This is a genomic window from Streptomyces sp. NPDC007088 (genome assembly GCF_042869355.1).
Lineage (GTDB): Bacteria > Actinomycetota > Actinomycetes > Streptomycetales > Streptomycetaceae > Streptomyces.
This window is the reverse complement of the sequence record NZ_JBIAFO010000014.1, coordinates 49,050-96,836: the sequence shown is the minus strand read 5'-3', so window position 1 is coordinate 96,836 and position 47,787 is coordinate 49,050. Positions and strand designations below refer to the sequence as shown.

Sequence of the window (47,787 nt, the reverse complement as noted above, 5' to 3'; positions counted from 1 at the left end):
TTGGGGGTGAGGTGGGGGTTCGGGGGGTGTTTTAGTGTGTGGTCGTGGTGGGGGGGGGGGGGTGTGGCCCCGGCGGGGGGGCCGGGCCCCCCGGGGGGGGCCCCCCCCCCCCCGGGGGGAGGGGTACGGGGTCGGGGCGCGCCGCCGGCCCCCGCCGGGGCATCGACGGTGACCGGCGGGGGCCGGCGACGCGGTCCTGGGGCGGTGCGGGGCCTCAGCTGATCTCGGCCGGCACCAGCAGGGAGTTGACGATCCCGATCAGCGCACGCGGCGTCCGGGCCTCGGTCAACGTGTCGTCGTCCAGGGTGACGCCGAACTCGCGCTCGATCCGGCTGCCGGTCTCCAGCATCGCCAGGGACTCGTAGCCCAGCGACTCGAAGTCGGCGTCGACGATGTTCCCGTCGAGGTCGACGGCCTCGTCGGCGCCGGCCCCCTCGTACAGGATGCGCTTGAGGTCGTCGAGGGTGAACTGCTGCTCAGGCATGAGGAACTGTCCTTTCGTCGCTGTCCGTTGTCCGTTGTCACCGGGCCGGTCGCCGTGGCTCACACGGCGCGCACCACGGCCGCGGAGTTGAAACCGCCGTAGCCCCGCGCCAGCAGCAGGGCCGAGCGCAGCGGGGCGGCCCGTTCCTGGCCGACGACGAGGTCGAGACCGTGTCCGGCGGCGGGGGACACGCCGACGGTCGGCGGGATCACCCCGTCGCGCAGGGCGAGGAAGGCGGCGGCCAGATCGAGCGGCGCCGCACCCGAGTAGAGCCGTCCGGTCATCGTCTTGGGCGCCGTCACCGGTACCTTCCGGGCCCCGAACACCCCGGTGATCGCCTCGGCCTCGATCCGGTCCAGCTCGGGAACGGCGGCGGCGTCCGCGAACACCACGTCGATGTCACCGGGCGCCGCCTCGGCGTCGGCGAGCGCCAGCTCGATCGCCTTGCGCAGTCCGGGCGGACGACCGCTGCCCGGACGCGGGTCGAGAGTCGCCCCGTACCCGGCGAACTCCCCGTAGATCTGCCGCGCCCCCCTGGACCGGGCCTGCTCCAGCTCCTCCAGGACGAGCAGCGCACCGCCCTCGCCGGGCACGTGACCGCTCGCCGCCTCGTCGAAGGGCAGGTAGGCGCGCTCCGGGTCGCGGGCGGTACTCAGCCGGTTGCTCGCCATCTGGGCGACCCAGCCCCACGGGCAGATCGAGGCGTCGACGGCGCCCGACAGCACCAGCCGGGTGCCCTTGCGGATCTGCCGACGGGCCTGGGCGACGGCGTCGAGACCACCGGCCTGATCGCTGACGACCACCCCGCTGGGCCCCCGCATGCCGTTGCGGATCGAGATCTGGCCGCTGTTGACGGCGTAGAACCAGGCGAAGGACTGGTAGGCGCTGACGTGGCGGCTGCCCCGGCTCCACAGGGCCTGCAACTCCCGCTGCCCGAACTCGAAACCGCCCGAGGAACTGGCGGTGATCACCCCCATGTCGAAGTCGGGCAGCTCCCCGGGCCGCACCTCGGCGTCCTGCAGGGCCCAGTCGGCGGCCACCAGGGCCAGTCGCGTCATGCGGTCCGTCTGCGGCAGCAGCCGGCCCGGCAGATGGTCCTCCGCAGTGAAGCCGTCGATCTCACCCGCGAGTTGGGCCGGATACTGATCGGGCACGAAACGCGTGATCCGGCCGATGCCGCTGGCCCCCTTGCGCGTCGAGGACCAGAAGGTCTCGGTGCCCAGGCCGTTGGGTGAGACCACACCGAGCCCGGTGACGGCCACCCGCACCCCGCTCCCGCTCATACGGCCTCCCGATCCGGACGGGCCAGCACCATGGCGCTCTGGAACCCGCCGAAGCCGCTGCCCACGGAGAGCACCGTGTCGGTGCGCCAGTCCCGCGCGGTGAGCGGCACGTAGTCGAGATCGCACTCGGGATCGGGCGTGTGCAGGTTCGCGGTGGGCGGCACCACCCCGTGCTCCATCGCCAGCGCGCTCGCCGCGATCTCGATCGAGCCGATGGCGCCCAGCGAGTGCCCCACCATCGACTTGATGGAGCTGACCGGGACGGCGTACGCGTGCTCGCCGAGGCTGCGCTTGAACGCGGCGGTCTCGTGCCGGTCGTTCTGCTTCGTACCGGAGCCGTGCGCGTTGACGTAGTCGACGGCCCCGGGAGCGAGCCGGGCCTCGTCCAGGGCCACCCGGATCGCCTCGGCCATCTCCCGGCCGTCGGGACGCAGGCCCGTCATGTGGAAGGCGTTGCTGCGCGTGGCGTACCCGGCGATCTCCGCGTACACGTGGGCGCCGCGGCCGCGGGCGCTCGCCAGCTCCTCCAGCACGAACACGGCCGAGCCCTCGCCCAGGACGAAGCCGTTGCGGGTCCCGTCGAAGGGCCGGGAGGCGTGCTCAGGGTCGTCGTTGCGCGAGGTGGTGGCCTTGATGGCGTCGAAGCAGGCCACGGTGATCGGGGAGATCGGCGCGTCGGCGGCGCCCGCCACCATGACGTCGGCCGAGCCCTCCCGGATGAGTTCGGCGGCGTACCCCACCGCGTCCAGCCCGGAGGTGCAGCCCGTGGAGACCACGGTGGCCGGCCCCTCCGCGCCCACCGCCCAGGCCACCTCGCTCGCGAAGGAACTGGGGACCAGATAGTTGTACAGATGCGGTACGGCGTACTCGTGGTCGACGAGGTCGAGGCGCCCGCTGTCACTGACGGTGCGGTACTCCTGGTCGAGCCCCATGGTCGCGCCGACCGCGCTGCCGATGGTCACCCCGGTGCGGTGCGGGTCGAGGGCGGCGAACTCCAGTCCGCTGTCGGCGACCGCTCCGCGCGCGGTGACCACCGCGAACTGCGCCGCGCGGTCCATCCGCCGGATCTCCTGGGGGCTCAGGCCCGCGAGCTCGGCGTCGAAGTCGACCTCGGCGGCGACCTGCGAACGAAACGGCGCGGGATCGAAGAAGCTGATGCGACGGGTCGCGGTGCGCCCGGCGGTCAGCAGGTCCCAGAAGCTCTTGACGCCGACCCCGCCGGGAGCGGTGACCCCGATCCCGGTGATCACGACGCGCCGGGCGCCGGGGCCGCTCACAGCGCGCTCCAGTGGTAGAAGCGCCGCGCCATGGCGTCGGCGGGGGAGCGCCAGGTGGCCGGGTCGTAGGCGGCGATGTACGGCTTGAGGTCCTCGCTGACCCCGATGAACCGGGGGTCGCTCTTCGCGCCCTCGATCCGTTCGCCGCCGTCCTCGAGGTCGAAGTCCTGGAGGTGGAAGTACAGGCCGCGGTAGGAGAAGAGCTGCCTGCGGCGGGTGCCCATCAGGTGGGGCATCTCCGTCTTGTCGAAGTCGCCGAAGAGACCGGCCACCTCGTCGGCCGAACGGGGTTCCATCCGGGCCACGATCAACGTGCTGTGCATGAGTCACTCCTTTTCAGGGCTGCTGGATCCGGGACGGGCCGAACCAGCGCTCCAGTGCCATGGGCAGGTCGTGGTGGCTGCCGGGCGCCGCCCAGGCCACGTGCCCGTCGGGCCGCACCAGCAGGGCCGCCGTGCCCGAGAGCGGGCTGCCGGCCGGTACGCCGTGGGGCTCCGAGCTGACGATGTCCACCCGGTCCGACCACCCGGCCGCACGGCCGCGGAGGACGGCGTTGTCCTCCAGGTCGAGCAGGACGCCCCGACCGGCCCGCAGCAGTGCGGTGCTGCTCGTCTTGCGCCGCTCGCCCACCAGTTCCAGGTGCGGCATCCGCAGCCCCAGCAGGGGATGCCGGCCCGGTCCGACGTCGTAGCGGATCTCCAGGCCGCTCACCATCCCGGCGAGATGGCGGCTGACCTCCTCGTAGCGGATGAGTTCGCGGAAGACGTCACGCAGCGGCTGGACCTCGTCCCCGCTGAGGAACAGCAGGCCCTGGGCCCGGGTGTTCATCATGAGCCGCTCGCCCACGGCGTGCCGCTCCTCGTGGTAGGTGTCGAGCAGCCCCTCGGGCGCGGTGCCGCGGACCACGGCCGCCAGCTTCCAGCCGAGGTTCACGGCGTCCTGGACACCGGTGTTCATGCCCTGGCCACCGGCCGGCAGGTGGATGTGCGCGGCGTCCCCGGCCAGCAGTACCCGGCCGCGCCGGTACTCGGTGACCAGCCGGGTCGCGTCGCCGAACGCGCTGACCCACTCGTGCTCGGCGTGCGAGATGTCGATCCCGGTGATGCGCTCCCAGGCCGCCGCCACCTCGGCGAACGCGGGCGGTTCGGTACGCCGGCGGGGCGGGGTGCCGCGTTCGCACACGATGATGCGGGTCACCCCGCGGTCGCCCAGCGGTCCGGACATGACCATGCCGCCCGGGAAGGTCTCCCCGATCAGCCGCGGCTTCAGGTCGATGCCCTTGATGTCCGCGAGGTACATCTCCAGGGTCGCGGGGGTGCCCGGGAAGTCGAAACCGACCGCTTTGCGCACGGTGCTCCTGCCCCCGTCGCAGCCGACCAGATACGAGGCCGCGAGCCGGCTCTCCACACCCCCGGGGCCGCGCACCGTGACCTCGACGCCGTCCCCGAGATCGTCCAGGGAGAGCAGTTCGTGGCCGCGCCGGATATCGGCGCCCAGCTCCCGGGCCCAGCCCTCCAGCATCGTCTCGGTGTCCGACTGGGGCACCGTCTTGGCCGCCTGGTGCACGCTGTCGAGGACACCGAAGTCGACGGGGATGCCGCCGAAGTGGCCCCCGTTGCCGGTCCCCATGTCGCCGAGGCGGTGCAGCAGGCCGCGCTGGTCGAAGATCTCCATCGTCCGGGTCGTGAAGCCCAGCCCGCGGGACTCGCCGGTGCGCTCCGCGAGCCGGTCCAGCACGACGACGTCGACCCCGGCGAGACGTAGCTCCCCGGCGAGGGTGAGCCCGGTGGGACCCGCGCCGACGACGATGACGGAAGCGTCCATGGATGTGTCCTCCGGAGCGTCGGAAAGGTGGATACGACGAGGCGGCGCACCGGAAAGGACATCGGTGCGCCGCCTGAAGAAGATCGTGTTCTTCGGCAGTCGGATGTGCGCGAGAACCAGCGGTGGTGGACCGGTCGACACAGTGCTGCGGAAGCTAATAAAGAGCTTCTTCGGAATCCCCGCAGAAGTCAATACAGGTCTTCCGGGACAATGACAGGGTTGCGTCAGAATCACGTCAACTCGATATTCGCGGGCGCATGGAAAAGCCCTGTCAGGATTTTTCCCTGACAGGGCTCAATTCCTTTTTGTTTCCGGCCGGTTTCCCGTATCAGTCCGGTGGGGCGCCCGCGCCGAGCGAGGACTGGACGTCCTGCTGGTGGTAATAGGTGCGCCCCTTCACGGCGCGTCTGCGCCAGCCGTCCTCGCCGGCCCGTCGGTACACGCTGCCCGGGGCGAGGCCCCACAGCGCGGCGATGTCCCGGGCGCCCAGCCAGCGCACCCGGTGCTCCGGCCGCCCGGCCGCGCGGTCCTCGCGCCGCAGCCACTGTCGGCCGGACCACCGGTGCGCGGGGTCGGCGTCGCAGTGGATCTCGACGTCGGTGCCCGCGCCACCGGTCCGCGCCACCGCCGCCAGTGAGCCGTGGCAACCCGGCTCCACGCAGTCGCCTACCTGGAGCCGGTGGCGCGGGGCGGGGTCGATCACCTGGCCGGCACGGCGCACGCACCCGCGGACCTCGGTGGTCAGATCACCGACGGCCCGGTGGGCGAGGAGCCAGCCGAAGTGCTGGAGCAGGACGGCGACGAGCGCTGCCGGGGTGTCGCGCGGTGTGGCGGCCCCCCGTTCGGCCACCACCAGGGAGGTCCAGGAGCGCAGGGTCCCGAGGAGCTGGGAGCGGGCCTCGGCGGCCGCCGTGTTGAAGGCCATACCGGGCAGGGGCCCGCCCGAGGTGCGGTCGCGGGGCCGGTCGGCGCCGGTGAGCAGGTGTCCGCACTCCTCGTACAGCCGTGGCAGGCGGCGCAGATCGCTCATGAGCCGCATGCGGCAGGTCGGGCACAGCCGGGTGCCGGCCGCCGCGAGATCCCGGGCCCGGTCCGTGCCGCCGGCGCCACAGGCGGCGCCCTCGCACTCTCGTGGAACAGTCGTGGGTCGCGCGTGCCTCGTGGTGTTCGTGATTCTGTCCGCCATATCCCCTACCGCCTCGGAGTGCGGCGAATCTATTTCGGGGATTGCGGCGGGACAAGCGAAGACCCGGTGCGTGTAATTCCTCTGTAGCGGACCTTCTGTTTTCCTGAGCGAGCTGTTCGGGAAATGTCCTCAGACCGCGAGCCGGGCCGCGATGCCGTCGAGCACGCAGTCCAGTCCGGTCTCGAACTGCCACAGCGGGTCGTCCTTGCGGTCGGCCTCGTCGATGTAGCGCGCGTACATCGGGAAGCGGCCGGTGCCCACGAGCCAGGCCATCTGCGAGGACAGCCCGCTCCTCGCCTCCTCGCGGTTGGACCAGCCGCGCACGCGCAGCAGTTGCGTGAGCCCGACCTCCGCGTCGACCGCCCCGTGCACGTACGCGGTGACGGTGCCGTAGACCGCCATCGCGGAGTCCACGTCGAGTCCGAGGCCGTCGAGCGCGGTCAGGGCCGCCTCCGGTACGGCCAGCTGGTTCGGGGTGGGCCCGCACCACGTCGCCCGGGTCACCCAGGAGTGCCGCAGCAGTACGTCCCGCGTGCGCACGGCGAGACTCCGCATGGTGGTGCGCCAGTCGTCGCGACCGTCCGGCAGCTCCAGTTCGCCGTAGACGAAGTCGACCATCAGCTCCAGCAGTTCGTCCTTACCGGTGACGTAGCGGTAGGCGGCCATCGGGGCGACGCCCAGTTCCGTGGCCAGGCGCCGCATGGTGACCGCGTCCAGCCCCTCCGCGTCCGCGACGCCCACCGCGGTCCTGGCGATCCTCCGCGGGGTAAGGGTGGTGCGGGGCGCCGGAGCGGGGCGTTCGAGGCGCTCCCAGACGGAGACGCGCTCGCTCTCCCGCGCCTGTCTCTCCTGCGCGTCTGCCTGTGTCTCCCGCGCGGCCATCGCGTGGCTCCTTCCGCCGACCAGTGCGGTGTACAGCGTATCAGCAGTGGACAACGTACACATCGATGTGTACGTTGTACGAGTAAGATACGCCGTACACATCCGGAGGTAGTTCCCATGGCTGACGCGACCAGCGGTCCGGTGCGGACCGCGGTGATCATCGGCAGCACGCGGGACGGGCGTTTCGGCCCGGTCGTGGCGGACTGGATCACCGGACACATCTCTCAGCGCGCGGACATGACGGCCGACGTGATCGACCTCGTCGAGACCCCGGTGCCGACCGTGTTCCCCGCCTTCGGCCAGGCCCCCTCCGACGAGGTCGTCGCCCAGCTCGGCGCCGTGACCCCGAGGCTGGCCGAGGCGGACGCCTTCGTCGTCGTCACCCCCGAGTACAACCACAGCTTCCCCGCGGCGCTCAAGAACGCCATCGACTGGCACAACGAGCAGTGGCACGCCAAGCCGGTCGGGTTCGTCTCCTACGGCGGCCTCGCCGGGGGCCTGCGGGCCGTCGAACAGCTCCGGGTGGTCCTGGCCGAGCTGCACGCGGTGACCATCCGCAACACCGTCAGCTTCCACAACTACGGCGAGATCTTCGGCGCCGACGGCAAGCCCACCGACCCCGGCAGCGAGGTGGCGGCCAAGGCCATGCTCGATCAGCTCATCTGGTGGGCCGAGGCCCTGCGGGACGCCAGGAACGCCCGTCCGTACGCCGTCTGACGCACCACCACTCGTGCCTGGGGGCAGCGATGAACGACCGCCGGAACACCCCTTCCGCTCAGGACCGGCCCGGCCTGCCCTGGCTGGGCGTCTTCGGACTGATGCTCGGCATCTTCCTGGCGACCCTCGACGGGCAGATCGTCAGCACCGCACTGCCCACGATCGTCGGTGACCTCGGCGGGCTCGACCTCTTCTCGTGGTCGGTGACCGCCTACCTGCTCACCATGGCCGCGACCACTCCCCTGTGGGGAAAGCTCGGAGACCTCTACGGCCGCAAGGGCGCCTACGTCTACTCGGTGCTGCTCTTCCTGGTCGGAACGGTACTGTGCGGCCTCGCCCAGGACATGGCCCAGCTCATCGCCTTCCGCGCGGTCCAGGGGCTCGGCGCGGGCGGGCTGATGGTCGGGGCCCTCTCGGTGATCGGCGTGCTGGTGCCGCCGCAGGACCGCGGCCGGGTCCAGTCCATGGTGGGGATCATGCTGCCGGTCTCGTTCGTCGGCGGCCCCCTGCTCGGCGGGTTCATCACCGACTACCTGGACTGGCGCTGGGCCTTCTACATCAACGTGCCCATCGGCCTCCTGGCGCTGGTGGCGGTCGCCAAGGGCGTCCGGCTGCCCGTCCAGCGCGTCACCGGGCACATCGACTACCTGGGCGCGGCCCTGCTCACCACCGGCATCCTCGCCCTCACGCTGTTCGCCGGCTGGGCCGGCACCACCTACGCGTGGGTGTCCTGGCAGATCGGCGCGCTCGCCGTCGTCGCCCTCGCGAGCCTGGCCTGGTTCGTCCGCGTGGAGCGGCGCGCCGCCGAACCGATCACCCCGCCGCGCCTGTTCTCCAGCCGGGAGTTCACCCTCGCCCAGGTGCTGAGCTTCCTGGTCGGCGCCGTCCTCATCTCCCTCGTCAACTACCTCCCGCAGTACATGCAGTTCGTGCAGGGGTCCTCTCCCACGGTCAGCGGCATGCTGATCCTCCCGCTGATGCTCGGCATGCTCACGGCCCAGCTCACCACCGGCCGGCTCATGGACCGCGGCGGACTGGACCGGGTCGTCCCGCTGGTGGGCGGTACCGCGACCGTCGCGGGCGCGCTGCTGCTGCTCCTGCTGGGCGCGGACACGCCGCTCGCCCTGGCCTCGGCACTGACCCTCGTCGTCGGGCTCGGAGTCGGCACCCTGATGCAGAGCACCCTGCTCACCACCATGAACAACGCCGCCCCGCGGGACATGGGCGCCGCCACCGGCACCGTGACCCTGGTGCGCACCATCGGCGGCTCCCTGGGGGTGGCCGTCCTCGGCGCCGTGCACAGCAGCCGGATGGGCGAGGTCCTGGCCGAACGGCTCGGCCCCGCCGCGGAGAAGAGGCTCACCGCCGGCGGACAGCTGACCCCCGGCCTGCTCAAGGGGCTGCCCGCCGAGGTCAGGCACACCGTCGCGGACGCCGTCAGCAGCGGACTGCACGGGGTCGTCGTCGGCGCGGTCGTCCTCGCGATGGCGGCTCTGGGCACCGCGTGGTTCATCCGCGCGACCCCGGCCGCCGGCCCCGCGCCGGCGATCCCGCCCTCCCCGGCGGCCGTCGACCGGGACCCGCTCGGCGCTCCCCCCGCTGACTGAGCGGGCCCGCCGGCACCCCACCAGGCCCTTTCCGTAACGCCCGAGCCGCCGGCCGCACGGTATCCGTCCCCCGGCACCGTGCGGCCGGCTTCCTGACTAAGGTGAACTCATATGTCCGTCAATGCTGTTGAGCGTGTCAAGAACGTCCTGTCCCGTCCCTTCTCCCTGGGCGCCCTCCGCCTGCCCAACCGCGTCGTCATGGCGCCGATGACCCGCGAGTTCTCCCCCGGGGGCGTACCGGGCGAGGACGTGGCGCGGTACTACGCGCGGCGGGCCGCCGGTGGCGTCGGCCTGATCATCACCGAGGGCACCTACGTCGGTCACGACTCGGCCGGCAGCAGTGCGAGAGTCCCGCACTTCTACGGCGAGGAGGCGCTGGCGGGCTGGGCGGCGGTCGCCGAGGCGGTCCACCAGGAGGGCGGCCGGATCATGCCGCAGCTGTGGCACGTCGGCATGGACCGCGTCGTCGGCAACCCGCCGGTGCCGGACGCCCCGCGGATCGGCCCCTCCGGCATCGCCCTGGACGGCACCCTCTCGGGGCGCGAGATGACGCAGGCCGACATCGACAACGTCGTCGCCGCGTACGCCTCGGGCGCGGCCTCGGCCGAGGCGCTGGGCTTCGACGGCGTCGAGATCCACGGCGGCCACGGCTACCTCATCGACGAGTTCCTCTGGGAGTACACCAACCGGCGGAGTGACGGCTACGGCGGTGACGTCGCCCGGCGGACCCGTTTCGCCGCCGAGATCGTCACGGCCTGCCGGGAATCCGTCTCGGGCGACTTCCCGATCTCCTTCCGGCTCTCCCAGTGGAAGATGGGCAACCACTACCAGGCCCGGATCGCCGAGACCCCGCAGGAGCTGGAGACCGTCCTCGGGCTGCTGGTGGAGGCCGGAGCGGACGCCTTCCACTGCTCCACGCGGCGTTTCCACCTCCCCGAGTTCGAGGGCTCGGACCTCAACCTCGCCGGCTGGGCCAAGAAGATCACCGGCAAGCCGGCGATCAGCGTGGGCTCGGTGGGCCTGAGCAACGAGTTCCTGCAGGTCTTCCAGGGCGAGCAGGCGAACGTCACCGACATCGTGGACCTGCTCGACCGCATGGAGCGTGACGAGTTCGACCTCATCGCGGTCGGCCGCGCCCTGCTCGGCGACCCCGAATGGCTGACGAAGGTCCTGAGCGGGCGCACGGAGGAGCTGAACGCCTTCCACGTCGGCCTGGTCGGCAGCCTGCACTGATCCCGGGTCACCCCACCGTCGGGCCAGTCGTGTACACGGCCTGACGGTGGGGCAGGGGTCTCCGGGCCGAAGCCATGACGAACGACGTGGACTCGCGACTCGCGACATCTTCGCCGTCGCGTGGACCTGACAGCCCAGGCACAAAAGGCCGGCGACGAGCCGTTCGGCTCCGTCCTGGTGGGCGGGGACGGCGCCGTACCGGGCGAGGACCACAACCGAGTCGCCTCCGGGGACCACACGCGCCATCCCGGGTGCGCGCTCGCGCGGTGGTCCGCGGAGCACCTGACCCCGGCGCGGCTTCGGCCGTATCGTCTGCGTGGAGTGCCGCCGCGCAGCAGCAGGGGAGTCGCCCTGCACCTCACCGCCCCCTCCCGGGGCGGCGCCCCGGCGGCGCGTGCGGGAGCATGGACCCATGGAGCTGATCAAGAAGACCCATGCCTGTGTCCGGCTGGAACACGAGGGCCGCTCTCTCGTCATCGACCCGGGCGCTTTCACCGAGCCCGGCGCCGCCGTCGGCGCCGACGCCGTACTGGTCACCCACGAACACCCCGACCACTTCGACGAGGGGCAGCTGCGCGCCGCACTGGAGGCCAACCCGGCGGCCGAGATCTGGACGCTGCGCTCGGTCGCGGAGCGCGTGTCGGCCGCCTTCCCCGGGCGCGTGCACGTCGTCGGCCACGGCGACGCCTTCACCGCCGCCGGCTTCGACGTCCAGGTGCACGGAGAACTGCACGCCGTGATCCACCCGGACATCCCGCGCATCACCAACATCGGCTTCTTCGTGGACGGCACCGTCTTCCACCCCGGCGACGCGCTCACCGTGCCCGACCGGGCCGTCGAGACGCTGCTGCTGCCCGTCATGGCCCCCTGGAGCAAGATCTCCGAGGTCATCGACTACGTCCGTGAGGTGAAGCCGCGGCGCGCCTACGACGTGCACGACGCCCTCCTCACCGACCTCGCCACCCCGGTCTACGAGAACCAGATCGGCTCACTGGGCGGAGCCGAGCACAAGCGGCTGCGGCCGGGGACGTCCGTCCGCGTCTGAGCCGGGCTGTCCGAGCCGCCCGGTAGGTTGGTCGGCATGCGTATCGCCACCTGGAACGTGAACTCGATCACCGCTCGCCTCCCGCGGCTGCTGGCCTGGCTGGAGGCGAGCGGCACGGACGTGCTGTGCGTGCAGGAGACCAAGACGACGGCCGAGGGCTTCCCCACCGAGGCCCTGCGCGAGCTGGGCTACGAGGCCGCCGTCAACGCCACGGGCCGCTGGAACGGTGTCGCGGTGATCTCCCGCGCGGGCCTCGACGACGTCGTCACCGGGCTGCCCGGCGGCCCTCTGTACGAGGGGGTCGAGGAGCCCCGGGCGGTCGCCGCGACCTGCGGTCCGGTGCGGGTGTGGTCGGTGTACGTGCCCAACGGCCGGGAGATCGGCCACGAGCACTACGCGTACAAGCTCCAGTGGTTCGAGGCGCTCAAGGCCGCCGTCCTGGGCGACGCCCAGGGCTCCCGGCCCTTCGCCGTGCTCGGGGACTACAACGTCGCGCCCACCGACGAGGACGTGTGGGACCCGGCCGTCTTCGAGGGGGCCACCCACGTCACCCCGCCCGAGCGCGCCGCCCTCGCGGACCTGCGCGCCGCCGGGCTCCACGACGTCGTGCCGCGCCCCCTGAAGTACGACCGTCCCTATACGTACTGGGACTACCGCCAGCTCGCCTTCCCGAAGAACCGGGGCATGCGCATCGACCTCGTGTACGGCAACGCGGCCTTCCAGAAGGCGGTCGGCGACTCCTACGTGGACCGCGAGGAGCGCAAGGGCAAGGGCGCCTCCGACCACGCGCCCGTCGTCGTCGACCTCGACGTCTAGGCGCGGGGCCCCACCGGTCCCGGTCATCTCCCGGCGAGCCGGCGCAGCTCTCCCAGGTCGAAGCGGGCGGCCATGGCGCTGAGGCCCGCCGCGTTCGGATGCAGCCCGTCGCCGCTGTCGAACCCGGGGCGCAGCCGCCCGGGACGCGCGGGGTCGGTCACCGCCCGGTCGAAGTCCACGACCCCGGCGAAGTCCCCGCCCCCCGAGCGCAGCCAGGAGTTGACCTCGCGGCGCCCGGCCTCGACGGCGGGCGTGCACCGCCGCTCGCCCCCGCACGGAGTGAGGGTCGCGGCGAGCACGGGAAGGCCGCGGTCCCGGGAGCGCCTCGCGATCTCCTTCAGTTCCGCGATCACCTCGGACGCCTTCGAGCCCCAGCGCAGGTCGTTCAGGCCGAGGTACACCACGGCGACGCGCGGCGCGGTCTGCGCGAACAGGTCGCGGTCGAGCCGGCTGGCCACGCGCACCCCGCTCGTGTCCGGGCTCAGCCCGTCGCCCGGGTAGCGGTCGGCCAGCAGCCGGTTGGCGGTGAGCCCCTGGTTGAGCACCCCGTAGCGCGGCACCGCCTCCTGCGCCTCCAGACGCCGCGACAGGGCGTCCGTCCACCGCTGGTTCCCGCCCTCGTCCGTATGCGCGCCGACCGTCGTGGAGTCGCCCAGCGCCACGACCGAACCGGGCCCGGCCGCGACGTCGACCCCGGTGAGCAGCGGCCAGTCGTCCAGCGAGCCCTCGAAGGCCGTGCCGTCCCGGTCCCGCGTGTGGTCCTCGTCGCCGTCGGCGCTGACGTACGAGGTCTGCACCGCCGCCGTGCGCACCGGCAGCGAGCGCACGGTGCCCGGCAGGCGCAGACTGACCAGCAGATCGCTGTCCGGCGGAACCTCGAAGCCGAGCGGATCGCTGCGCACCTGCGTCCCCGCCGCGAGCGTGGTGCCCGCCTCCCCGCCGAACCGGAGCGGACGGGGCCGGGACTTCGCGGAGGCGCCCGAGGACCGGACGGCGATCGACGCGCCGGAGATCCGCACCGGGCCGTCCGCGAAGGTGTTGTCCAGACGCACGCGCACCCGCGAACCCCCCGCCGAGGAGTGCACCACCAGCCGCAGGGTGCGGTCCTTCCACGGGCCGACCCGGACGCGGGCCGCGGTGGCCGCCGACCAGCTCCCCGTCCAGCCCGTCGCGGGCTTCGTCACCGAGAGCGCGAAGACGTGCAGTACCGGGCCCCCGGCCGCCGGCCGCGGCAGCGTCACCGCGCGCACCGTCCTGCCGCGCTCCACCGGCACGGTCACGGTGTACAGACGCGGGCGCGCCCCGCTACGGCCCCGCGGCGTGTGCAGGGAGTCCAGAGCCACCGACTTGGTAGCGAGCGGTCCCGAGCGCCAGTCCGGGGCCGCGAGCCGGTAGCGGGAGTGAGACCCGTCCGTGTAGTGCACGAGGCCCCGCCCCGAGGCCGGGCCGCCGGTCGCCGCGACCAGGAAGGCGAGCGCCGCGCCCCGGCCGGAGACCGCCACCCGCTGTCCGTCCGCACGCACGTTGTCCGGCTGTCCGGGGCTCCTCGCGGGCAGCCGCAGCCGGGCCCCCGCGACGGTCACCTCGTGCCCCGGCCGCCAGCCCGCCCTGGCGAGCGCTCCGGCCGACAGCGAGCGCCCCGACCCGTCGAAGTCGGCGGCCGAAGGGTGCCGTGCCGAGCTGATGGCCCGGTTGTCGAACAGCCGGTGCAGGGGCTGGGCGGTCTGGGCCTGCGGGGGCGCCGCCGTCGTCGGAGAGGTCAGCAGCAGGGCCGAGCCGAGCAGCGCCGACACGGAGGCGGCCCTGCGGACGGGTCTGCGCACGAGTGTCCCCTTCCCTGGTTTTCCCTGGTTCCCGGCGGCCGCCGGCCCCGCCGACGCCCGCCCGCCTGTCGTCGGAGTCCTGGTGTCGTCGGACTCCTGCCCAGAAAATCACCCGTAAGAGTCTTGGCCGGTGTGAGATTGACCGGTAGCGCCGCCGGTGCGTTCCGTGTCCGGCCGTGCGCGCCCTGTGGTGCCGGGCGCGGCCCGGATGCGAGGGTGGGCCCATGAGGATTCCGTTGCCGGGCAAGTGGCACAAGCGGCAGGGCGCGGCGACCGGACGTCCGGCCGGGGCCCCCCAGGCGCAGGCCCCCACCGCCGGGCCCCGCCCGGTCGCCGCCCTGCTGGAGGACGATCCGCAGGTCGCGGTCGAACTGTTCGGCGAATGCGAGCTGTTGCGCTCGGAGGCGGCCGAGGCAGGCGTCGAACTCGACGACTCCGCAGAGTCGTTGAGCGCCCTCGACCAGTTGCTGCCGCGCTGGCGCGCGGACCCCGAGGTGCTCACCTGGCTCGGCAACGACGCGGGGCTCTACCTCGGGACCGTCCTCGTGCGCACCGTGCCCGGGGCGGTCTGGCGCATCGGTACGGACGGCTTCCCGGTCGTATCGCTCTCCAGCGGGAGGCAGTTGCGGGTCGTCGAGGACGGGCGCGACTGGGCCGAGACCGGCGCTCCCGAACTCTCCCAGGTCTACGGCGAGGTCTCCGAACCCTGAGCCGCCCCCCGCCCCCGGCCCAACGGGTGGAAATACGGTTATTGCCCCCTTGTGCGTGTCGCCCGCCAAGCCCCGCAGACGGATGGGTAGTTTGCGCGGACCGACACAGCTACGAGTGGGCAGGTCTTTGCCGATGGCCGTCGATCCGTTGATCGAGCTGCGCGACGTCAACAAGTACTACGGGGAGCTGCACGTACTTCAGGACATCGATCTCACCGTGCACCGCGGGGAGGTGGTCGTGGTCATCGGCCCCTCGGGTTCGGGCAAGTCGACGCTGTGCCGCACGATCAACCGGCTGGAGACCATCGAGTCCGGCACCATCACCCTGGACGGCCGGCCGCTGCCCGAGGAGGGCAGGGCACTCGCCGGGCTGCGGACCGAGGTCGGCATGGTCTTCCAGTCCTTCAACCTGTTCGCGCACAAGACGGTCCTCCAGAACGTGTCGCTGGCCCCCGTCAAGGTCCGCCGCCGCAAAGTCCAGGAGGCCGACCGCCGCTCCAGGGAACTCCTCGACCGCGTCGGCCTCGCCGGCCAGGCCGACAAGTACCCCGCCCAGCTCTCCGGGGGCCAGCAGCAGCGGGTGGCCATCGCCCGCGCCCTCGCCATGGACCCCAAGGCGCTCCTGTTCGACGAGCCGACCTCCGCCCTCGACCCGGAGATGATCAACGAGGTCCTGGAAGTGATGAGGCGGCTGGCCGAGGACGGCATGACGATGGTCGTGGTGACCCACGAGATGGGCTTCGCGCGCTCGGCCGCCAACCGTGTCGTGTTCATGGACGGCGGCCGGATCGTCGAGGACCGCACCCCCGAGGACTTCTTCAACCGCCCGGAGAGCGAACGGGCCAAGGACTTCCTCTCCAAGATCCTCAAGCACTGAGGGGGGACGCCACCATGAACCGCATCCGTCCGCTTCTCGCCGCCCTGCTGCTCGCCACGGCCCTGCTCGCCGCCGGCTGCGGCAAGGAGGGCAGCCCCCCGGCCAAGGGGCCGAGGGCCGACCGGCTTCCCGACTACCGGGTGGCCACCGGCTTCCGGCTCGCCGGCTCGCCGACCTGGCGCAAGGCCAAAGCACGCGGCCGGCTGCTCGTGGGCGTCAAGGAGGACCAGCCGTACCTGGGGGAGAAGGACCCGTCCAGCGGGGTCTACTCCGGCTTCGACATCGAGATCGCCAAGATGATCGCCGCGGGTCTCGGCTTCGCGCCGCGCCAGATCTCCTTCCGTACGATCGCCTCCGCCAACCGCGAGACCTCCCTGCAGAACGGTCAGATCGACTACTACGTCGGCACCTACACCATCAACGACAACCGCAAGAAGCTCGTGGGCTTCGCGGGGCCGTACTACCTGGCCGGCCAGGGGCTGCTGGTGCGCAGCGACGAGCACGACATCAAGGGGCCCGCCGACCTCGACGGCAAACGCGTGTGCTCGGCGGCCGGCTCGACCCCCTACCAGCGCATCCAGGCGGACTACCCGAAGGCCGACCTCGTCTCCTACGACACCTACTCGATCTGTGTGGACAACCTGCTGACGTATCAGGTGGACGCGGTCACCACCGACGACTCGATCCTGCTGGGCTACGCGGCGAAGGTGCCCGACGAGCTCAAGGTCGTCGGCAGGCCCTTCTCGAAGGAGCCGTACGGCGTGGGCCTGCCCCGCGGGGACACGGCGCTGCGCTTCGCGGTGGACGACGTCCTCGCCGCCGGGGAGCGGGACGGCACCTGGAAGAAGGCGTACGAGGCGACGCTCGGACTGTCCGGGGTGCCCGCGCCGAAACCGCCCGCCATCGACCGCTACCCCGCCGGCTGACCGGCTCCCCGCCGACCGGCCCCGGCGCACATCGCCCGCCCAGAAAGCACCACGCAGCCCATGGACGTACTGACAGAGAACTTCTCCACCTACGGAAAGGGGTTCCTCGGCACGGTCGAACTCACCGTCTACGCCTCGCTCCTGGCGCTCGCCCTCGGATTCCTCATGGCCTCCTTCCGGGCCGCCCCGGTCGGTTCGCTGCGGGCCATCGGCACGGCCTGGGTCACGATCCTGCGCAACACCCCGCTGACCCTGCTGTTCTTCGCGGTCGTGCTGGGACTGCCGCGCTTCGGACTGGTCCTGCCCTTCCAGCTGTTCGCGGTGCTGGCCCTGGGCTGTTACACCTCGGCGTTCATCTGCGAGGCGCTGCGTTCGGGCATCAACACCGTGCCCAGGGGGCAGGGCGAGGCGGCCCGCTCCCTGGGCATGACCTTCGGCCAGACGCTCACCACCGTCGTCCTGCCGCAGGCATTCCGTTCGGTCATCTCACCCGTGGGGTCCAATCTGATCGCGCTCGCCAAGAACTCCGCCATCGCCGGGGCCTTCAGCGTCACCGAACTGCTCGGTACCTACAAAACGCTCAACGAACTCGGCTTCAACATCATCTGGACCTTCGTCTGGATCGCGGTGGGCTATCTCCTCGTCACGCTGGCCATCAGCGCCCTGTTCGCCCTCATGGAGAAGCGCTGGGGGGTGGCCCGGTGAGGGGCACCACCGCCCGGCGCGGCACGGGAGGTCCCGGCGCGCTCTACGACGTCCCCGGGCCGCGTACCCGGCGCAGGCACGCGCTGTACGCGGTGCTCTCGACCGCCGTGATCCTCGCGGTCATCGGCTGGGTCCTCTACCTGCTCTTCGACACCGACCAGTTCACCGCCACCAAATGGACCCCCTTCGAGTACGTCGGCATCCAGGAACTGCTCCTGCGCGGCCTCGGCAACACGCTCAAGGCGTTCGCCCTCTCGGCCGTGCTGGCCCTCGCCCTCGGCACCGTGCTGGCCGTCGGCCGGCTGTCCGAGCACCGCCCGGTGCGCTGGGTGGCGACCGTACTGGTCGAGTTCTTCCGGGCGATGCCGGTGCTGGTGATGATCTTCTTCGTCTTCGTGGCGCTGAAGGTGCAGCCGCTGCCCGCCCTGGTGACCGGGCTGACCCTCTACAACGGCTCGGTCCTCGCGGAGGTGTTCCGGGCCGGGATCAACTCGGTCGAGCGCGGACAGCGCGAGGCCGCCTACGCCCTGGGGATGCGCAAGACCCAGGTCATGACGCACGTCCTGATCCCGCAGGCGGTCCGCGCGATGCTGCCCTCGATCATCAGTCAGCTGGTGGTGGCCCTCAAGGACACCTCGCTGGGGTTTTTGATCACCTATGAGGAGTTCCTCCATGCCGGGAAACTGATCGCCTCGAACCTCGACTACGATTTGCCCTTCATCCCCGTGGTGATGGTCATTTCGCCCGTCTACATCGGGATGTGCATGCTGCTCTCCTGGTTCGCCCACTGGGTGGCCCGAAGGGAGCGGCACAACCCCAGGACGGAGGCCGCGGCCGTGCCACCGGCCGCTCCAGGGACGCTGCTGCCGGGAGGCCCCCCGGGCTCCCCCCGGGCCCGCTGAGGGGGACGGGACAGCAGTCTGGGGCAGTGGCCCGCCCGGCAGCAGCCGGTGATCACTGTTCGCGCAGCGGTACCGACAGGTAGGAAGGGTCGGCCGCGGGCGAGGAGAAGGTCAGCTGCGCGCCGGTCGGGTTGTGCTCGATGTAGAGCGGGTCCACCGTGTCGACGACCAGGGCGAGGCGGTGTCCGGACGGCACGTCGTAGGCCGTGGAGAACAACTCGAGGTCCACGCCGAAGGGCTGTCCGGGCGTCCGCCCGTGGAAGGTGTACGGCGCGTTGCTGACCAGCTTGCCGAGGCCGAGCGGCCCCACGTCGTAGAGGTACGCGACGAGGGTGCCGCTCTCCTTGGTCGGGGTGAGCGTCGTGTGCAGCTTCACGGTCCCGCGCACCCGCTGCTCGCTGTCGTACTTCTCCGACTGCCACACGGCGGCCCACAGGCGCGGCAGCAGTGGGACCGAGACCGTGGGCGGAAGCTTGATCAACTGGTCCAGGGCGTTCGACAGCAGGGTGATCCCGCCGTTCGCCCCCGAGTCGACGTTGGCCCGCACGGTCTGGCTGCCCGCCAGGTCCAGCTTGCGGCGGTCGGCGCCGACCGACTTCCAGTCCGGGTAGTTCTCGTAGCCCCCGCCCGAGCGCGAGGACAGGCGCACCGGCGCCTCCCCGGCGACGCCGTTGTCCTCGCCCTTGAGGTAGTGGTCGAACCAGCGACGGGTGTCGGTCCAGGTGTCGTTGGGCAGGCCGAGCAGCCCGGTCGCCTCGGCGGTCGCGTGGTCGCCCGGACGCAGCTCCAGTCGCTTGGGGCCGCTCAGCTTCTCGAAGAAGTCGGCGTACTGGTTGGGCGGGAAGATGGTGTCCCCCCACGCGTTGCCCAGGAACACGGCCGGCTTGTTGCGCCGCAGCCCGTCGAGGTAGGTCGCGGGGGAGCGCAGCTTGCCCCACGCGATCATCTCGTCCTCCTTGCCGAGGTTCGAGCCGAGGAAGTCCGCGAGAACCTGCTGGAGTTCGGCGCTCGGCCGGCCGGTCAGGTAGCCGGAGCCCCCGAGCAGCGTGGTGGCCATCGCGTGCTGGGTGCGCCCGCTGTAGATGGAGTCGATGAGGTCGCCCCAGCCACTCAGCGCCGCGACCGCCTTGATCCGCGGGTCGTGCGCGGCGGCCAGCAGGCTGATCCCGGCGCCGTAGGAGACCCCGGCCATCCCGACGTGCTCCGGGTCGGCGGCGGTGTTGGCGAGGGCCCAGTCGATGACGGCGGAGGCGTCCGCGACGTCCTCGGGGCCGCCCACCTCGATCTCGCCGCCGGACTGCCAGAAGCCCCGCGAGTTGTAACTCACCACGATGTAGCCGGTGTCGGCGAGTTTCTGGGCCTGGGCGAGGTACTCGACCTGCGGGATCGCCCAGCTTGTCGGCAGGACGACGACGGGGTGTGCGGCGCCCGTCCCGGAGTCGGCCGGGCTGACCACGTTGGCCTTCAGGACGGTCCCGCCCTCCCCGGCGATGTCCACGAAACGGATGGTCGTGGGGGCGGCGGAGGCGGGGGGAGCGGCGAGCGCCCCCGAGGCCAGGAGAGCCGCCGAGAACGTGCCGATCGCCGCCGTGCGCAGCCGTGCGTTCTGTCGCATGGATCACTCCTCCACTGAGGTGAGCGCAGCCTTACGCGACGGTAACTTTGTGGGCTTACCGCAGGTAACCGGTCGGTAGGTTACGCGCGGGTAACGATTTGGTGTGTCCACGACCGCCTCCCGGCGGCTCGCGCCTGCCGCGAGCGGCCCGCGCCCGCCCCGTCACGGTCCACGGCGACTGCCTCACCCGTGCCCGCCCCGTCACGGTCCACGGCGACCGTGTCACCCGCGCCCCTCTCGCTCGCCCTCGCCGCTCACCACCGGGGCGGGCGCGGTGGTCGCGAGGGCCGTCACGTCGGCGATCGGCTCCACGACGTCCGGGCCGTAGGCCGCCGAGTTCACCACCCTGAGCAGCAGCACGAAGGAGTCGCCGCCGTAGCGCCGGTGCAGCCGGTCGTGGTGGCGGGCGAGGTAGCGGGTGCCCGCCTGGTTGGCCACCGAGCGCTGACCGCAGATCAGGAACACCGGCCGTTGTCCGCCCGAGCCCGCCAGACGCGCCAGGAGCACGTGCTCGCTCTGCCCGCGCACCATCGGGTAGTGCTCCCCGCCGATCCGGAACGCGGCCTGCCCGGGACCGGGTCCGGCCTCGGCGGAGACGCTTATCCCGGGCAGCATGGCCGCTATGTGGGCGGCCGTCCTGCGATTCGAGACGGGTCCGCCCAGGCAGAACTCGGCGCGCTCCCCGAAACCCTGTCGCGCCCCGTCGTGCGTGAGTACCTCCGCGTGCGCCCCGCACTCCTGGATCAGCGCCGACAGTTCCAGCAGGGCGAACACGTCCTCGCGGGACACCGAGGACTCCGGGCCCGCGACCTTCCGGTTGACCACGAGCACGCACTCCGCGTTCGGCGGCAGCCCGAAGAAGTTCCGCTTGCGCCGCAGCCTCCGGCGCCACACCGCCGTACGGGCGAGCCAGCCGAGGGCGGCGCTGAGGGCCGAGGCGATCAGCCCGAGGGCGATATTGCGCACGTCGTCGTTCATGGCCGCGCATGGTAGCGCTACGACGCGCTGGTGTCCGAGGGTGTCCTGGCCGCGTAGGTGCACTCAAGTTACGCTGCGCGGACGGCTGTTGACTGGAGGTACGGATGTCCCACCCCGCCGCGCGGCGCACCCGGCGCCCGCGTTCCCGCACGTTGCTCTCCCTGACCGCGGTGGTCGCGGGGCTGCTCTCGGTCGGGGCGGGGCCCCCCCGCCCCCCCCCCCCCGGCCCCCCCCCCCCCCCCCCCCCCCCCCCCCCCCCCGGGGCCCGGGGCCGGCGGGGCCGCCCCCCCCCCCGGCCCCCGGGCGCCCCCGGGGGGGCGCCCCCGGGGGGGGGGGGGGGGGGGGGGGGGGGGGGGGGCGGCCCCCCCCCCCCCCCCCCCGCCGCAGGGCCACCCCGGCCCCGCCCCGGCGAAGGAGCCCGTCGCGGCCGGGTACGGCGGCGCCGTCTCCAGCGTCGACGCGGACGCCTCCGCCGCCGGTATCGAGGTCCTGCGCAAGGGCGGCAACGCCGTCGACGCCGCCGTCGCGACCGCCGCCGCGCTCGGGGTCACCGAGCCGTACTCCTCGGGGCTCGGGGGCGGCGGGTACTTCGTGTACTACGACGCCCGCAGCCACCGGGTCCGCACTCTGGACGGACGTGAGACGGCCCCGCTGAGCGCCGGCAAGGACCTCTTCCTGGAGGACGGGAAACCGCTGCCGTTCGCCGACGCGGTCACCAGCGGTCTGAGCGTGGGCACGCCGGGCACCCCAGCCACCTGGGAGGGCGCGCTGCGCAACTGGGGCTCGAAGCCGCTGCGAACGGTCCTGGCCCCCGCCACGCGTCTCGCCCGCGAGGGGTTCACGGTCGACGCGACCTTCCGTCAGCAGACCGCCGACAACGAGGCCCGCTTCAAGGACTTCCCGGCCACCGCCGACCTGTTCCTGCCGGGCGGCGCCCCGCCGCGGGTCGGCAGCACCCTCAAGAACCCCGATCTCGCGCGCACCTACGAGGAGCTGTCCCGCAAGGGGCTGGGCAGCCTCTACGGCGGGAAGCTCGCCCAGGACATCGTGCGCACCGTCAACAAGCCTCCTGTGGCGCCGGGTTCGTCCCGTACAGCGCGCCCGGGGAAGCTGTCCCTCAAGGACCTGCGGGCCTACCGCGCCAAGTACCAGGAGCCCAGCCACACCGACTACCGGGGACTGGACGTCTACTCCATCGCCCCCTCCTCCTCCGGCGGCACCACGGTCGGTGAGGCCCTCAACATCCTGGAGAACGAGAACCTCTCGAAGCTGTCCCAGGAGCAGTACCTGCACCACTACATCGAGGCGAGCCGCATCGCCTTCGCGGACCGGGGGCGGTGGGTCGGCGACCCCGCCTTCGAGAAGGTCCCGGCCAAGGAACTGCTGTCCCAGGGCTTCGCCGACTCGCGGGCCTGCCTCGTGCGCGAGGACTCCGTCCTCAAGAGCCCGCTGGCCCCGGGCGACCCGCGCCGGCCGCAGTCCTGCGCCACGGCGGGCAAGGCGGCGCCGACCACGTACGAGGGGGAGAACACCACCCACCTCACCACCGCCGACAAGTGGGGCAACGTCGTCGCCTACACCCTCACCATCGAGCAGACCGGCGGCAGCGGCATCACCGTGCCCGGACGCGGCTTCCTGCTCAACAACGAGCTGACCGACTTCTCCTTCGCCCCGGCCAGTGCGGAGGTGCCCGACCCGAACCTGCCGGGACCGGGGAAGCGTCCGCGCTCCTCGATCGCGCCCACCATCGTCCTGAAGCACGGGAAGCCCGTGGTCGCGCTCGGTTCACCGGGCGGGGCCACCATCATCACGACGGTGCTCCAGACGCTCACCGGTTTCGTGGACCGGGGACTGCCCCTGGTCGACGCGATCGCCGCCCCCCGCGCCAGTCAGCGCAACGCCGCCACCACCGAACTCGAACCGGGCCTCTACAACAGCCCGTTGAGGGGCAAGCTGGAGGCGATCGGGCACTCCTTCACACAGAACCCGGAGATCGGCGCCGCCACCGGTGTCCAGCGCCTGAAGGACGGCCGCTGGCTCGCCGCGGCCGAACCGGTACGCCGGGGCGGCGGCTCGGCGATGGTCGTGCGCCCCGCCGGCTGAGCCCCTCCCGCTGAGGGGCCGGGCGTGTCACACCGGCCTCTCGGCGGGAAGCGTCCCCGGACACCGGACCGGGGCCGGGGGACCGGAGCGCGGGGCTCAGGGCGCCGTGAGAATCCTCGGCCCCGCGTCCGTGATCGCCACGGTGTGCTCGACGTGGGCGGCACGCGAACCGTCCTCGGTGCGCAGCGTCCATCCGTCCGGGTCGGTGCGGAACCCGTCCCCGCCGCCGGCGATGAGCATGGGCTCGATGGCGAGCACCAGACCGTGCCGCAGGGGCAGTCCGCGCCCGGCCGGCCCCTCGTTGGGCACCGAGGGGTCCTCGTGCATCTGGCGGCCCACGCCGTGGCCCCCGAAACCGTCCATGATGCCGTAGCCGGCCCCCCGGCACACCGTGCCCACCGCGTGGGCGATGTCCCCGATGCGGTTGCCCACGGTCGCGGCCGCGATCCCCGCCGCGAGCGCCCGCTCGGCCGTCTCGATCAGCCGGAGGTCCTCCGGGCGCGCGGTGCCCACGGTGAAACTGACGGCCGCGTCCCCGGCCCAGCCCTTCAGCGTGGCGCCGAAGTCCGCGCTGACCAGATCCCCGTCCCGCAGCCGGTAGTCCGTCGGGATGCCGTGCACGATCGCGTCGTTCACCGAGACGCACAGCGTCGCCGGGTACGCGGTCGCGGCGAAGTGCGGCCGGTAGCCGAGGAAGGGCGAACCTGCGCCCGCCTCGCGCAGCACCTCGTGCGCCACCTCGTCCAGTTCCCGCAGGCTGATCCCGACCGCCGCCGACTTCCGTACCGCCGCGAGGGCGCGTGCCACGACCCGCCCCGCCTCCCGCATCGCGTCCAGGGAGGCATTCGTCTTGAGTTCGATCATGCCAATTAATATACCGGCCTTGAATGGGTGCTCACGCCCGGGACACAAGCGCGCCTCCCCGGCTTAAGATGGCCGCATGGTCCGTACTCCCCTCACCCCCGCCGAACGGGCCCGTGGCGAGCGACTGGGCCGGTTGCTGCGGGAGGCGCGCGGTGCGCGCAGCATGACGGCGGTCGCCGCCGAGGCCGGTGTCTCGGCCGAGACGCTGCGCAAGATCGAGACCGGCCGCGCCCCCGCACCCGCCTTCTTCACCGTCGCCGCCCTCGCCGCCGCCCTGGGCCTCTCGCTCGACGCCGTCAACGAGGCGTGCGCGCCCTTGCCCTTGGGCGCGACGGCCTGAGGGCGAAGATCCTGACGGGTTCGCGCGCGGCCGTGCCGTCACTGATGCCCTGACGCCTCGCGCGCCCGGAGGGTTAAGTGGTGGTTTTCGCGGTGCCTGCCGCTCAGCCCAGGAAGGCGGTCAGGGATGCGCCCAGCGCCTCGGTGAACGCCTCCCGCGCGGGCTCCTCAAGCAAGTGCAGCGACAGATACGGGTTGAGGTCCTCAAGCTCCACGAGCAGCAGTTCCCCGGCCGCCGTACGGCAGGCGTCGACCCGCTGGACGCCGTGCTCCAGCGTGTTCCAGCGGATGAAGCGGTGGGCGAACTCCAGGTCGGCCGCGCTGGGTTCGTAGGGGGCGAGTTCCCAGCGCCGCAGCGGGTCCGGCGCGTACAGGGCGTACTGGAAGGCGTCGTCCACGAAGCAGAAGGACACCTCGTAACGGAACGGGACGTACGGCTGGACCAGCGTCCCCGGCCCGGCCTCGGTCGCGAGGGCGGAGCGGGGCAGCCGGCGCAGCCCCACCGAGTCCGCCCCGTCGACCGGCTTCACGACGTACTCCCGGGCCGCGGGCAGGGCGTCCAGGTCCCCGCCGCCGCGCACCGTCGGGATCACCGGCAGCCCGGCCGACGCCATCTCCACGAGGTAGTTCTTGCCCGCCATGTCGCCCCGCCCGGTGAGCGGGTTGTACACCCGGGTGCCGCGCCGCAGCGCCTCGGCCCGGAATTGCGCGTACTCCTCGCGGTAGTACAGGACCGGGCCGCTGTTGCGCACCAGGACGCCGTCGAAGCCGTCCATGAGCGCCACCGCGTCCCTCGGGTCGCACAGGGCGACGCGGAAGAGCTGTCGCAGCCGCGCGGACAGGCCGAGGTCCTCGTCGGCGTAGCGGCGTCCGGCGGCCCGGTAGGCGAGGTCGGTGACGTACAGCAGGTGCGGCCGGGCGTCCGCCGGCCCGGTCCGTGACGCCGCGCCCCGACGCGTGCTCACGCCTCCGGGGCCCCGGGGCGCGCGGCGGTGTCGGCCGGGGCGGCGTGCGTCCTGCTCATCTCGATGCGCAGCGGCACCACCACACAGGCCACGGCGGTGGCCAGCAGCGCCACGAACAGGAACACCCAGTCCGGGCACGGCACCGTCGCCGCCAGCGCTGAGTGGATCATGGGTGGCTCTTCCCTTCATCGGCTTCGCGGACGACCGGCGCGCAGCCCTCCTTCGGGCGGATGCCCGCCGGGACGGGCCGTCATGCGCGCGCGCCCGCATACAGAATGGCCGTGACCTGCCGGTAACGGAAAGCCGGAGAGGAATCTTGTCGGGAAACGACCCGAAGATCACCTTCAGGTCACGACCGGGGCGGGCCCGGGAAGCGCGGATACCCGCGCGGGTCCGTCCCGGCGACCGCTGGGAAGGGGCAGGACACGCTCGACGCCGGAGCGCGGGGGCGCGCCCTCCGTCGAGGTGGCGGTGTCGGAGCGGGCGAGCGGCCAGGGCGCCGTCGTCCGCGAACCGCCGGCGGGGGAGTCGGGGGCCGTCTGGGACGCGGCAGGCGTGCGCGGAGCGGAGCGCTCAGAGTGCGGCTGTCGCCAACGTCGTCCCCAAGAGGCGGCCACAGCGCGGGGAACACGGGGATCAAGTCACGTACTCGCGGCTGCCGCGCTCCGCGGGGCCGTGCCGACGTTCCCGGTGCGGCCTACTCTTTCCCCATGGACCTCGACGCACTGGGCCGCGCCCGCTATGTGAGCCTCACGACCTACCGCAAGGACGGCACCGGGGTGGCGACCCCCGTGTGGGCCGCCGTGGAGGGCGGGGAGCTGCTCGTGTGGACCCGGGAGGACTCGTGGAAGGTCAGGCGGCTGCGCCGCGACCCCCGTGTCCTGGTCGCGCCGTGCGATGTGCGCGGTCAGGTGGCCGAGGACGCGCCGCGAGCCACCGGCACCGCGCGACTGCTGACCGGGGACGGCCTGACGCGGGTGCGTAGGACGCTCGCCCGCAAGTACACCTGGCAGTTCTGGCTCACCGACAAGCCCGCCGCCCTCGTGCGGCGCGGGAAGCGGCCCCATGTGGGCATCGCCGTCACCTTCGGCGAGGGCACCACGACGGCCGGCTGAGCGCGCGCCGACCGCGTCGAACCCGCCGGAAAACGGGCCGTAGCCCGGACGTAACACGGTGGGTGTTTCCTTCCCCCCTGAACGGCGACGGTCTGTGGGGGCGGTAATGGCTGCGGAACAACTCCCGGTATCCGCATGGGAATCCGTACACACCTTGGTCGGTACGGCCATCGAGGACTTCACCCGGGACTGGCGCGCCTTGCTGGCCCGGGTCGACCAGGGCTCCGGCTGGTGCGGGGTCTTCTGGGAGCGGGACCCCGACGGTATGCGGGCCTGTCTGGAGGGCGCGGAGACCCCGCCCTGGGACGTGGTGGACGCCGTCCTGCTCGACCTCGCCGCGCAGGAGGCCCCCGGCGCGGCGCGCCTCTACGCCCCCCGCTTGCGCGCCGGCTACGCGGCCGCCCTCGCCGCCCGCGACGCGCTGCCCGGGGCCGCCGCCCAACTGGCGCAGCGGCTCCCGGTGATGGAGGAGGAGCACCGCTACGCGGCGCGCCGTGCCCGGGAACTCGAACGGACCCTGGACGCCGCGCCCGCACAGGAGCGGGCCGAGCCCCTGCGCCGCGAACTGGCCTGGGCCCGCGACGATCTGGCGCGGGCCGCGGCCCGCTGCGCCGAACTGCGCGCCCGGCTGGAGCGGCTGCCGGCCGCCGCTCCGGCCGGCGCCGAGGAGGAGTCCCGGCACCCCGTGCCCCCAGCGGCGGGTACGCGACGGGCACCCGCCGACGGGCAGGCCGCCACCGCCCCGCAGGCGCACAAGAAGCGTCCGCGGGGCGCCCGCTTCGCCGGGATCGACGACGCCCTGCTCGAACCGGCGGCCCCCGTCCCTCCGGCAGCCGCTCCCGCCCCCGCGGCGGCGGGTACGCGCGCGCCGCGCGGCGCGCGCTTCGCCAACGGCGCCCCCGACGAGCCCCGGTCCACCGGGCGCCCCGCCACCCCGGCCGAGGACCCGGCGACCACCCGGGCCGCCCACGACCTGATCGCCCGGCTCTCCGCCCTGCGGACGAGCGACCGGGGCGGCGAGGCGCACGCCCTGCTCGTGGCGGCGGCCCACTGGAAGCCGCAACAACTCCCCTATCTGGCACAGTGCTTGACGGGTTCAGGGCTCGGCGCGGACTGGGGGACGGTGCTGTGGGAGGCCGCCGCCCTGCCGGTACGGCAGCTCGTGGAACTCGCGGGCGCCCTGGACGCGGCGGGCCGTGCCGGGGACGCGGGCCAGCTCCTGCGCCAGGGCGTCGTACGCCCCGCCCGCGAGACGACCGAGGCCCTGCTCGCACTCGACGCCGACGGGCGGCGGGCCGAGGCCCGCGGGCTCGCGAGCGCCTTCGTCCGCTCCAGGACCCCGGAGGACAGCGCGCGGCTCGCCGGGGCCGCGCCCGGACGGCTCGTCCCGCTCCTGCTCGAAGCCGCCCGCTCGGTCTCCCCGGGCCGTCACGACGACCTCGTCCACGCCCTGCGGGTGGCCGGACTGAGCACCGCGTGAACCGCCTGACACCCGGGGCGGGGGCCGCTCACCCGTTGGGGTGCGAAACGGGATCGACTGCGTCGGTTGACGGCGGCGGTCTTGCCCCGTGCCGGGGCGAGGCTTACGTTCGTGGCTCTACGGCCCGCCTCTACGGGCGTAGAAGCTCTCTGACGTCCCGTCGAAGGAGCAGGGCATGGCTTCCGTCGTACGCGCCGCACTGGTCCAGGCAAGCTGGACCGGCGACACCGAGTCCATGATCGCCAAGCATGAGGAACACGCCCGCGAGGCCGCCCGGCAGGGCGCGGCAATCATCGGGTTCCAGGAGGTCTTCAACGCCCCGTACTTCTGCCAGGTGCAGGAGGAGGAGCACTACCGCTGGGCCGAACCGGTGCCCGACGGGCCGACGGTGACCCGCATGAGGGAACTCGCCCGCGAGACCGGCATGGTCGTCGTGGTCCCGGTGTTCGAGGTCGAGCGCGAGGGCTTCTACTACAACACCGCCGCCGTCATCGACGCCGACGGTACCTACCTCGGCAAGTACCGCAAGCACCACCTGCCGCAGGTCAAGGGGTTCTGGGAGAAGTTCTACTTCCGCCCGGGAAACGCCGGCTGGCCGGTCTTCGACACCGCCGTCGGCCGCGTCGGCGTCTACATCTGCTACGACCGGCACTTCCCCGAGGGCTGGCGCCAACTCGGCCTGAACGGGGCGCAGATCGTCTACAACCCCTCGGCCACCTCGCGCGGGCTCTCGGCCTACCTGTGGCAGCTGGAACAGCCCGCCGCCGCCGTCGCCAACGAGTACTTCATCGCCGCGATCAACCGCGTCGGCCAGGAGGAGTACGGGGACAACGACTTCTACGGCACCAGCTACTTCGTCGACCCGCGCGGCCAGTTCGTCGGCGAGGTCGCGAGCGACAAGCAGGAGGAACTCCTCGTCCGCGACCTCGACCTGTCCCTCATCGACGAGGTGCGCCACCAGTGGGCCTTCTACCGCGACCGCAGGCCCGACGCCTACGAGGGCCTGGTGCAGCCGTGAGCGCGCTGCACAGCCGGCACCGCGCGGTCCTGCCGGACTGGCTCGCCCTCTACTACGAGCGACCCGTCGAGATCACGCACGGCGAGGGCCGCCACGTGTGGGACGCGGAAGGGCGGCGCTACCTCGACTTCTTCGGCGGCATCCTCACCACGATGACCGCCCACGCGCTGCCCGAGGTCACCAAAGCCGTCTCCGAGCAGGCCGGCCGTGTCATCCACTCCTCGACGCTCTACCTCAACCGGCCGATGGTCGAGCTGGCCGAGCGGATCGCGCGCCTCTCCGGCATCCCCGACGCCCGCGTCTTCTTCACCACCTCGGGCACCGAGGCCAACGACACCGCTCTGCTGCTGGCCACCGCCTACCGCCGCTCCAACCAGATCCTGGCGATGCGCAACAGCTACCACGGCCGCTCCTTCTCGGCTGTGGGGATCACCGGCAACGGCGGCTGGTCCCCGACCAGCCTCTCCCCGCTCCAGACCCTGTACGTGCACGGCGGCGTCCGTACCCGCGGGCCCTACGCGCACCTGGGCGACGGGGAGTTCATCGCCGCCTGCGTCGCCGACCTCAAGGACCTGCTCGGCCAGACACGGGGCGGGGTCGCCGCGCTGATCGCCGAACCGGTGCAGGGCGTCGGCGGGTTCACGATGCCGCCGGACGGGCTGTACGCCGCCTTCCGCGAAGTCCTCGCCGCACACGGCATCCTGTGGATCTCGGACGAGGTGCAGACCGGCTGGGGCCGTACCGGCGACCACTTCTGGGGCTGGCAGGCCCACGCCGCGGCAGGACCCCCCGACCTCATGACCTTCGCCAAGGGCATCGGCAACGGCATGTCTGTCGGCGGAGTGGTGGCCCGCGCCGAGGTCATGAACTGCCTGGACGCCAACTCCATCTCGACCTTCGGCGGCTCCCCGGTCACCATGGCGGCCGGCCTCGCGAACCTCTCCCACCTGCTGGAGCACGACCTCCAGGGCAACGCCCGCCGGGTGGGCGGACTGCTGCTCGAACTGCTGCGTGCCGAGGCCGCCGGGCTCCCGCACGTACGCGAGGTACGCGGCCGGGGGCTGATGATCGGCGTCGAACTCGTCCGTCCCGGCAGCGAGGAGGCCGACCCGGACGCCGCGAACGCCGTACTGGAGGCGGCCCGCGCGGCCGGCCTCCTCATCGGCAAGGGCGGCGGACACGACACCAGCGTGCTGCGCCTGGCCCCGCCCCTGAGCCTCACGGTCGCCGAGGCCGAGGAGGGGGCCGCCCTGCTCGGCCGGGCCCTGCGCGCGGTCTGAGCCTCGCCCGCACCCGCGCGGGGGAGCCGCCCCGGCCGTACCGCGTCTCCCCGCGTCCCGCGCGCCGCGCCGGGACGGCCCCGGCCTCCCGCAGGGGCCGTACGCCTGGGCCGTCCCGTCGACCGAATCCGCGTGCGTCCGCGCACGCCCGCAACCGAGGGAACGCACCCGAAGCCATGAGCGAACGCACCCTGATCCGCGGCGGACTCGTCATCACCGCCGCCGAGGAGACCCACGCCGACGTACTCGTCGAGGACGGGCGCGTCGCCGCGCTCGCCGCGCACGGATCCTCCGCCGCCGAGGGCTGGAGCGCCGGGCGCACCATCGACGCCACCGGGAAGTACGTGATCCCCGGCGGGGTCGACGGCCACACCCACATGGAGATGCCCTTCGGCGGCACCTTCGCCTCCGACACCTTCGAGACCGGGACCCGCGCCGCAGCCTGGGGCGGCACCACGACCGTGGTCGACTTCGTCGTGCAGAGCGTCGGCCGCCCGCTGCGCGAAGGGCTCGACACCTGGCACGCGAAGGCCGAGGGCAACTGCGCGATCGACTACGGCTTCCACATGATCCTCTCCGACGTCAACGACTCGACGCTCAAGGAGATGGACCTGCTGGTCGCCGAGGGCATCACGAGCTTCAAGCTCTTCATGGCCTACCCGGGGGTCTTCTACTCCGACGACGGGCGCATCCTGCGCGCCATGCAGCGGGCCGGCCGGAACGGCGGCCTGACGATGATGCACGCCGAGAACGGCATCGCGATCGACGTCCTGGTCGAACAGGCTCTCGCCGCCGGCCGCAGCGACCCCCGGTACCACGGGGAGGTGCGCAAGGCGCTGCTGGAGGCCGAGGCGACCCACCGCGCGATCCAGCTCGCCCGGGTCGCGGGCGAGGTCCCGCTCTACATCGTGCACGTCTCCGCCGAGGAAGCGCTCGCGGAGATCGCCGGGGCGCGCGACCGGGGCCTGAACGTCTTCGGCGAGACCTGCCCGCAGTACCTGTTCCTGTCCACCGACAACCTCGCGGAACCGGACTTCGAGGGCGCCAAGTACGTGTGCTCGACACCGCTGCGCCCCCGGGAGCACCAGGCCGCGCTCTGGCGTGGGCTGCGCACCAACGACCTCCAGGTGGTGTCGACGGACCACTGCCCGTTCTGCTTCAGCGGGCAGAAGGAACTGGGGCGCGGCGACTTCTCCAAGATCCCCAACGGTATGCCGGGCGTCGAGAACCGCATGGACCTCCTGCACCAGGCCGTCGTGGACGGGCACATCAGCCGCCGCCGGTGGATCGAGATCGCCTGCGCCACCCCGGCCCGGATGTTCGGCCTCTACCCGGGCAAGGGCACGATCGCCCCGGGGGCCGACGCCGACCTCGTCGTCTACGACCCGCGGGCCGAACAGGTCCTGTCCGCCCGGACGCACCACATGAACGTCGACTACTCCGCGTACGAGGGCAGGCGCGTCACGGGCCGCGTGGAGACCGTGCTCTCCCGGGGCGTCCCGGTGATCGAGGACCGCGCCTACGTCGGACAGGCCGGGCACGGGGTGTATCTGCCGCGCGGGGTGAGCCAGTACCTGAACTGACGGAGAGGGTCCCGCACGAGGGCGGCCGGGCCCCGAAGGGAGGTCCGGCCACCCCGTGACGGCAGTGGTCAGTGGCGGGACGGGCGGCCGCGGTCGCGGCGCTCGACGTACAGGCGGTCGCCGTGCGGACCCGTCCACTCCACCCGCACCACGCCGGGCACGGCCGCGTCGGCCACGCGCGACGGGCTGGACCAGTGGCCGAACGCCGGGTTGCGGAAAAACGTCGCCCACACCTGGCCGTCGGCGTCCCGGAAGAAGTTGTTGTGGCCCGCGCCCACCCCGGCGGTCCAGCGCCGCGAGTACGGGCCCTCGAAACGGTCCGCGACGGCGACCACCGCGTCGTACTGGTACTGCACGCGACCGGCGCCGGGGGTGTCGTAGCCCTGCCGCGTGCTGCCGTCGGCGTTGACCGAGGTGCGGTCCCAGGCGGCTTGCAGCAGGTAGTACTTGCCGCCGTGCTGGAACACGTACGCGCCTTCGAGGTACGGCTCGGGTGTGTAGGGCTGCTGCCGGAACGCGGGGAGGCCGGTCCGGGGGACGATGTCCTCCATGTCGTCGCTGAACCTGGCGTACAGGTTGTTGTGCAGCACCAGCCAGGCCCGGTCGTCCTCGGAGTACAGGCTGCCGTCGATGTGGTGGTAGGCGCCGGGCTCGATGAAGGCCGGCCCCCCGATGAACGAGTCACCGAAGGGCTTCTCCTCGTTGCCTCTCACGAGCCGGTACGGCCCCTCCACCCCGCCCTCGCTCACCAGCATGAACGAGCCGACCTTCTTCGAGTGGTCGCCCATGCACGCGACGAGGTACCACTTGTCCCGGAAGTAGTGCAGCTCGGGCGCCCACGCCTGACCGCGCTTGCCGAACTGCTCGTCGTACCAGTACTCCTGCCAGGGAGCGACGACCGTGCGGCCGGGCCGGTTCTCGCCGACGAACTCGGGCGACCACACCTTGCCCTTCTCCGCTCCGGGCCGTATACGGGTCGTGTCGGCCAGTTTCCACGGCCCGCGCAGGGAACGCGAGGTCCAGACGAAGAGGCCGTCGTTCCACGGAGCGGCGACCTCCAGACCGGGGACCCGGGTGGTGCCGGTGGCGACGTAGAGCGGACGGCCGTCCACGACGAAGCAGTTGACGTAGGTGTCCCGCATCCACACCACCCCGCGCTCCTTGTCACGGGGGCGCAGTTCCAGCGGGAGGACGAAGGAGTTGTCCTCGCGCGGCCACAGGTCGGGGCGGGTGTCCGCGAGACCGTACGGCTCGGGTTCGGGCCAGTTCGAGGGGTGCCGCCCGGCCGCCGGTGCCGGGGTCTGTGCCTGTGCCTGCGCGGGGGCGGCCTGGGCCGCGGACGCGGGCAGAGCCGTCGCCATGCCCACGCCCACCCCCATCCCGACGCCCGCGGCACCGGCCAGCAGGGACCGCCGGCCGACGGATGAGCCGTACTCGCTGCCGTTCATCAGTCACGTTCTCCTTCGTTCGACCAGTTCAGGACGCCCGTGGAGAGTCCGGGCGCCGCACCGGCCGTGCCGGGGAGCCGCCCTGGGGCGCCCTGCCGATCAGCATGCGAAGGCTGGTCGATCGCCGTCAACACCCGCCGATTTAATCCGGGCGGCCCGCTCTCGCGGCCTGTCGCCGTGCCGGTGTTCCCGCTGGTGGCGGGGGAAGTACCCGGCCGACCGGAACAATACGATCAGGTAACGGGGCCGTTCCCGGGCCGGTCAGCCGACCGCGGTGAGGCCCGGCGCCGGTTCCGGGTCGCGGTGCGCCACGGAAGGGCTGACGGCGGGGAGGGCCACCTGCCGCGGGCGCCCCGCGCGGCGGCCGTGGAGCAGCGCGCCCGAGGCGATCGCCCCGGCGACGAGCAGGCCGCCCGAGACGAGGGCGCCGCGCGCCCCGGCGTACTCCAGCAGCAGCCCCAGCAGGGGCGGTCCGGCCAGCCCCCAGCCGGTGCTCGCGCTGCGCCACACGCCGAGCACCCGTCCGCGCATCTCGGGTGGCGGGTCGGTCTGGAGCACCGTCGTCCCGGCGGTGTCGGACACGGACTCCACGACGGCCATCGGCACCACGAGCAGCAGGAGGACCACCAGACCGGGCGAGAGACCGGCCGCGACCTGGAGCAGCGCGCCGACCGAGGCCAGGGTGCCCACGAGCCGGACCGAGGGGTTCTGGAGCCGGCCCGCGAGCACCGCGCCGACGATGCCGCCGACGGCGAGGGTCGTGGAGACGGTGCCGAACTCGGCCCGTCCGGCGTGGAGCGGCCCGGTGACGAGCACGGCGAGCGTCAACTGGTAGTTGCGCCCGAACATCGCGCTGAGCCCGGTGATGCCGGCGAGGGCCACCAGCCGGGGGCGGCGCATGAAGTAGACGAGCCCCTCCCACGTGCCGGTGGAACGCGTCCTGCGCCGCCGCCTCCCGCCGCCGGGGTACCCGGACCCGGCGGCCCGGGTGGTCACCTGCCGCGTGGTCTGCGCCACCGGCTTCAGGAAGGGGATGACGGCCGCCACGAAGAGAAAGGAGACCCCGTTGGCCACATAGGCGGCGGAGGTGCCGACGGACCCCAGCGCGACGGCGGCCAGCGCGGTGCCGGCGAGACGGCCCGTGCTGTGCACGACCGAGCCCAGGGCGATGGCCGAGGGCACGTCCTTCCGCGGTACCAGATCGTTGCCCAGCAGCGAGGTGGCCGGTCCGTCGATGGTGTTGACCGTGCCGGTCACCGCCGCGAGCACCATGAGGGCCGGGAAGTCGAGCAGGCCCAGGCCCAGCAGTACGGCGGTGGAGAAGGCGACGAGGCCCAGCACGGCCTGGCTCACCGCGGCGGTGAGCTTGCGGGGCCACCGGTCGACGACCGCGCCACCCACGAGGCCGAGCAACAGACCGGGACCGGCCTGCACGGCCAGCGACAGGCCCGTCGCCGCGGCGGAACCGGTGATCTGGAGCACCAGCAGATTCTGCACCGTGAGCTGCATCCAGGTACCGGCGTTGGAGACGAGGTTGGCGAGGGACCACCAGCGCATGCTGGGCGTCCGCAGGCAGCGCCACGGGCTTCGGTCGGCTCCGCGGTCCTTCGCCGGGCGGCGGCCCGGACGCGGGAGGCGGGAGGCGCTGAGTCTTCCGGGGCGGGCCGGAGGCGTGGCCTCGGACGGAGCCGTGGGGGAGGAGGGGCCGGACAAGGGGAAGCACTTTCCGTAGGGAGACGGAACTTTTCCGTGGGAAGCGGGGAGAAGGACCGGTCTCCGCGGGACGTCCGCGAGGGGGGCTTCTCGGGCACGAGGCCCCGTCACGGTTCTGGAAACCCGCGGGGTGGCCGTCGGCATCACCTCATCTTCACAAAGGGCGGCCCGAGCCCGGAAGCGAGTGACCCGGCGCGTGGTGGCCAGGAGGAACGAATCCCCTGGTGAGCGGGGGTACGCATCGCCCGGTGGCATTCCTCACAGCACTCCGCCGGTCGCGATCCGTGCCCCGCCGGTCACGGGGACGGGCCAGGTTGCGGCGACGGACGCCGCACACGGCCCACGCGCGGGCGCGGACACCGGTGCGCCGTCACGTCCGGTAGCGGACCGGTTCCGGAGTGGCGGTCGCCGTACGCCCCCTCTGCGCCGCTGAACGCCCGAATTCTTTGCCGAGCATTTCCCGGGCGAGGGAATGGCGTACCCCGGTATTGGGCAGCAACTGCGCGTCCGTCGGAGAATTTGGGCGGTTTGGCGGCGGTTGGCCGACCGGCCGTGCCTCAACCCCGAAAGGCCGGTGATCTGCGCCATGTTGACACGCCTCGGCCGGTGCGGATTCACTTTCGGCGGCGCCGGAGGGAAATGCTGTTATCCGGCTTCCAGAGGTATGTCGTCCTGTCTGTCTCTCGCATCGGAGGTACGGCCATGAAGCTCCTCAACTCCCTCAAGAAGAAGATCGTCCCCGAAAAGAGCCTCAAGTCGTACGCCTGGTACATCTGGTACTGACCGGGCCGTCGGCGACACCAGCCGGTGAACTGAGCGGCGGGCCGGCGCCCCACGGCGCCGGCCCGCCGTACCGCTACCGCATTCTTCGGGCCCTGGGAGGCGCTGATGAGCACGACCGGTACGGAGCGGCCGACCCGGGAAACCGTGTTCGCCCCGCGCATTGAGGATTTGCTCCGGAATTACCGAGGAGCCGGGGTATTCCGGCTGGACGAGTCGACGGTGGGGGTCGCCGACGCGTCGCTCATGGACGCGATTCTCTCCGCCCGGCCCGCCAACCAATTCGAACGGCCGACCTTCAAACCTCTGCGGGGCAGAAGTATCGGCCGGCCCGAGGCGTCCGCCGTGATGCGGGCGGTCGGACAGGACGTGCGAGCGGCACTCGCCACCTCCCTGGACACCCCCGTGCGCCTCACCGGGGAGTGGCCCCAGGTGGGCCACCGCTACCTGCGTGACCTCGTCTTCGGCCCCGATCCCCACCGGCTCCGCGTCCTCGTGGACCGCAGGCTGGAACTCACCCCCAAACTGACCTGGGCGGTCATCGCCGCCGGGGCCGCCCGGCCGGTGGCGCCCGCCGCGGGGCACCTTCCCCTGTCCGGACTCGCGGGTCTCGTCACCTCGGCCGAGGGCTACGCGGCGCGACGGCACGCCATGGGCCTCTACCGGCGGGCCGCCGCCCCCGTGTGCTTCACCGTCTCCGCGCTCGTCACGAACGCGCTGTGGCTCGGTGCCCCGTTCGACGAAGGGACACCGGACACGCACATCCTGCTGGAGAGCCTGCGGCTGCTGCCGCCCTCCTGGAACCTGCTGCGGGTCGCGAGCCCGGAGTTCACCGCCCTGGACGGCCGCATCCGGACCTCGGACGACGTGCTCATGCTGCCGCTGCTCAGCCACCGCTCCCCGGCCCACTGGGACGATCCGGAGGCGTTCCGCCCCGAGCGATGGGAGAGCGCCGACCCGGACGACCACCCCGGCTACCTCCCGTTCGGCCACGCCGGGGAGCGCTGCTGGGGCCGGCACATGGTCATGCCCCTCGCCGAACGGCTGCTCGGTCTCCTGCGCCGCGACCGGCTGCGGGTCCACCCCGGCCAGCTCACCGCGAAGGTCCCGCTCGCCGGGCTCCTGGGGGTCACCGGCGTGAGCGTCACCCGCGGCTGACCGGCGGCCCACCCGCCGGTCAGCGGGCGCGGCGGGGAGGCCGGGACCGGCCGGGCGGGGCGCGGTAACGGGTGCGCGGACGACTCCTTCCCGGGCGCCGGATCGGCGTGCGGAGGCGGCTTCACGGACGTTCGCCGGCCCCGGGCGCCGGGTTGCGGCCGTCCTCTTCCCAAGGCGCGGAAACCGGTCCACGATTGACCCTTCGCGACTCGCCTCCGGGCGTCGTCGTTCGAGGTTCGGCACGGCCCCGTGTGGAAGGATCTCCGGGAGCGACGTCGCCCAGGGCGGTGCTTTTGGAGTGTACGGACGCACGGGCCCCGGCCGCGTCGGGACCGTCCGCCCCCCGGGCGCACGGTGCCCGGCGAGCGGAAGTGCTTGCGTACCGGAGGAGGAGGTGCCCGCGCGGCCCGCAGGGGACGCGCGCGCACTCCGTACGAAGGCACGTGCGGCACGCCGCGCCGGTCAGGTTCTCGGCAGGTCCCGGGTCACCTCCCGTACCCGGCCAGACGCAGTGCAAGGAGTGAAGCCGCATGGACTTCGGACTCGTCCTCCAGACCGACCCGCCCGCCTCCACCGTCGTCTCCCTCATGCGGCGCGCGGAGCAGCAGGGCTTCACCCACGGCTGGACCTTCGACTCGGCGGTTTTGTGGCAGGAACCCTTCGTCGTCCACAGCCAGATCCTCGAACACACCGAACGGCTCGTCGTCGGCACGATGGTCACCAACCCCTCCACCCGTACCTGGGAGGTGACCGCCTCGACCTTCGCCACCCTCAACGACATGTTCGGCAACCGCACCGTCTGCGGAATCGGCCGCGGCGACTCGGCGATGCGGGTCGCCGGCCGCGCGCCGAACACCCTCGCCCGGCTCGGCGAGGCCGTCGAGGTCATCCGCGATCTCGCCGAGGGCCGGCAGGCCCGTGTCGGGGACACCGACCTGCGGCTGCCCTGGGTCAAGAACGGGAAGCTGCCCGTCTGGACGGCCGCCTACGGGCCCAAGGCCCTCGCCCTCACAGGGCAGCGCGCCGACGGGTTCATCCTCCAGCTCGCCGACCCCTACCTCACGGCGACCATGGTCGAGGCGGTGCGCACCGCCGCCTCCGACGCGGGCCGTGACCCCGCGTCCGTCACCATCTGCGTGGCCGCCCCCGCCTACGTCGGCGCGGACCTCGCGCACGCCCGCGCGCAGTGCCGCTGGTTCGGGGGGATGGTCGGCAACCACGTCGCCGACCTCGTCGCCCGCTACGGCAGCGACACCTCACAGGTGCCGGCCGAGCTGACCGCGTACATCGCCGCTCGCGAGGGCTACGACTACAGCCACCACGGCCGCGCCGGCAACGCCTCGGCCGACTTCGTGCCGGACGACATCGTCGACCGCTTCTGCGTCCTGGGCCCCGTCGAGGCGCACATCGAGAAACTGCGGGAACTGCGTGCCCTCGGCGTCGACCAGTTCGCCCTGTACGCGATGCACGACGCCCGCGAGGCGGTCATCGACACCTACGGGAAGGAGATCATCCCCGTCCTGAACGGCTGAGCCCCTCCCCGGGGCCCCCGCCGCTCCCACCGCGGCGCGGCCCCACGTCCCCGCACCCGCATGGCACATGAGCACGGCACCCGCGTCTGTCCCCGCCCGCCGCTCCCCGAAGGGCCTGCCATGAGCGAACTCACCGACACCGCCGGGTCGCCGGCGAAGAGCGTGCCGCCGGACCGGACCCAGTCCGTCGCCGCCGACGGCCGCGTCGAGCTGCTGCCCGGTGCCTTCCCCGCCGACTCCCCCTACGCCAACGAGGACCTGCGCCCCATACCGGTGGCCGACCGGCACTGGGGCACCTACAACTTCACCGCGCTGTGGATCGGGATGGCGCACAACATCCCGTCCTGGACGCTCGCCTCGGGGCTCGTCGCGCTCGGCATGGACTGGCTCCAGGCGGTCCTCACGATCGCCCTGGCCAACGTCGTCGTCCTGCTGCCGATGCTGCTGACCGGTCACGCCGGGCCCAAGTACGGCATTCCCTTCCCGGTGCTGGCCCGCGCCTCCTTCGGTCTGCGCGGGGCCAACCTGCCGGCGCTCGTCCGGGCCGCCGTGGCCTGCGGCTGGTTCGGCATCCAGACCTGGATCGGCGGGCAGGGAGTCTTCGTCCTGCTGAACAAGCTGTCCGGCGGCTCCTGGACCGGCGCCGGACAGGTCGGCGGCTACCCGTGGCCGCTGTGGCTGTGCTTCGGGTTGTTCTGGGTACTCCAACTCCTCATCATCCACCGGGGAATGGAAACCCTCAGACGCTTCGAGAACTGGGCCGGCCCCTTCGTCTTCATCGGTGCCCTCGCGCTGCTCGGCTGGATGGCCAACGAGGCCGGCGGCTTCGGCCCGCTGCTCGACCAGCCCTCACAGCTGGGCTGGGGTGGCGACTTCTGGCCCGTGTTCTTCCCCGCTCTCATGGGCATGATCGGCTTCTGGTCCACCCTGTCCCTGAACATCCCCGACTTCACCCGATTCGGGAAGGGACAGCGCGCCCAGGTCTGGGGCCAGTCGCTGGGCCTGCCCACCACCATGACGGCCTTCGCGCTGCTCTCGGTGCTCGTCACCTCCGGCTCCCAGGCGGTCTACGGGGAGCCCGTCTGGGAACCCGTCGAACTCGCCGCCAAGGCCGACAACGCCGTGGGGCTGCTCTTCGCCCTCGTCACCGTGCTCGTCGCCACGGTCTCCGCCAACCTCGCCGCCAACGTCGTCTCTCCGGCCTACGACCTCTCCAACCTCCTGCCGCGCCTCATCACCTTCCGTACCGGAGCGCTCATCACCGGAGTGGTGGGCGTGCTGATCTTCCCGTGGAAGCTCATCGCCACCCCGGAGCTGTACATCTTCACCTGGCTCGGAGTGGTGGGCGGCCTGCTCGGCACCGTCGCGGGCATCCTCATCGCCGACTACTGGATCATGCGCCGCACCTCCCTGCATCTGGTCGAGCTGTACCGCAAGGAGGGCCGCTACTGGTACCGCGGCGGCTGGAACCCGGCGGCGGTCGCGGCCTTCGTACTGGGCGGACTGCTCGCGGTCGGCGGCTCCCACTCCGCGCCCGGCAAGGGGCCGTTCCCCCGGGACGGGCTGATCCCCTTCCTCCAGCCCCTCGCCGACTACGGCTGGGCGGTCGGCTTCGCCACCTCCCTGCTCCTCTACGTCCTGCTCACTCGCGCCGGCGTGGGCAAGTCCCGCGTGCTGTAGGGGCACTGGGCGGGCCCGGGGGCGCGGTGTGGCATGATCACGGCCATGTCCCCCGCGCCGCGCCGCCGGCCCCTGACGCCGATCGCCGCCCTCGCGGCAGCCGCGCTGTGCCTGAGCGGGTGCACCACCTGGAAGAACCTGGACGACGCGGCGGCGCCGGCGACGCCCGTACCCACCTCCTCGCCCCACGGCCTCCGGCCCGGCCCCGGCGGCGGGTCCGGGACGAGCCCCTCGGCCCCGGCCTGTCCGTCCTCCGGGGTGCGGATCACGGCGGACCGGGGCGATGCCGCGATGGGGCTGCGGGTCATGTCGGTGTGGATCACCAACTGCGGTCTCGAACGGTTCCGGGTCGGCGGATACCCCGAGCTGCGGCTGCTCGGTGAGGACGGCGCGGACACGGGCGTGGGCGTCCTGCACGGCACCGACACGATCAGCTCCGGGCTGTCCCCCGACGAGCCGCGCGGTGAGGTCACCCTGCGCCGCGGCGAGCGGGCCAGAACCATCCTGGCCTGGCGCAACACCGTCACCACCGGGCACCCGGCCCCCGGGGTGTTCCTGGAGGTGGAGCCGGGCGCGGGACTGCCCGCCCAACGGGTGCGGGCCGAGGTCCCGTTGGACGTCGGCACCGCCGCCGTGGTCGGCACCAGCCGCTGGACCAAGGGCACCGCGCCGGGGGCCGGCACGAGCGTGCCGGAGGACGACCTGCGGAGCGCGCCGCCCGCCACCTGATCCGCCCGTGCCCGGTCCGCTCACCACCTGATGCGCCCGTGCCCGGTCCGGCCCCTGATCGGCCCCGCCTGTTCCACCTCGCTGACGCCGGCTGCGGGGCGGCGCGGCGGACCGTGCCGGGGCGACCCGGTCCGCCGCCGTCGCCGCCCGGCCGCGATCGTGCCTCACGGAGGCGTGGCCTTCCCGCCGCCCGGCGTCGGCGGCAGGGCAACTCCCGGTCTCAGCGGCGTCAACTGCTCGATGCCGTACCGCTCGCGCAGTTCCTCCACGTCTTGGGGGCGAGGCGGGCCCGTCCCGGTGAGCAGCTCCGTCAGCTCCTCGAAGTAGCGCTCGTGTGCGGGTGGGGGAGCGGCCTGGAACAGCATCCGGGCCGGAGCCCGCCCCGCGTTGGCGAACCCGTGCGGGCAGCCGGGCGGGACGTGCAGCAGGGCGCCGGGCCCGCCGCGCAGCACCCGGTCGCCGGACGCCGAACGCCAGTGGCGCCAGTCCCCGGAGGTGCGCGCCTCGGGCTCGAAGGCGAACAGGTCGACCTCGCCCTCCAGGACGTAGAAGAACTCCTCGCTCCGCCGGTGCACATGGGCGCCCACGTCGAAGCCCACCGGGACCACGACCTCGAACAGCGACCCCACCGCGCTGCGCTCACCGGTGACCTTGAACGTCATGTGCTGAGCCGGCCCCTCCAGCCGCCGTCCGCCCCCCGGTGGCAGCGCAAGCCCGTGCCCCGTCACCAGGCCACCGGCAGGGCCACCGGGCCCCGGATCAGCTCGCCCCGGCGCCACCGCACCTTTGACGGCTCCACCGCCAGACGCAACCGGGGGAAGCGTTCCAGCACCGCCCGCACCAGCACCCTCAGCTCCAGCCGGGCGAGCGCCGCCCCCACGCAGTAGTGCGGGCCGTGACCGAAGGCGAGGTGCGGGTTCGGGGCGCGGTCGAGATCGATCTCGTCCGGCCGTGCGAAGACCTCGGGATCCCGGTTGGCCGCGAGGTACGAGGAGTGCACCGGTTCGCCGGCCCGGACCCTGACCCCGCCGACGTTCACGTCCTCGACGGCGATACGCGCCATCCCCACCGCGTTGCGGTGCGGCATCCACCGCAGCAGCTCCTCGACCGCCCTGGGGACGAGTCCGGGGTCCTCGCGCAGCCGCCCGGCCAGCTCGGGCCGGGTCAGCAGGACGTACATCAGCGTCGAGGAGTTCAGCCTCACCGCGTTCATCCCGCTGATCTGCATGAGCACCGCGAAGGCGATCGCCTCCTCCCGGCTGATGCCGCCCGCCTCCTCGGCGCCGAGCAGCTGGCTCAGCAGGTCCTCCCCGGGTGCGCGCTCGCGCCGGGCCGCCAGCCGCGCGAAGTACTCCTCGATCTCCGTCTTGGCGCGTTCGCTGGTCTCCCTTCCCTGCCGGGAGGAGATGATCAGGCCCGTCCACCGGGCCATCCGGGGCCAGTCCTCCTCCGGGATGCCCATCAGCTCACTGATACCGGCGAGCGCGAAGGGGGTCGTGACGTGCTCCATGAGGTCCGCGGGCGGCCCCGCGCAGGCCAGCGCGTCGAGCATGGAGTCGATCAGCTCCTGAGCGCGCGGCTCCAGCCGGTCGACGCGGCGCGCGGTGAACGCGGCGGCGGCCGAGCGGCGCAGCCGCGAGTGCTCGGGGGGATCGGCGAAGCCCACGGCGTCCCGCAGGGGAATGGCGTGCGGGGCCAGCCGCGTGACCGAACGGCCGAGCAGCGCGGTCCGGCTGAAGCGCGGATCGCTCGTCACGCGGGTCACGTCCGCGTAGCGCCCCGCGAGCCACGCCGGTTCCTCTCCGTACGGCAGCCTCACCTTCTGCATCCCCGGACAGGTGAGAGAGGCCGCGATCACCGGGTCGGTCTCCAGTCCGTCCAGGTGTTCCACCCTCCAGTCCACCACCTCCTCCTCGGACACGGTCCGCGAACCGGACGTCCGGGCCCCGGACACGGTCCGCGTCTCGGTGACCGTCTCCGGCGCGGAGCCGGCCCCGGGGCGCGCCCCGGCCGAGGCGTCCGCGCCGGAGAGGCCGGAGAAGGGGCAGGAGGGCGGGGCGTCCGCGGAGGGCGGCGTACGCGGGGTCTCCGGCAGCCCGGGGGCGGGCACCCCTCGGGGCGGTACCTCCCGCCCCGAGGCCGCGCCGTACTCGCGGTTCGCGTCCCCTCCGGTGTTCTCATGCCTGTTCATGCCGCCTCCGTCCAGGTGCCGAGTGACATCTCGGCGGTGATTCCGGGGCCGAAGCCCGCGAGCAGTCCTTTGTCGGTGTGGGCCGCCGACCCTTCCTCGAAGAGCCGGCCCAGGGCGTCCAGGACGACGGCGCTGGCGATGTTCCCGTACTCCGTGAGCGTCGCCCTGCTGTGCCGGAACGCCTCCGAGGGCACGCCGAGGAAACGGCTCAGATCGTCGAGGATGCGGGGGCCACCCGCGTGGACGATGTAGAAGTCCAGGTCGGACGCGGTCCAGCCGTGCCGGTCGGTGAGCGCGCGGAGCACCGGGGCGAGCGGTTCCATCGTGCCGGGGACCCGGCGGTCCAGCTGGAAGTGGAACCCGGTCGAGCGCACCGCGTAGGAGATCCAGTCCTCGGTGTGCGGGATGACGTAGGAGCCGTTGCGTTCCAGGCGCATACCCCGGCCGCCCTCACCCCGGACCACGACCGCCGCGAGGGCGTCCCCGAACAGGCCGTTGGACAGCAGGGAGCCGACTCCGACGTCCGTGGGCTGGTAGCACAGCGAGCAGAACTCGCAGGAGACCACCAGCGCGTTGGCCTGCGGATAGGCCGTGCAGAAGTCGTGCGCGCGGTTGACGGCCGCACCCCCGCCCGCGCACCCCAGCTGGGCGATGGGTAACTGGCGGGTGTCCGGCCTCATCCTCAGGGCGTTGATCATCCACGCCGTGAGCGAGGGCATCCCGAAGCCGGTGCAGGAGACGAAGATCAGCAGGTCCACCTGATCCGGGTCCAGCTCCGCGTGGGCCAGGGCCCGGCGCACCACACCGGGCAGCCGGGACTGGGCCTCACGGACGAACAGGGCGTTGCGCTCCTCGAAGCCCGGATGTCGCAGCACCTGGCGCAAGGGCTGGATGAGATGACGCTTGCGGACTCCGGTATTGGTGATCAGGCGCTGCACGAGGCGGAGTTCGGCATGGTCTCGGTATAGGTCGGCGGCGAGCGCCAGGGTCTCCTCCATGGTGACGACGTACTCGGGCACCTCGGTCACCGGTTCGCACAACACGGCCATGACACTCCCCCTGTTCGGACACGTGATCACCTGGCGGACACGTGGACCTGTGGACGCGCGGACGCGCAGACGGCAGGGAGTCTGAACCAGGGAAGATCCCTCGGTGACTCCTCTGTGTAGTTAACCGACTACACAGAGCATCCGTCGAGTCCCCCTTTCGGGTGACCCTCAACCCGCGCTGGCGTGTCCGCTGGCGCCCGGCGCGGGGAAGCCTCACCGGGGCGGGAGGTGATGCGTCCCGCTCACCCCGCCACCGCGAACCGGCCCCCCGCGGACGCCGCCCCGTACCCCGCCCGGGGCCGCTCGCGCTGCGCCCCCCCGCGCCTGCCGTTAGCGTGACGAGCAGTGCGACGCGCGACGAAAGCCCAGCTCCGAGCCGGAAGGACGCTTCGATGACCACGGCCCCCACCCCCGGCTCCCGCTCCGCCGTCCCCGGGCGGCGGAGCCGTCCCCCGAGGCGCGAGCGGTGACCGCCCGGGAGGTGCCGGCCGCGCTGCTCCAGGACATCGAGGCCGTGGTCTTCGACACGGACGGGGTCCTCACCGACTCCGCCCGGGTCCACGCCGAGGCGTGGAAGGAGGCGTTCGACGTCACGCTGCGCGAGCACCCGCCCGCCGATCCCGCCCTCGCCCGCCCTTTCGACGTCTCCACCGACTATCCCGCGCACGTCGACGGCAAGTCCCGCCTCGACGGCGCCGCCGCGTTCCTGCGCTCGCGCGAGGTGCCGATCCCCGAGGGGCGGGCGGGCGAGCCCGCGGGAACGGACTCGGTGGCCGCCGTCGCCACGCTCAAGGACGGCCTGTTCACGCGCCGGCTGCGGGAGGGCGGCATCCAGCCCTTCCCCGGTTCCGTACGGCTCCTCGAAGCGCTGAAAGAGGCGGGGGTGCCGATGGCCGCGGCCTCCGCCTCGCACCACGCGCACGACATCCTGGACCGCGCCGGGCTGCTCCCGTACTTCACGACCCTGGTCGACGGGGGCGAGAGCGCGCGGCTCGGGCTGCCGGGGAAGCCGGACCCCGCGCTGTTCCTGGAGGCCGCCCGCCGGCTCGGCGCAGAGCCGGCGAACGCGGCCGTCGTCGAGGACGCGCAGGCCGGGGTCGAGGCAGGCCGGCGCGGGGGCTTCGGGCTGGTCGTCGGCGTGGACCGGATCGCGGGACCCGGCAGCGCGCGGGCGCTGCGCCGGCACGGGGCCGACGTGGTCGTCGCCGATCTCGCGGACCTCCTGCGCGCGCCCGGCCCTCCGGCCGCACCGGGCCCGGCCGAGGCCGTCGCCACCGAAGCGGTCGTCACCGAACCCGGAGAGCCGAAGGCGCGGCAGAGCCCGGAGACAGGGGACGGACATGGCTGACTGGACCTGGGCGTACGAGGGCTACGACCCCGCCGACGAGACGCTGCGCGAGTCCCTGTGCAGCCTCGGCAACGGGTACTTCGCCACCCGCGGCGCCGCCCCCGAGTGCGCCGACGACACGGTGCACTACCCGGGCACCTACGTGGCCGGCCTCTACAACCGGCTCTCCTCCGACATCGCCGGGCAGACCGTGCGCAACGAGGACATGGTCAACCTGCCCAACTGGCTGCCGCTGCGCTTCCGGCTGCACCACTCCGAAGGACTCGGGCCCGGCGACTGGTTCACCCCGGACGGTCCCTCGCTCGTCTCCTACCGGCAGCAACTGGACCTGCGGGCCGGCGTCTTCGAGCGCGCCCTGTGCTACCAGGACGCGGAGGGCCGTCGGCTGCGCGTGCGCCAGTCCCGGCTCGTGCACATGGACGACCCGCATCTCGCAGCCCTGCGCACCGAGTTCACGGCGGAGGACTTCGAGGGGGACCTCGACGTGGAGTCCGCCCTGGACGCCGGGGTCACCAACAACGGGGTGGCCCGCTACCGGCAGCTCAACGGACAGCACCTCACCGCGGTCCGCAGCGGCAGCCCCGAGGCGGGCACCGTGTGGGTCAGCGCGCGCACCACCACCTCTGCGGTCGGAATCGCCCTCGCCGCCCGCACCACCTGCGCGGGCGAGGCCCGCGCCGAGGCGGTCACCGAGGACACCTCGCGCCCCGCGACCCGGCTCACCGTGCGGCTGGGGCGCGACACCCCCGTCACCGTCGACAAGGTGGTCGCGCTGCACACCTCGCGCGACGCCGCGATCAGCGAACCGCTCGACGCGGTCCTCGACCGGGCGGCGAACGCGCCCGGTTTCGAGGAGTTGCTCATCACCCACCGGCTGGCCTGGCAGCGGCTGTGGCACCGGGCCTGTCTGGAGGTGCCGGGGGAAGCCGGGCACATCCTGCGCTTCCACCAGTTCCATCTGCTCCAGACCCTCTCCCCGCACACCGCCGACCTCGACGCCGGGGTACCCGCGCGCGGCCTCAACGGGGAGGCGTACCGGGGGCACGTGTTCTGGGACGAGCTGTTCGTCCTGCCCTACCTCAACCTGCACCTGCCCGAGGTGTCCAAAGGGCTGCTGCGCTACCGTCACCGCCGGCTCGACCGGGCCTGCCGCCTGGCGCGCGAGGCGGGGTACGAGGGCGCGATGTACCCGTGGCAGAGCGGCAGCGACGGCCGCGAGGAGACCCAGGAGCTCCACCTCAACCCCAGCTCCGGTCGATGGCTGCCGGACCACTCCCGGCTCCAGCAGCACATCGGCTCGGCCGTCGCGTACAACGTGTGGAGCTACGCCCGCGCCACCGGGGACGCCCGCTTCATGGAGAACGAGGGTGCGGAGACGCTGCTCCAGATCTCCCGTTTCTGGGCCGGCCGCGCGCAGTGGGACCAGGGCCTCGGCCGCTACCGGATCAAAGGAGTGGTCGGTCCCGACGAGTACCACGACGCGTACCCGGACGCCCCACGACCGGGGCTCGACGACAACGCCTACACCAATGTGACCGCCGCCTGGGTCCTTCAGCGCACCCTGGAGGTGCTGGAGGACCTGCCGCTTCCGCGCAGGCGGGAACTGGCCGAGCACACCGGCCTCGACGCCTCGGAACTCGCGCACTGGGACGACGTCTCGCGCCGGCTGCACATCCCCTTCCACCAGGGCGTCATCAGCCAGTTCGCCGGGTACGGGGAGCTGAGCGAACTCGACTGGGTCGGCTACCGCGCCCGGTACGGGGACATCCGCCGGCTCGACCGCGTACTGGAGGCCGAGGGCGACAGCGTCAACCGCTACCAGGCTTCCAAACAGGCCGATGTGCTGATGCTCGGCTACCTCTTCCCGCCACGCGAACTGCGCTCCCTCTTCGCGCGGTTGGGGCACACGCTCGACGAGGACACGTGGAGACGCACCGTCGACTACTACGTGGCCCGCACGAGTCACGGCTCCACCCTCAGCGGACTCGTGCACGCCTGGGTGCTGGCCCGGGTGCGTCCCACCCAGGCGTGGAGTTTCTTCCAGGAGGCGCTGCGCGGGGACGTAGCCGACCTCCAGGGCGGCACCACGGGGGAGGGCATCCACCTCGGCGCGATGGCCGGGACCCTCGACCTCGTACAGCGCTGCCTGACGGGTCTGCGGGTGGGCGCCGACGCCGCGCTCAGCCTCGATCCGGTGCCGCAACCCGAGTTGTCCGGCTACGAGTTCGCCATCCACTACCTTCAGCACTGGGGTATCCGTTTCCGGATGCGCGCGGGCGGGCTCGACATCTCGGTGCCGGAATCCGACCGTGGCCCCGTGGACATCCGCCTGGTCGACCGTTCGGTGACCCTGCGCCCCGGTGACTCCTTCCACCTGACCCTGCCGGACTGACCCGGACCCCCACCGGCCCCGGGGGGGGGGGGGGGGGGGCCCCCGCGGGGGGGGGCGCGCGGGGGGGGCGGCGGGCCGGGGGCGGCCGGGGGGGGGCGGGGGGGCGCCGCCGCCCCCCCCCCGCCCCGGG

The 47,787-nt window shown here is 72.7% G+C and carries 41 protein-coding genes and 2 pseudogenes; 25 read left to right on the top strand and 18 right to left on the bottom strand.

Annotation, left to right across the window (positions count from 1 at the left end; genetic code table 11):
* Positions 1–214: 214 nt before the first annotated feature.
* From ACFYMP_RS22390 to ACFYMP_RS22360, 7 genes are all read right to left on the bottom strand, one after another.
* Positions 215–484 (bottom strand): acyl carrier protein, encoded by a 270-nt coding sequence (locus ACFYMP_RS22390; RefSeq protein WP_388860405.1) that lies wholly within the window; start codon positions 482–484, stop codon positions 215–217.
* A 59-nt stretch (positions 485–543) separates the two neighbouring features.
* A complete protein-coding gene (locus ACFYMP_RS22385; RefSeq protein WP_388860402.1) occupies positions 544–1,767 on the bottom strand; it encodes a ketosynthase chain-length factor in 1,224 nt (407 codons plus the stop codon).
* Positions 1,764–3,044, bottom strand: a complete 1,281-nt coding sequence (locus ACFYMP_RS22380; protein ID WP_388860399.1) for a beta-ketoacyl-[acyl-carrier-protein] synthase family protein — start codon at positions 3,042–3,044, stop codon at positions 1,764–1,766. Before ACFYMP_RS22380 ends, ACFYMP_RS22385 begins: the two co-directional genes overlap by 4 nt.
* Positions 3,041–3,367: a TcmI family type II polyketide cyclase gene (locus ACFYMP_RS22375; protein ID WP_388860396.1), complete on the bottom strand. Its 327-nt coding sequence runs from the start codon at positions 3,365–3,367 to the stop codon at positions 3,041–3,043. Before ACFYMP_RS22375 ends, ACFYMP_RS22380 begins: the two co-directional genes overlap by 4 nt.
* A gap of 13 nt (positions 3,368–3,380) precedes the next feature.
* Entirely contained in the window at positions 3,381–4,868 is a 1,488-nt protein-coding gene (locus ACFYMP_RS22370) for an FAD-dependent monooxygenase (RefSeq protein ID WP_388860393.1), read from the bottom strand.
* Between the two features lie 328 nt (positions 4,869–5,196).
* Positions 5,197–5,898 (bottom strand): hypothetical protein, encoded by a 702-nt coding sequence (locus ACFYMP_RS22365; RefSeq protein ID WP_388860390.1) that lies wholly within the window; start codon positions 5,896–5,898, stop codon positions 5,197–5,199.
* Between the two features lie 285 nt (positions 5,899–6,183).
* On the bottom strand, positions 6,184–6,936 hold the full coding sequence (locus ACFYMP_RS22360) for a TetR/AcrR family transcriptional regulator (RefSeq protein WP_388860387.1): 753 nt from the start codon (positions 6,934–6,936) through the stop codon (positions 6,184–6,186).
* A gap of 117 nt (positions 6,937–7,053) precedes the next feature.
* Between ACFYMP_RS22360 and ACFYMP_RS22355 the strand changes: the two genes are divergently transcribed.
* The 6 genes and pseudogenes from ACFYMP_RS22355 to ACFYMP_RS22330 all read left to right on the top strand — a co-directional run bounded on the left by ACFYMP_RS22355 (position 7,054) and on the right by ACFYMP_RS22330 (position 12,354).
* Positions 7,054–7,653, top strand: a complete 600-nt coding sequence (locus ACFYMP_RS22355) for an NADPH-dependent FMN reductase (protein WP_388860384.1) — start codon at positions 7,054–7,056, stop codon at positions 7,651–7,653.
* Between the two features lie 29 nt (positions 7,654–7,682).
* Entirely contained in the window at positions 7,683–9,260 is a 1,578-nt protein-coding gene (locus ACFYMP_RS22350) for an MDR family MFS transporter (protein ID WP_388860381.1), read from the top strand.
* Positions 9,261–9,371: 111 nt separating this feature from the next.
* Positions 9,372–10,493, top strand: a complete 1,122-nt coding sequence (locus ACFYMP_RS22345; protein WP_388860379.1) for an NADH:flavin oxidoreductase — start codon at positions 9,372–9,374, stop codon at positions 10,491–10,493.
* Between the two features lie 120 nt (positions 10,494–10,613).
* Positions 10,614–10,784: pseudogene (locus tag ACFYMP_RS22340) on the top strand (nucleoside deaminase); the annotation flags it as partial.
* A 121-nt stretch (positions 10,785–10,905) separates the two neighbouring features.
* Positions 10,906–11,538, top strand: a complete 633-nt coding sequence (locus ACFYMP_RS22335) for an MBL fold metallo-hydrolase (RefSeq protein WP_388860376.1) — start codon at positions 10,906–10,908, stop codon at positions 11,536–11,538.
* 36 nt (positions 11,539–11,574) lie between these two features.
* Positions 11,575–12,354 (top strand): exodeoxyribonuclease III, encoded by a 780-nt coding sequence (locus ACFYMP_RS22330; RefSeq protein ID WP_388860374.1) that lies wholly within the window; start codon positions 11,575–11,577, stop codon positions 12,352–12,354.
* A 23-nt stretch (positions 12,355–12,377) separates the two neighbouring features.
* Here the strand turns inward: ACFYMP_RS22330 and ACFYMP_RS22325 are convergent, their stop codons facing one another.
* Complete coding sequence (locus tag ACFYMP_RS22325) at positions 12,378–14,177, bottom strand: GDSL-type esterase/lipase family protein (protein ID WP_388860371.1); 1,800 nt, start codon at positions 14,175–14,177, stop codon at positions 12,378–12,380.
* A 224-nt stretch (positions 14,178–14,401) separates the two neighbouring features.
* Between ACFYMP_RS22325 and ACFYMP_RS22320 the strand changes: the two genes are divergently transcribed.
* The 5 genes from ACFYMP_RS22320 (at position 14,402) to ACFYMP_RS22300 (ending at position 18,297) form a co-directional block, all read left to right on the top strand.
* Entirely contained in the window at positions 14,402–14,887 is a 486-nt protein-coding gene (locus ACFYMP_RS22320; protein ID WP_388860368.1) for a DUF6278 family protein, read from the top strand.
* A gap of 133 nt (positions 14,888–15,020) precedes the next feature.
* Positions 15,021–15,764: an amino acid ABC transporter ATP-binding protein gene (locus tag ACFYMP_RS22315; RefSeq protein ID WP_388860365.1), complete on the top strand. Its 744-nt coding sequence runs from the start codon at positions 15,021–15,023 to the stop codon at positions 15,762–15,764.
* Positions 15,765–15,778: 14 nt separating this feature from the next.
* Complete coding sequence (locus ACFYMP_RS22310) at positions 15,779–16,690, top strand: glutamate ABC transporter substrate-binding protein (protein ID WP_388860362.1); 912 nt, start codon at positions 15,779–15,781, stop codon at positions 16,688–16,690.
* Between the two features lie 60 nt (positions 16,691–16,750).
* A complete protein-coding gene (locus ACFYMP_RS22305; protein ID WP_388860359.1) occupies positions 16,751–17,395 on the top strand; it encodes an amino acid ABC transporter permease in 645 nt (214 codons plus the stop codon).
* Entirely contained in the window at positions 17,392–18,297 is a 906-nt protein-coding gene (locus tag ACFYMP_RS22300; protein ID WP_388860356.1) for an amino acid ABC transporter permease, read from the top strand. The genes ACFYMP_RS22305 and ACFYMP_RS22300 overlap by 4 nt, the downstream gene beginning before the upstream one ends.
* A 52-nt stretch (positions 18,298–18,349) precedes the next feature.
* Here ACFYMP_RS22300 and ACFYMP_RS22295 read toward each other — a convergent pair whose 3' ends face one another.
* Positions 18,350–19,912 carry a CocE/NonD family hydrolase gene (locus tag ACFYMP_RS22295; protein WP_388860353.1) on the bottom strand — a complete coding sequence of 521 codons (1,563 nt, stop codon included), beginning with the start codon at positions 19,910–19,912 and terminating at the stop codon, positions 18,350–18,352.
* A 222-nt stretch (positions 19,913–20,134) separates the two neighbouring features.
* A complete protein-coding gene (locus ACFYMP_RS22290) occupies positions 20,135–20,890 on the bottom strand; it encodes a hypothetical protein (RefSeq protein WP_388860350.1) in 756 nt (251 codons plus the stop codon).
* A gap of 354 nt (positions 20,891–21,244) precedes the next feature.
* Here ACFYMP_RS22290 and ggt point away from each other — a divergent pair.
* Positions 21,245–22,993, top strand: a pseudogene (gene ggt / locus ACFYMP_RS22285) (gamma-glutamyltransferase); the annotation flags it as partial.
* Positions 22,994–23,089: 96 nt separating this feature from the next.
* Here the strand turns inward: ggt and map are convergent.
* Positions 23,090–23,857 (bottom strand): type I methionyl aminopeptidase, encoded by a 768-nt coding sequence (gene map, locus ACFYMP_RS22280; RefSeq protein WP_388860347.1) that lies wholly within the window; start codon positions 23,855–23,857, stop codon positions 23,090–23,092.
* A gap of 76 nt (positions 23,858–23,933) precedes the next feature.
* Between map and ACFYMP_RS22275 the strand changes: the two genes are divergently transcribed.
* On the top strand, positions 23,934–24,197 hold the full coding sequence (locus ACFYMP_RS22275; protein ID WP_388860344.1) for a helix-turn-helix domain-containing protein: 264 nt from the start codon (positions 23,934–23,936) through the stop codon (positions 24,195–24,197).
* A gap of 103 nt (positions 24,198–24,300) precedes the next feature.
* Here the strand turns inward: ACFYMP_RS22275 and ACFYMP_RS22270 are convergent, their stop codons facing one another.
* On the bottom strand, positions 24,301–25,161 hold the full coding sequence (locus tag ACFYMP_RS22270; protein WP_388860341.1) for a hypothetical protein: 861 nt from the start codon (positions 25,159–25,161) through the stop codon (positions 24,301–24,303).
* Entirely contained in the window at positions 25,158–25,331 is a 174-nt protein-coding gene (locus ACFYMP_RS22265) for a hypothetical protein (protein WP_388860339.1), read from the bottom strand. Before ACFYMP_RS22265 ends, ACFYMP_RS22270 begins: the two co-directional genes overlap by 4 nt.
* Positions 25,332–25,871: 540 nt before the next feature.
* On the opposite strand from ACFYMP_RS22265, the gene ACFYMP_RS22260 reads away from it, so the two are divergent.
* From ACFYMP_RS22260 to hydA, 5 genes are all read left to right on the top strand, one after another.
* Complete coding sequence (locus ACFYMP_RS22260; protein ID WP_388860336.1) at positions 25,872–26,276, top strand: PPOX class F420-dependent oxidoreductase; 405 nt, start codon at positions 25,872–25,874, stop codon at positions 26,274–26,276.
* A 154-nt stretch (positions 26,277–26,430) separates the two neighbouring features.
* Positions 26,431–27,756, top strand: a complete 1,326-nt coding sequence (locus tag ACFYMP_RS22255) for a hypothetical protein (RefSeq protein WP_388860333.1) — start codon at positions 26,431–26,433, stop codon at positions 27,754–27,756.
* Between the two features lie 175 nt (positions 27,757–27,931).
* Complete coding sequence (locus ACFYMP_RS22250) at positions 27,932–28,774, top strand: nitrilase-related carbon-nitrogen hydrolase (protein ID WP_388860330.1); 843 nt, start codon at positions 27,932–27,934, stop codon at positions 28,772–28,774.
* Positions 28,771–30,054: an aspartate aminotransferase family protein gene (locus ACFYMP_RS22245; protein WP_388860327.1), complete on the top strand. Its 1,284-nt coding sequence runs from the start codon at positions 28,771–28,773 to the stop codon at positions 30,052–30,054. The genes ACFYMP_RS22250 and ACFYMP_RS22245 overlap by 4 nt, the downstream gene beginning before the upstream one ends.
* Positions 30,055–30,230: 176 nt before the next feature.
* Positions 30,231–31,637, top strand: coding sequence for a dihydropyrimidinase (gene hydA / locus ACFYMP_RS22240; protein WP_388860324.1), 1,407 nt, complete (start codon positions 30,231–30,233; stop codon positions 31,635–31,637).
* A gap of 68 nt (positions 31,638–31,705) precedes the next feature.
* Here the strand turns inward: hydA and ACFYMP_RS22235 are convergent, their stop codons facing one another.
* Both ACFYMP_RS22235 and ACFYMP_RS22230 read right to left on the bottom strand, forming a co-directional pair.
* Entirely contained in the window at positions 31,706–33,085 is a 1,380-nt protein-coding gene (locus tag ACFYMP_RS22235) for a family 43 glycosylhydrolase (RefSeq protein ID WP_388860321.1), read from the bottom strand.
* A gap of 261 nt (positions 33,086–33,346) precedes the next feature.
* A complete protein-coding gene (locus tag ACFYMP_RS22230) occupies positions 33,347–34,642 on the bottom strand; it encodes an MFS transporter (RefSeq protein ID WP_388860318.1) in 1,296 nt (431 codons plus the stop codon).
* Positions 34,643–35,437: 795 nt separating this feature from the next.
* On the opposite strand from ACFYMP_RS22230, the gene ACFYMP_RS22225 reads away from it, so the two are divergent.
* The 5 genes from ACFYMP_RS22225 to ACFYMP_RS22205 all read left to right on the top strand — a co-directional run bounded on the left by ACFYMP_RS22225 (position 35,438) and on the right by ACFYMP_RS22205 (position 40,677).
* On the top strand, positions 35,438–35,581 hold the full coding sequence (locus ACFYMP_RS22225; RefSeq protein WP_388860315.1) for a tryptorubin family RiPP precursor: 144 nt from the start codon (positions 35,438–35,440) through the stop codon (positions 35,579–35,581).
* A 105-nt stretch (positions 35,582–35,686) separates the two neighbouring features.
* Entirely contained in the window at positions 35,687–36,736 is a 1,050-nt protein-coding gene (locus ACFYMP_RS22220) for a cytochrome P450 (RefSeq protein WP_388860312.1), read from the top strand.
* Positions 36,737–37,266: 530 nt separating this feature from the next.
* Positions 37,267–38,268, top strand: coding sequence for a TIGR03842 family LLM class F420-dependent oxidoreductase (locus tag ACFYMP_RS22215; protein WP_388860309.1), 1,002 nt, complete (start codon positions 37,267–37,269; stop codon positions 38,266–38,268).
* Positions 38,269–38,388: 120 nt separating this feature from the next.
* On the top strand, positions 38,389–39,948 hold the full coding sequence (locus ACFYMP_RS22210) for an NCS1 family nucleobase:cation symporter-1 (RefSeq protein ID WP_388860305.1): 1,560 nt from the start codon (positions 38,389–38,391) through the stop codon (positions 39,946–39,948).
* Between the two features lie 45 nt (positions 39,949–39,993).
* Positions 39,994–40,677 carry a DUF4232 domain-containing protein gene (locus tag ACFYMP_RS22205; RefSeq protein WP_388860302.1) on the top strand — a complete coding sequence of 228 codons (684 nt, stop codon included), beginning with the start codon at positions 39,994–39,996 and terminating at the stop codon, positions 40,675–40,677.
* Between the two features lie 164 nt (positions 40,678–40,841).
* On the opposite strand, the gene ACFYMP_RS22200 is transcribed toward ACFYMP_RS22205, so the two are convergent.
* From ACFYMP_RS22200 to ACFYMP_RS22190, 3 genes are all read right to left on the bottom strand, one after another.
* Positions 40,842–41,339 carry a cupin domain-containing protein gene (locus ACFYMP_RS22200; RefSeq protein ID WP_388860299.1) on the bottom strand — a complete coding sequence of 166 codons (498 nt, stop codon included), beginning with the start codon at positions 41,337–41,339 and terminating at the stop codon, positions 40,842–40,844.
* A gap of 62 nt (positions 41,340–41,401) precedes the next feature.
* Entirely contained in the window at positions 41,402–42,868 is a 1,467-nt protein-coding gene (locus ACFYMP_RS22195) for a cytochrome P450 (RefSeq protein ID WP_388860296.1), read from the bottom strand.
* Positions 42,865–43,917, bottom strand: coding sequence for a type III polyketide synthase (locus ACFYMP_RS22190; RefSeq protein WP_388860293.1), 1,053 nt, complete (start codon positions 43,915–43,917; stop codon positions 42,865–42,867). The genes ACFYMP_RS22195 and ACFYMP_RS22190 overlap by 4 nt, the downstream gene beginning before the upstream one ends.
* 466 nt (positions 43,918–44,383) lie before the next feature.
* On the opposite strand from ACFYMP_RS22190, the gene ACFYMP_RS22185 reads away from it, so the two are divergent.
* Together ACFYMP_RS22185 and ACFYMP_RS22180 are read left to right on the top strand one after the other, a co-directional pair.
* Positions 44,384–45,265 (top strand): HAD family hydrolase, encoded by an 882-nt coding sequence (locus ACFYMP_RS22185; RefSeq protein WP_388860290.1) that lies wholly within the window; start codon positions 44,384–44,386, stop codon positions 45,263–45,265.
* Positions 45,258–47,657 (top strand): glycoside hydrolase family 65 protein, encoded by a 2,400-nt coding sequence (locus ACFYMP_RS22180; protein ID WP_388860287.1) that lies wholly within the window; start codon positions 45,258–45,260, stop codon positions 47,655–47,657. Before ACFYMP_RS22185 ends, ACFYMP_RS22180 begins: the two co-directional genes overlap by 8 nt.
* Positions 47,658–47,787 lie beyond the last annotated feature (130 nt).

Coding starts and splice junctions, on each gene's coding strand:
- ACFYMP_RS22360 (WP_388860387.1), bottom strand. CDS start 6,936: ATGGCCGCGCGGGAGACACAGGCAGACGCGCAGGAGAGACAGGCGCGG.
- map (WP_388860347.1), bottom strand. CDS start 23,857: ATGATCGAACTCAAGACGAATGCCTCCCTGGACGCGATGCGGGAGGCG.
- ACFYMP_RS22230 (WP_388860318.1), bottom strand. CDS start 34,642: ATGCGCTGGTGGTCCCTCGCCAACCTCGTCTCCAACGCCGGTACCTGG.
- ACFYMP_RS22390 (WP_388860405.1), bottom strand. CDS start 484: ATGCCTGAGCAGCAGTTCACCCTCGACGACCTCAAGCGCATCCTGTAC.
- ACFYMP_RS22290 (WP_388860350.1), bottom strand. CDS start 20,890: ATGAACGACGACGTGCGCAATATCGCCCTCGGGCTGATCGCCTCGGCC.
- ACFYMP_RS22235 (WP_388860321.1), bottom strand. CDS start 33,085: ATGAACGGCAGCGAGTACGGCTCATCCGTCGGCCGGCGGTCCCTGCTG.
- ACFYMP_RS22355 (WP_388860384.1), top strand. CDS start 7,054: ATGGCTGACGCGACCAGCGGTCCGGTGCGGACCGCGGTGATCATCGGC.
- ACFYMP_RS22310 (WP_388860362.1), top strand. CDS start 15,779: ATGAACCGCATCCGTCCGCTTCTCGCCGCCCTGCTGCTCGCCACGGCC.
- ACFYMP_RS22345 (WP_388860379.1), top strand. CDS start 9,372: ATGTCCGTCAATGCTGTTGAGCGTGTCAAGAACGTCCTGTCCCGTCCC.
- ACFYMP_RS22315 (WP_388860365.1), top strand. CDS start 15,021: ATGGCCGTCGATCCGTTGATCGAGCTGCGCGACGTCAACAAGTACTAC.
- ACFYMP_RS22350 (WP_388860381.1), top strand. CDS start 7,683: ATGAACGACCGCCGGAACACCCCTTCCGCTCAGGACCGGCCCGGCCTG.
- ACFYMP_RS22190 (WP_388860293.1), bottom strand. CDS start 43,917: ATGGCCGTGTTGTGCGAACCGGTGACCGAGGTGCCCGAGTACGTCGTC.
- ACFYMP_RS22250 (WP_388860330.1), top strand. CDS start 27,932: ATGGCTTCCGTCGTACGCGCCGCACTGGTCCAGGCAAGCTGGACCGGC.
- ACFYMP_RS22225 (WP_388860315.1), top strand. CDS start 35,438: ATGCTGTTATCCGGCTTCCAGAGGTATGTCGTCCTGTCTGTCTCTCGC.
- ACFYMP_RS22215 (WP_388860309.1), top strand. CDS start 37,267: ATGGACTTCGGACTCGTCCTCCAGACCGACCCGCCCGCCTCCACCGTC.
- ACFYMP_RS22205 (WP_388860302.1), top strand. CDS start 39,994: ATGTCCCCCGCGCCGCGCCGCCGGCCCCTGACGCCGATCGCCGCCCTC.
- ACFYMP_RS22385 (WP_388860402.1), bottom strand. CDS start 1,767: ATGAGCGGGAGCGGGGTGCGGGTGGCCGTCACCGGGCTCGGTGTGGTC.
- hydA (WP_388860324.1), top strand. CDS start 30,231: ATGAGCGAACGCACCCTGATCCGCGGCGGACTCGTCATCACCGCCGCC.
- ACFYMP_RS22260 (WP_388860336.1), top strand. CDS start 25,872: ATGGACCTCGACGCACTGGGCCGCGCCCGCTATGTGAGCCTCACGACC.
- ACFYMP_RS22335 (WP_388860376.1), top strand. CDS start 10,906: ATGGAGCTGATCAAGAAGACCCATGCCTGTGTCCGGCTGGAACACGAG.
- ACFYMP_RS22220 (WP_388860312.1), top strand. CDS start 35,687: ATGAGCACGACCGGTACGGAGCGGCCGACCCGGGAAACCGTGTTCGCC.
- ACFYMP_RS22370 (WP_388860393.1), bottom strand. CDS start 4,868: ATGGACGCTTCCGTCATCGTCGTCGGCGCGGGTCCCACCGGGCTCACC.
- ACFYMP_RS22195 (WP_388860296.1), bottom strand. CDS start 42,868: ATGAACAGGCATGAGAACACCGGAGGGGACGCGAACCGCGAGTACGGC.
- ACFYMP_RS22200 (WP_388860299.1), bottom strand. CDS start 41,339: ATGACGTTCAAGGTCACCGGTGAGCGCAGCGCGGTGGGGTCGCTGTTC.
- ACFYMP_RS22305 (WP_388860359.1), top strand. CDS start 16,751: ATGGACGTACTGACAGAGAACTTCTCCACCTACGGAAAGGGGTTCCTC.
- ACFYMP_RS22320 (WP_388860368.1), top strand. CDS start 14,402: ATGAGGATTCCGTTGCCGGGCAAGTGGCACAAGCGGCAGGGCGCGGCG.
- ACFYMP_RS22275 (WP_388860344.1), top strand. CDS start 23,934: ATGGTCCGTACTCCCCTCACCCCCGCCGAACGGGCCCGTGGCGAGCGA.
- ACFYMP_RS22375 (WP_388860396.1), bottom strand. CDS start 3,367: ATGCACAGCACGTTGATCGTGGCCCGGATGGAACCCCGTTCGGCCGAC.
- ACFYMP_RS22180 (WP_388860287.1), top strand. CDS start 45,258: ATGGCTGACTGGACCTGGGCGTACGAGGGCTACGACCCCGCCGACGAG.
- ACFYMP_RS22330 (WP_388860374.1), top strand. CDS start 11,575: ATGCGTATCGCCACCTGGAACGTGAACTCGATCACCGCTCGCCTCCCG.
- ACFYMP_RS22265 (WP_388860339.1), bottom strand. CDS start 25,331: ATGATCCACTCAGCGCTGGCGGCGACGGTGCCGTGCCCGGACTGGGTG.
- ACFYMP_RS22365 (WP_388860390.1), bottom strand. CDS start 5,898: ATGAGCGATCTGCGCCGCCTGCCACGGCTGTACGAGGAGTGCGGACAC.
- ACFYMP_RS22210 (WP_388860305.1), top strand. CDS start 38,389: ATGAGCGAACTCACCGACACCGCCGGGTCGCCGGCGAAGAGCGTGCCG.
- ACFYMP_RS22295 (WP_388860353.1), bottom strand. CDS start 19,912: ATGCGACAGAACGCACGGCTGCGCACGGCGGCGATCGGCACGTTCTCG.